The 57,671-nt window shown below is 65.2% G+C and carries 51 protein-coding genes and 3 tRNA genes (2 of these 54 only partly in view); 21 read left to right on the plus strand and 33 right to left on the minus strand.

What is annotated here, in order from left to right:
• From SPHN_RS13885 to SPHN_RS13910, 6 genes are all read right to left on the minus strand, one after another.
• Positions 1–339: the 5' portion of a YdcF family protein gene (locus SPHN_RS13885; protein ID WP_248524276.1), read on the minus strand. Its footprint begins 141 nt before the window's first position; the window shows 339 of its 480 coding nt (coding positions 1–339); its start codon is at positions 337–339; the stop codon falls past the left edge of the window.
• Between the two features lie 41 nt (positions 340–380).
• Positions 381–1,424, minus strand: coding sequence for a GTP cyclohydrolase II (gene ribA / locus SPHN_RS13890; RefSeq protein ID WP_248524278.1), 1,044 nt, complete (start codon positions 1,422–1,424; stop codon positions 381–383).
• Positions 1,421–2,203, minus strand: a complete 783-nt coding sequence (locus SPHN_RS13895; protein WP_248524280.1) for an exodeoxyribonuclease III — start codon at positions 2,201–2,203, stop codon at positions 1,421–1,423. Before SPHN_RS13895 ends, ribA begins: the two co-directional genes overlap by 4 nt.
• Before the next feature lie 348 nt (positions 2,204–2,551).
• The gene (locus tag SPHN_RS13900) at positions 2,552–3,181 is read right to left on the minus strand and encodes a LolA family protein (protein WP_248524283.1); all 630 of its coding nucleotides are present in this window, start codon (positions 3,179–3,181) and stop codon (positions 2,552–2,554) included.
• A 69-nt stretch (positions 3,182–3,250) separates the two neighbouring features.
• Entirely contained in the window at positions 3,251–4,636 is a 1,386-nt protein-coding gene (locus SPHN_RS13905; protein WP_248524385.1) for a carbohydrate porin, read from the minus strand.
• A gap of 232 nt (positions 4,637–4,868) precedes the next feature.
• Complete coding sequence (locus tag SPHN_RS13910; RefSeq protein WP_248524285.1) at positions 4,869–7,178, minus strand: DNA translocase FtsK; 2,310 nt, start codon at positions 7,176–7,178, stop codon at positions 4,869–4,871.
• A gap of 143 nt (positions 7,179–7,321) precedes the next feature.
• On the opposite strand from SPHN_RS13910, the gene SPHN_RS13915 reads away from it, so the two are divergent.
• Entirely contained in the window at positions 7,322–8,536 is a 1,215-nt protein-coding gene (locus SPHN_RS13915) for a UbiH/UbiF/VisC/COQ6 family ubiquinone biosynthesis hydroxylase (protein WP_248524287.1), read from the plus strand.
• Positions 8,537–8,877: 341 nt separating this feature from the next.
• A complete protein-coding gene (bluB, locus tag SPHN_RS13920) occupies positions 8,878–9,501 on the plus strand; it encodes a 5,6-dimethylbenzimidazole synthase (RefSeq protein ID WP_248524289.1) in 624 nt (207 codons plus the stop codon).
• A gap of 16 nt (positions 9,502–9,517) precedes the next feature.
• Here the strand turns inward: bluB and SPHN_RS13925 are convergent, their stop codons facing one another.
• From SPHN_RS13925 to SPHN_RS13955, 7 genes are all read right to left on the minus strand, one after another.
• Positions 9,518–10,132 (minus strand): DUF2238 domain-containing protein, encoded by a 615-nt coding sequence (locus SPHN_RS13925; protein WP_248524291.1) that lies wholly within the window; start codon positions 10,130–10,132, stop codon positions 9,518–9,520.
• A complete protein-coding gene (locus tag SPHN_RS13930; RefSeq protein WP_248524293.1) occupies positions 10,132–10,320 on the minus strand; it encodes a Trm112 family protein in 189 nt (62 codons plus the stop codon). Before SPHN_RS13930 ends, SPHN_RS13925 begins: the two co-directional genes overlap by 1 nt.
• Positions 10,317–10,958: an LON peptidase substrate-binding domain-containing protein gene (locus SPHN_RS13935; protein WP_248524296.1), complete on the minus strand. Its 642-nt coding sequence runs from the start codon at positions 10,956–10,958 to the stop codon at positions 10,317–10,319. The genes SPHN_RS13930 and SPHN_RS13935 overlap by 4 nt, the downstream gene beginning before the upstream one ends.
• A complete protein-coding gene (locus tag SPHN_RS13940; protein ID WP_248524386.1) occupies positions 10,955–11,851 on the minus strand; it encodes a tetratricopeptide repeat protein in 897 nt (298 codons plus the stop codon). Before SPHN_RS13940 ends, SPHN_RS13935 begins: the two co-directional genes overlap by 4 nt.
• A gap of 401 nt (positions 11,852–12,252) precedes the next feature.
• Positions 12,253–15,600, minus strand: coding sequence for an error-prone DNA polymerase (locus tag SPHN_RS13945; protein ID WP_248524299.1), 3,348 nt, complete (start codon positions 15,598–15,600; stop codon positions 12,253–12,255).
• A gap of 13 nt (positions 15,601–15,613) precedes the next feature.
• Positions 15,614–17,083, minus strand: coding sequence for a Y-family DNA polymerase (locus SPHN_RS13950; protein ID WP_248524387.1), 1,470 nt, complete (start codon positions 17,081–17,083; stop codon positions 15,614–15,616).
• Positions 17,052–17,834 (minus strand): ImuA family protein, encoded by a 783-nt coding sequence (locus SPHN_RS13955; protein WP_248524302.1) that lies wholly within the window; start codon positions 17,832–17,834, stop codon positions 17,052–17,054. The genes SPHN_RS13950 and SPHN_RS13955 overlap by 32 nt, the downstream gene beginning before the upstream one ends.
• 196 nt (positions 17,835–18,030) lie before the next feature.
• Here SPHN_RS13955 and SPHN_RS13960 point away from each other — a divergent pair.
• Positions 18,031–18,105 (plus strand) — tRNA-Gly (locus SPHN_RS13960).
• 319 nt (positions 18,106–18,424) lie between these two features.
• Here the strand turns inward: SPHN_RS13960 and SPHN_RS13965 are convergent.
• The 11 genes from SPHN_RS13965 to hisG form a co-directional block, all read right to left on the minus strand.
• Positions 18,425–18,500, minus strand: a tRNA-Phe gene (locus SPHN_RS13965).
• Between the two features lie 53 nt (positions 18,501–18,553).
• The gene (locus SPHN_RS13970; protein WP_248524304.1) at positions 18,554–18,736 is read right to left on the minus strand and encodes a DNA gyrase inhibitor YacG; all 183 of its coding nucleotides are present in this window, start codon (positions 18,734–18,736) and stop codon (positions 18,554–18,556) included.
• The gene (locus SPHN_RS13975; protein ID WP_248524306.1) at positions 18,736–19,683 is read right to left on the minus strand and encodes a ribonuclease; all 948 of its coding nucleotides are present in this window, start codon (positions 19,681–19,683) and stop codon (positions 18,736–18,738) included. Before SPHN_RS13975 ends, SPHN_RS13970 begins: the two co-directional genes overlap by 1 nt.
• Entirely contained in the window at positions 19,676–20,254 is a 579-nt protein-coding gene (locus SPHN_RS13980) for a Maf family protein (protein ID WP_248524308.1), read from the minus strand. Before SPHN_RS13980 ends, SPHN_RS13975 begins: the two co-directional genes overlap by 8 nt.
• 44 nt (positions 20,255–20,298) lie before the next feature.
• Entirely contained in the window at positions 20,299–20,517 is a 219-nt protein-coding gene (infA, locus tag SPHN_RS13985) for a translation initiation factor IF-1 (protein ID WP_031441079.1), read from the minus strand.
• A gap of 92 nt (positions 20,518–20,609) precedes the next feature.
• The gene (locus SPHN_RS13990; protein ID WP_248524310.1) at positions 20,610–21,221 is read right to left on the minus strand and encodes a hypothetical protein; all 612 of its coding nucleotides are present in this window, start codon (positions 21,219–21,221) and stop codon (positions 20,610–20,612) included.
• Positions 21,222–21,343: 122 nt separating this feature from the next.
• Positions 21,344–23,500, minus strand: a complete 2,157-nt coding sequence (locus tag SPHN_RS13995; protein WP_248524312.1) for a sodium-translocating pyrophosphatase — start codon at positions 23,498–23,500, stop codon at positions 21,344–21,346.
• Between the two features lie 91 nt (positions 23,501–23,591).
• Positions 23,592–24,485: a thiamine-phosphate kinase gene (gene thiL, locus SPHN_RS14000; RefSeq protein ID WP_248524314.1), complete on the minus strand. Its 894-nt coding sequence runs from the start codon at positions 24,483–24,485 to the stop codon at positions 23,592–23,594.
• Between the two features lie 192 nt (positions 24,486–24,677).
• Positions 24,678–25,133 carry a transcription antitermination factor NusB gene (gene nusB / locus SPHN_RS14005; RefSeq protein ID WP_056488135.1) on the minus strand — a complete coding sequence of 152 codons (456 nt, stop codon included), beginning with the start codon at positions 25,131–25,133 and terminating at the stop codon, positions 24,678–24,680.
• A gap of 211 nt (positions 25,134–25,344) precedes the next feature.
• On the minus strand, positions 25,345–26,640 hold the full coding sequence (hisD, locus tag SPHN_RS14010) for a histidinol dehydrogenase (RefSeq protein ID WP_248524316.1): 1,296 nt from the start codon (positions 26,638–26,640) through the stop codon (positions 25,345–25,347).
• A 124-nt stretch (positions 26,641–26,764) separates the two neighbouring features.
• Complete coding sequence (gene hisG / locus SPHN_RS14015) at positions 26,765–27,442, minus strand: ATP phosphoribosyltransferase (RefSeq protein ID WP_248524318.1); 678 nt, start codon at positions 27,440–27,442, stop codon at positions 26,765–26,767.
• Positions 27,443–27,488: 46 nt separating this feature from the next.
• Between hisG and SPHN_RS14020 the strand changes: the two genes are divergently transcribed.
• Positions 27,489–28,586: a DUF2332 domain-containing protein gene (locus SPHN_RS14020; RefSeq protein ID WP_248524320.1), complete on the plus strand. Its 1,098-nt coding sequence runs from the start codon at positions 27,489–27,491 to the stop codon at positions 28,584–28,586.
• A 134-nt stretch (positions 28,587–28,720) separates the two neighbouring features.
• On the opposite strand, the gene SPHN_RS14025 is transcribed toward SPHN_RS14020, so the two are convergent.
• The 6 genes from SPHN_RS14025 to SPHN_RS14050 form a co-directional block, all read right to left on the minus strand.
• Positions 28,721–29,200 carry an RcnB family protein gene (locus tag SPHN_RS14025; RefSeq protein ID WP_248524322.1) on the minus strand — a complete coding sequence of 160 codons (480 nt, stop codon included), beginning with the start codon at positions 29,198–29,200 and terminating at the stop codon, positions 28,721–28,723.
• Positions 29,201–29,536: 336 nt separating this feature from the next.
• Positions 29,537–30,412 carry an alpha/beta fold hydrolase gene (locus SPHN_RS14030; protein ID WP_248524324.1) on the minus strand — a complete coding sequence of 292 codons (876 nt, stop codon included), beginning with the start codon at positions 30,410–30,412 and terminating at the stop codon, positions 29,537–29,539.
• A 104-nt stretch (positions 30,413–30,516) separates the two neighbouring features.
• Complete coding sequence (locus SPHN_RS14035; protein WP_248524326.1) at positions 30,517–31,416, minus strand: pirin family protein; 900 nt, start codon at positions 31,414–31,416, stop codon at positions 30,517–30,519.
• A gap of 5 nt (positions 31,417–31,421) precedes the next feature.
• Entirely contained in the window at positions 31,422–31,898 is a 477-nt protein-coding gene (locus tag SPHN_RS14040; RefSeq protein ID WP_248524328.1) for an NUDIX hydrolase, read from the minus strand.
• Between the two features lie 103 nt (positions 31,899–32,001).
• Positions 32,002–32,709 carry a glutathione S-transferase gene (locus SPHN_RS14045; protein ID WP_248524330.1) on the minus strand — a complete coding sequence of 236 codons (708 nt, stop codon included), beginning with the start codon at positions 32,707–32,709 and terminating at the stop codon, positions 32,002–32,004.
• Positions 32,709–32,996, minus strand: coding sequence for a BolA family protein (locus SPHN_RS14050; protein WP_248524332.1), 288 nt, complete (start codon positions 32,994–32,996; stop codon positions 32,709–32,711). Before SPHN_RS14050 ends, SPHN_RS14045 begins: the two co-directional genes overlap by 1 nt.
• Positions 32,997–33,133: 137 nt before the next feature.
• Between SPHN_RS14050 and SPHN_RS14055 the strand changes: the two genes are divergently transcribed.
• The 8 genes from SPHN_RS14055 (at position 33,134) to SPHN_RS14090 (ending at position 42,172) form a co-directional block, all read left to right on the plus strand.
• Positions 33,134–33,658 (plus strand): J domain-containing protein, encoded by a 525-nt coding sequence (locus SPHN_RS14055; protein WP_248524334.1) that lies wholly within the window; start codon positions 33,134–33,136, stop codon positions 33,656–33,658.
• Positions 33,659–33,924: 266 nt separating this feature from the next.
• The gene (gene cobS, locus SPHN_RS14060; protein WP_055874633.1) at positions 33,925–34,929 is read left to right on the plus strand and encodes a cobaltochelatase subunit CobS; all 1,005 of its coding nucleotides are present in this window, start codon (positions 33,925–33,927) and stop codon (positions 34,927–34,929) included.
• A gap of 4 nt (positions 34,930–34,933) precedes the next feature.
• Positions 34,934–36,757 (plus strand): cobaltochelatase subunit CobT, encoded by a 1,824-nt coding sequence (gene cobT, locus SPHN_RS14065; RefSeq protein WP_248524336.1) that lies wholly within the window; start codon positions 34,934–34,936, stop codon positions 36,755–36,757.
• A gap of 7 nt (positions 36,758–36,764) precedes the next feature.
• On the plus strand, positions 36,765–37,022 hold the full coding sequence (locus SPHN_RS14070; RefSeq protein WP_432715099.1) for a ribbon-helix-helix domain-containing protein: 258 nt from the start codon (positions 36,765–36,767) through the stop codon (positions 37,020–37,022).
• A gap of 73 nt (positions 37,023–37,095) precedes the next feature.
• Positions 37,096–39,558, plus strand: a complete 2,463-nt coding sequence (locus SPHN_RS14075; protein WP_248524338.1) for a TonB-dependent receptor — start codon at positions 37,096–37,098, stop codon at positions 39,556–39,558.
• Between the two features lie 4 nt (positions 39,559–39,562).
• The gene (locus tag SPHN_RS14080; protein WP_248524340.1) at positions 39,563–40,309 is read left to right on the plus strand and encodes a tetratricopeptide repeat protein; all 747 of its coding nucleotides are present in this window, start codon (positions 39,563–39,565) and stop codon (positions 40,307–40,309) included.
• A complete protein-coding gene (locus SPHN_RS14085; RefSeq protein WP_248524342.1) occupies positions 40,303–40,986 on the plus strand; it encodes a Fe2+-dependent dioxygenase in 684 nt (227 codons plus the stop codon). Before SPHN_RS14080 ends, SPHN_RS14085 begins: the two co-directional genes overlap by 7 nt.
• 76 nt (positions 40,987–41,062) lie before the next feature.
• The gene (locus SPHN_RS14090; protein ID WP_248524344.1) at positions 41,063–42,172 is read left to right on the plus strand and encodes a PepSY-associated TM helix domain-containing protein; all 1,110 of its coding nucleotides are present in this window, start codon (positions 41,063–41,065) and stop codon (positions 42,170–42,172) included.
• A 140-nt stretch (positions 42,173–42,312) separates the two neighbouring features.
• On the opposite strand, the gene SPHN_RS14095 is transcribed toward SPHN_RS14090, so the two are convergent.
• Positions 42,313–46,929, minus strand: a complete 4,617-nt coding sequence (locus tag SPHN_RS14095; RefSeq protein WP_248524346.1) for an NAD-glutamate dehydrogenase — start codon at positions 46,927–46,929, stop codon at positions 42,313–42,315.
• Between the two features lie 92 nt (positions 46,930–47,021).
• Positions 47,022–48,113 (minus strand): PAS domain-containing protein, encoded by a 1,092-nt coding sequence (locus tag SPHN_RS14100; RefSeq protein WP_248524348.1) that lies wholly within the window; start codon positions 48,111–48,113, stop codon positions 47,022–47,024.
• Between the two features lie 133 nt (positions 48,114–48,246).
• On the opposite strand from SPHN_RS14100, the gene SPHN_RS14105 reads away from it, so the two are divergent.
• From SPHN_RS14105 to SPHN_RS14115, 3 genes are all read left to right on the plus strand, one after another.
• Positions 48,247–48,322, plus strand: a tRNA-Thr gene (locus tag SPHN_RS14105).
• Positions 48,323–48,435: 113 nt separating this feature from the next.
• On the plus strand, positions 48,436–49,083 hold the full coding sequence (locus tag SPHN_RS14110) for a hypothetical protein (protein ID WP_248524350.1): 648 nt from the start codon (positions 48,436–48,438) through the stop codon (positions 49,081–49,083).
• 282 nt (positions 49,084–49,365) lie between these two features.
• Entirely contained in the window at positions 49,366–50,862 is a 1,497-nt protein-coding gene (locus SPHN_RS14115; RefSeq protein ID WP_248524352.1) for a serine/threonine-protein kinase, read from the plus strand.
• A 226-nt stretch (positions 50,863–51,088) separates the two neighbouring features.
• Here the strand turns inward: SPHN_RS14115 and SPHN_RS14120 are convergent, their stop codons facing one another.
• Positions 51,089–53,530, minus strand: a complete 2,442-nt coding sequence (locus tag SPHN_RS14120) for a DUF4062 domain-containing protein (RefSeq protein ID WP_248524354.1) — start codon at positions 53,528–53,530, stop codon at positions 51,089–51,091.
• 464 nt (positions 53,531–53,994) lie between these two features.
• Between SPHN_RS14120 and SPHN_RS14125 the strand changes: the two genes are divergently transcribed.
• From SPHN_RS14125 to SPHN_RS14150, 6 genes are all read left to right on the plus strand, one after another.
• A complete protein-coding gene (locus SPHN_RS14125) occupies positions 53,995–54,360 on the plus strand; it encodes a hypothetical protein (RefSeq protein ID WP_248524356.1) in 366 nt (121 codons plus the stop codon).
• A 156-nt stretch (positions 54,361–54,516) separates the two neighbouring features.
• On the plus strand, positions 54,517–55,173 hold the full coding sequence (locus SPHN_RS14130; protein ID WP_248524358.1) for a DUF4230 domain-containing protein: 657 nt from the start codon (positions 54,517–54,519) through the stop codon (positions 55,171–55,173).
• A 122-nt stretch (positions 55,174–55,295) separates the two neighbouring features.
• Positions 55,296–55,667 carry a hypothetical protein gene (locus SPHN_RS14135; RefSeq protein ID WP_248524359.1) on the plus strand — a complete coding sequence of 124 codons (372 nt, stop codon included), beginning with the start codon at positions 55,296–55,298 and terminating at the stop codon, positions 55,665–55,667.
• A 70-nt stretch (positions 55,668–55,737) separates the two neighbouring features.
• A complete protein-coding gene (locus SPHN_RS14140; protein WP_248524360.1) occupies positions 55,738–56,139 on the plus strand; it encodes a hypothetical protein in 402 nt (133 codons plus the stop codon).
• Between the two features lie 182 nt (positions 56,140–56,321).
• Entirely contained in the window at positions 56,322–56,627 is a 306-nt protein-coding gene (locus SPHN_RS14145) for a hypothetical protein (protein WP_248524361.1), read from the plus strand.
• Positions 56,628–56,900: 273 nt separating this feature from the next.
• Positions 56,901–57,671: the 5' portion of a virulence-associated E family protein gene (locus tag SPHN_RS14150; protein WP_248524362.1), read on the plus strand. The gene runs 390 nt beyond the window's last position; 771 of the gene's 1,161 nt are visible here — the first part of the coding sequence; it begins with the start codon at positions 56,901–56,903; the stop codon falls past the right edge of the window.

Raw genomic sequence — 57,671 nt, forward strand, 5'->3', positions numbered from 1 at the left:
GAGCATCGCGAACAGCATGCGGATACGCGGCTGGTGATAGCCGTCGGTGCAGATCATGCACTGCGCGTACTTCCCCGCACGCGCGAATGCGGTCGCGGCGACGACGCTCTGCAACGTATCCACGCTGGCCTCGTCGAGATGGATCCGCGACGGATCGACCGTTTCCGCCAGCACGCCGGCCATCACCGATGCTTCCGAAGGCCCATGCGTCCCCTTCGCACCCGAGCAGAACAGGTCCGCATCGACATACCGCGCCGCCGCCGCGGCCGCGAACGCGATGCGCCGCGCGAGCGTCGGGCTAGGGCTGCCGTCGGGACGAACGGCCGCACCGAACACCACGATCAGGCGTCGGGAGGGTGGTGGCGAGGGCGGACTGTCGGTCAGAACTGATGCCCCGTACGATCGCGCTTGGTCGCAAGATACTGCGCGTTGTGCGGGTTCGAGGGCAGGAAATGCGGCACGCGCTCGATCACCGTCACGCCCGCCGCCTCCAGCCCGGCTACCTTGGCCGGATTGTTCGTCAGCAAGCGCACCTCGCGCTGCCCGAGCAGATTCAGCATCCGCGCCGCCACCCCGAAATCCCGCGCATCGACCGCAAAGCCAAGCCGCGTGTTCGCGTCGACCGTGTCGAATCCCTGGTCCTGCAACGCATAGGCGCGCAGCTTGTTGACCAGCCCGATCCCGCGCCCCTCCTGCCGCAGATAGAGCAGGATGCCCCAGCCGCTGTGCTGGATCGCGTGGATCGCAGCGTGCAACTGCGGCCCGCAATCGCATTTGAGACTGCCGAGCACGTCGCCCGTCAGGCACTCGCTATGCAAGCGGACCAGCGGCGGCTGGCCGTTGGGCTGGCCGATCAGCAGCGCGATATGCTCGTCCGCGCTCTCGGGTGATCGGAAGGCAACGATCTCCGCGTCCTCGGCACCTTCGACCGGCAACCGCGCACGCGCCGCCAGCGTCAGGCGGTTCGCATCCTCATGTGCGTCGATATCGGCGTGCGTGATCGAGACTTCGGGTTCGCCGGTGCCGAGGAAGAAGGCCGGCAATAGCCCGGCGATCCGCGCCAGCCGCAACGCAGCCGCAGCCGCATCGGGATCGGCCAACGCGACCGTATGGAACGGCCCCTTCATCGGGGTAGCCAGGTCGAACTGCGGATCGGCCAGCGCGGTCGCTGCGGCAAAATCGATCCACGGCGCGCGATCGACCAGTACCGGCTCGGTCGGATCGGCCGCCGCCAACTGGTTCGCCAGCTTCAACGTCGCCGCGCGCCCCGACGAGATCAGGACGCCGCCATTCCCGTCGGGGTCGAACGCCGCCAACCGGTCAGCATCCGCCGTCTCGACCGCCAGCAGCACCAGCCCGTCGATCGCGATCGGCCAGCCACGCCGCAACGCATCGACCGCACGCGCCGCTGCGCGCGGGTTCAAAACGCGAACTCGGTCATGATCGGCACATGGTCGGACGGCTTCAGCCAGCTCCGGCAGCGCTCATAGACATGATGCGACACCGCGGCTTCGGCGGCAGAACCGGTCGCCCACATATGATCTAGCCGCCGGCCACGGTCCGACGCTTCCCAGTCCTTCGCGCGGTAACTCCACCAGGTGAACAGTCGCGCGGGCGCAGGATGAAAGCGGCGGCCGAGATCGACCCAGTCGCCCGCCGCCTGCAACCGGCCGAGCGCCTCGACCTCGATTGGCGTGTGGCTGACGACGTCGAGCAACTGCTTGTGGCTCCACACATCCGATTCGAGCGGCGCGATGTTGAAGTCGCCGACGAGAATGGTGGGTCCGGCTAGCGTTTCCGACCAGGTCGTCATCCGTTCGATGAAATCGAGCTTCTGGCCGAACTTCGGGTTGACCTCGCGGTCGGGCACGTCGCCACCGGCCGGGACGTAGACGTTCTCGAGGCGTACGCCGTTTGCGAGCCGTACGCCGATATGACGAGCCTCGCTGTTCGCCTGCCAGTCGAACCGGTCGTCCTCGACCAAGGGCACGCGGCTGAGGATCGCGACACCGTGGTGCATGCGCTGGCCGTGCAGGACGATGTGCTCGTAGCCGAGCGCGCGGAACGCCTCCAACGGGAAGTCGCCGTCGATGACCTTGGTCTCCTGCAGGCACAGGATGTCGGGTTGCTCGTCACGCAGGAACTGCTCGACGATGGCGATCCGGAAACGGACCGAGTTGATGTTCCAGGAGACGATCTTCACGGCCGCGATGTAGCGTTGCGGGGGGGGCGGGACAAGGAAGCGGGTTGCGACTTCGGAAGAAGGGAGAAGGCGCCACGGGCAAAGCCCATGTTGTTGAACGGGCCCTGAGAAGAGTGGGGCCCGCCGGCCGCGCTTGAGCGAGTCATTCAGACGCAGTCTTCTGCCGCTTTACGCGAAAGACCCCCGCTCCGGGGGCGTGGAGCGAGGGCCAACTCAGCGTTCGTCACGCAGGCAGACTGTGGGGAAACCATCCGGGCAACAGGGGGAAAAATCCCGAATGCCTCACGTCCGCGAGCCACCCTCTAGGGACCGAAACCTGTCGCTTGCATGAATGACGCGAAAGTTATGTTACTTTCTTCCACCCGTTCGCCGTGGATCGTTCCAGCGGAAGGTGTTGTCGCTGACCGCTTCGCCGAACTTCTGGTTGGTCAGGCGGATCGTCGTCCGGTTGTTCTGGCTGTCGAGCGCGACCCAGCCTTGCAGCATCAGCCCGCCCGGTGCGGATGCGTTGCGGACGAACACCAGCGTGATCCGGCCATATTCGGGATGCTTGGGATCGTTAGCCTCGACCGACACGATCCGCTGGTCATAGCCGGGGACGAGCTTGGCATAGCGCGTGATGTCGCGGGTCGGGTCGAGCAGCACGCCCAGCGGCGAGTTCTTGATCGGCCAGCGCTGCACCTGCTTCACCGAATAATCGATGAAGGTCAGCGCGCCGCCCTCCGCGACGATCAGGATCGGCACGCCCTTTTCGTACTGGAAGCGCAGCTTGCCGGGCTTCTTCAGCGTCAGCACGCCGGTCAGCACCTTGCCGTTGCGATCGGCCTGCGAGAAATTCGCGGTCATCGTCTCGACCGATTGCAGATGCTTCTGCACGGCCGCAAGGTCGCCGGTGGCCTGTGCAGCGATCGGCGCGGGTACGGCAGCGACCGATAGGGCGGCGATCGTCGCGATCACCGCGGGGCGGGTATTGAACATCGAAATCTCCTTGGACCGCGGACAATTGCCGCCCCGCGCTTGAACCGCCACTGAATTCGACGAGTTCCGTTACAGGGTAATCGCCGCCTTCATCCCGAGCACGCCGACGTCGTTGGCGTCATGCACGCCGCCCGGGTTGTGGATGAACTGCACGTTCGGACGGAGTTCGAGCCACCGCGTCGGATGCACGCTGTAGTAGATCTCCGACGCGTATTCCGCACCTTGCACGGCAGGACGCGTCGGATCGAGTTCCTGCCCCTTCGCGACGCGCCCGTTCACGTTGGTCCGCGCGACGCCGAATCCGAGGATGTCCTCCGGCCGCCACGGGACCAGCCCCTTGTAGAACAGCCCCGCCGCGATCTGGTTGTCGGTCGTCGAGGTCGCGCGATCGGCCTGCGTCGCGTTGAGGAACACGCTGAGCCCGGTAACCGACTTGCCGTCCTTCGACGTGCCGGTGATCTGTTGCTGGAGATTGAAATACACGCCGTAGCGGGCGCTGCGGCGGAGCGGTGCGAGCCCCGTGATCGTGATCGGCTGGCGGTTCACGTCGTAGAACACGTCGTCGCCGTTCGACGTGTTGACCCAGCCGCCGACCTTGTACGCACCGACCCGGCCATCGTCGTTACCGCGATGCCATTCGGCTTCGACCGGTACGAGCACGCCGGTCGCGCCGTGGAAATGGCCGATCACGAAATCGTTATCAAGATTGCGCGGGTTCACTTCATAGACCCCGGCCTTGAGTGTCAGCTGCTCGTTCCGGTCGTAGCGGAGCCGCGCACCCCATTGCCCGACCGGCCAGTTCTGCCAGTAATCACCGACCAGATTGCCCGGCTGTGCGCCGCAGAAACTGAGGTTCTGGAAATAGCAGGAGAAGACCGCGAAATCCTCGCCGGGATTGGTGCGGCCGATCTTCAGTTCGAGTTTCTCACCCAGCTTCTGCTCGTACCAGAATTGCGTCAGGCGCAGCGTCTGGCCGCGGCCGTACACTTCCTGCACCTGTTGCAGCACGCCCAGATTGGCATCCGCACCCAGGTCACGTCCGCGCCGATAGGTGAGGGTGGCCTGGAATGCGCCGCCTTGGAGCCCGATCACCTTGTCGAGATCGAGCAGCATGCCGACGTCGAACTGCCCCGTCTCGCGCAGCAGCTTCCGGTCGCCGCCTGCAAAATTATACCCGCTTTCCGACGCATAACGCGCGCTGACGCCGATCCCGCGCTCGGTCAGACGTTTGCGGATATCGAACCAGTCGGCGAACAGCCCGGGTGGCGGGGTACGCTGCGTATCGGCGGTCAGTGCCGAGGGCGACAGATCGCTGTCGCGGCGGACGCCGGCGCGGGGACGGTGCTGCGTGTCGGTGGTGGAGCTGCCGGGGGTCTGTTTAGGCGCCTCCTGCGCGCCGGCTATACCCGGGATGGTCAGTGCCAAAGCCGCCGCACAGAACCGCCGATACCCCATCACGTCCACCTGTTTTTCGTAACCTGTACCAGCCCCGTATACCGGGCCTCGACCGTCCGAAACCCTCCGGAAGAGTGAAGGCGGGATTACAGGAATCCTCCCCCGCCAGGGGGAGGTGGCTGGCACTTGCCAGACGGAGGGCGCGGAAAGGGATCACCATCGTTCCGTGTCCTCCCCCTCCGTCACCTGCGGTGCCACCTCCCTCTGGCGGGGGAGGATCGTTAGATCGACGCTAGATCGCATGCCCTTCGGTATCGCGCAGCACTTCGCGGCGGCCGACATGATCCGGGCGACCGACGATGCCGTCCTTCTCCATCCGCTCGATCAACCGCGCGGCCGAATTATACCCGATCCGCAACTGCCGCTGGAGCCACGAGGTCGACGCCTTCTGCGACTCGCAGACCAGCTGGATCGCCTGGCGATATTGCTGATCCTCGGCCGAATCCTCTCCGGTCGGCGAACCCTCCAAGGCGAAGCTCTCCTCCGGCTCCTCGGTCACCGACGAGATGTAATCCGGCAGCCCCTGCGAGCGCCAGTGATCCGCCACCAGCCGCACTTCGTCGTCGGTCACGAACGGCCCGTGCACACGGACGATGCCCTTGCCGCCGGGCATGTAGAGCATGTCGCCCTTGCCCAGCAGCTGCTCGGCGCCCTGCTCGCCGAGAATGGTCCGCGAATCGATCTTCGACGTGACGTGGAAGCTGATCCGCGTCGGCAGGTTCGCCTTGATGACGCCGGTGATGACGTCGACCGACGGCCGCTGCGTCGCCATGATCAGGTGGATGCCCGCCGCGCGCGCCTTCTGCGCGAGCCGCTGGATGAGGAATTCGACCTCCTTGCCCGCGGTCATCATCAGGTCGGCGAGCTCGTCGACGATCACGACGATCTGCGGCAGCACGTCGTATTCGAGCTTCTCCTCCTCGTACATCGGCGCGCCGGTATCGGGATGATAGCCGGTCTGCACCTTCCGCCCGAGCGGCTGCCCCTTGGCCTTCGCGCCGCGCACCTTGTCGTTGAAGCCGGCAAGGCTGCGCACACCTACGGAGGACATCTGGCGATAGCGATCCTCCATCGTCTCGACCGCCCATTTCAGCGCGCGCACGGCCTTTGCAGGGTCGGTCACGACCGGCGACAACAGATGCGGAATGTCGTCGTACATGCTCAGTTCGAGCATCTTCGGATCGATCATGATCATCCGGCACTGGTTCGGCGTCAGCTTGTACAGCAGCGACAGGATCATGCTGTTCAGCCCGACCGACTTGCCCGAGCCGGTGGTACCCGCGACCAGCAGATGCGGCATCGGCGCGAGATCGGCGATCACCGAATCGCCCGCAATGTTCTTGCCGAGGATGATCGGCAACTGCGCCGACTGGTCCTCGAACGTCTGGCTGCCGACGAGTTCGTGCAGACTGACCGCCTCGCGCCGCGCATTCGGCAGCTCGATACCGATCACGTTGCGCCCCGGGATCACCGCCACACGCGCGGAAATCGCGGACATGTTGCGCGCGATATCGTCGGCCAGCGCGATCACCCGGCTGGCCTTGACGCCGGGGGCAGGCTCCAGCTCGTACATCGTCACGACCGGACCCGGCCGCACCTCGATGATCGACCCGGTCACCTTGAAATCGTCGAGCACGTTCTCGAGCAACCGCGCGTTGCGTTCCAGCCCCGCTTTGTCGATCACGTTGCCCTGGCTCGGCGGCGACGGCGTCAGCAGGTCGAGGCTCGGCAGCGTGAAATTGTCGCGCAGGTCGAGCGACGACTGGCGCTCCTTGGGTTTAGCCTGACTTGGCGCGCTCTGGCGGTCGGCGATGACGGGGGCAGGGCGCGGGTCCGGCTCGGCGATCGCGCGCGGTTCGACCGGCTTGCGCGTCAGCGTCAACGGTTCGTCGTCCTCGTCGATCTCCGCAAAGCCGTCATAGCCGAGCGCCTCGGTGCGATTGCGGCGGGGGAAGCGCCATTTGCGCTCGCCGAGATCGATCTCGATGCTCTTGCCCCACACGATCGCGCCCGCGATCGCCGCGATCAGCCCGACCGCGCGGCCGGACCACAGCTCGGCGACCGGCTGGCCGATGAAGCTCAGCCCCCAATGCACCGCGCTCGCGACGGACAGGCCGATCACCCCACCCCAACCGGCGGGCAGCGCCAGCACCGACGTGCCCGACACGAACGCCAGCGCGCTCGCCATCAGCGCGACGCCGATCGCGGCCCCGCGCAACATCCGCCCCCAGCGTCCCAGCGGCAGATCGCGCCACAGCCGCATCCCCAGGATCGGACCGATCGGCAGCAGCAACGCGACCGCCGGCCCGAACAGGGTCAGCGCGATATCGGCGAACCAGGCGCCCGGCGGCCCGACCAGATTGTCCGGATACCCGCCCGATGCGGTGTTCAACGCCGCGTCGCTCGGGTGATAGCTCGCCAGCGCCAGCGCCATCAGCAGCGTGCCGACGAACAACGCGATCGCCGCGATCAGCGCGCCGCTGCGCACCGCACCCGCCTTCACCGTCTCACGCCACAAGGCTGGCTGCGCGCGGCTGGCCATGACCCGTAATCTCCAGTTGCAGTATAATGCGGAAATGCATCGTCCTCGACAGGCGCAACGTCAAGGTAACCACGCGACAACACGGGTTAAGCTGCGCCCGGATCGGCGTTGGCAGCGACCGGCTGGCGGGATAAAGCGGCCTTATGGACACAGATGTAATCATCCTCGGTGGCGGGCTGGTCGGCGCGACGCTCGCCGTGGCGCTCGACGTGCACGGCATTTCGACGATCGTGATCGACCCAGCCGACCCCGCGGTGACGCTGGCGCCGGGCTTCGACGGCCGCGCCTCGGCCGTCGCGAGCGCGAGCCACCGCATGCTCGACGCGATCGGCATCGGCGCGACGCTGGCGGGGCAGGGCTGTGCGATCCGCCAGATCCGCGTCAGCGACGGGCTGGAGCCGGGCAAGCTCGATTTCGTCCCCGACGCCGACGATGGCGCGCTCGGCACGATGTACGAGAACAAGCTGCTCCGTCGCACGCTGTTCGACGCCGCGACCGCCGCGCCGCATGTCGACCTCCGCATGAAGACGCGCGCGACCTCGGTCGACCGCGCCGAATCGGGCGTCACCGTCACGCTCGAGTCCGGCGATATTGTCCGTGCACCGCTGCTGATCGCCGCGGAGGGCCGCAACTCGCCGACCCGCGAGGCTGCCGGCATCACGATCGCGCGCTGGTCCTACGAGCACACCGCGATCATCGCCGCATTCCACCACGAACGCCCGCACGAGGACGTGGCGTACGAGATCTTCTATGCGAGCGGCCCGTTCGCGCTGCTCCCGCTCCCCGACGACGCCGACGGCCACCGCTCGGCGATCGTCTGGACGGTCGACGCGAAGAACGCCCCCGGCATGCTCAAGCTCGGCGACCGCGCGTTCCTCGCCGAAGCGGAAAAGAGCATGGGCGGCTTCCTCGGCAAGCTCTCGATGGCCACGCCGCGCTCGTCCTATCCGCTCGGTTTCCACCACGCCGCACGCATCACCGACACGCGGCTTGCGCTGGTCGGCGACGCCGGCCACGGCATCCACCCGATCGCCGGGCAGGGCCTCAACCTCGGCTTCCGCGATGTCGCGACGCTCGTCGAAGTGCTGGTCGAGGGCAAGCGCCTCGGCCTCGACCTCGGCGACGCCGCGCTACTCGCGCGTTACCAGCGCTGGCGCGGGCTCGACACGTTCATGACCGCTGCCGCCACCGACACGCTCACCCGCCTGTTCGGCCTCCCCGGCAAGACCGCCAGCGCCGTTCGCCGGTTCGGCATCAGCGCGGTCAACGCGATCCCGCCGCTCAAGGACCGCTTCATGGCCGAGGCGCGGGGCGAATCGGGTGATTTACCAAAGCTGCTTCAGGGGATGACGGTCTAGGTCTGTTCGACGTCCAAGATTGCTGATCCACCCAATTGCTGAATTGCCGGTCAGCCCGAAACAGGTCAGCATACCCCGCATCGACAAGCGCCTCCCCGGCGGAGGCCGGGGTCTAGGTGGGGAACGGTGGTAACGACGGACAGTCCTTCATTACACCGGCCTGTCCACTTGGACCCCGGCCTCCGCCGGAGGTGAGCACTCGGAGCGTGGACCACCGAACAAGTCTGAGGTGCCGGAAGGTCGGCAAAATCTCGATCGAGACGAGCGAGAACGCAACGCCGAGCCGTGTTAGTGAAAGCGTGATGACCACCATGTCGGCCTCTGAACACCACACAGACCCCATGCCCGCATTCGAAACCTTCGAGCACCAACTTGCCGCGCTGATCCGCTGGCGCCGCGACGTCCGGCATTTCCGGCGAGATCCGATCGACCCCACGCTACTGTCCAGCCTGCTCGATCTGGCCAACCTCGCGCCGTCGGTAGGCCTCAGCCAGCCATGGCGCTTCGTCACGGTCGACGATCCCGACCGTCGCGCCGCGGTCCGCGCAACCTTCGCCGCCTGCAACACGCAGGCACTCGCGGCGCAGTCGCCGACGCGCGCCGACCGGTACGCGCGGTTGAAGCTCGCGGGCCTCGACGACGCACCCTGCCATCTCGCGGTCTTCGTCGACCCAGACCCGCAACAGGGCCACGGCCTGGGACGACAGACGATGCCCGAAACCGCAGCCTATTCGGCGGTCATGGCGCTCCACACCTTATGGCTGGCGGCGCGCTGCTTAGGCCTGGGGCTCGGCTGGGTATCGATCCTCGATGCCGCCCGCGTCCGCGATGCGCTCGACCTTCCCGAAAACTGGCACCTGATCGGCTATGTCTGCATCGGCTATCCGGCGGTCGACAGCGACACGCCCGAACTGGAACGCGAAGGCTGGGAGCGTCGGCAACCGATCGAGGTCACCCGGCGCTAGGCGAAATCATGCAGCGTTACGCCTTGAGCCGTTCGATCTGCCGGTCGTGAACGCGGGACAATACGAGCAGCGCGAGCGATGCACCGACAAGGCACATCAGCATATCCCACTGCGTATCCCATGCGTCGCCTTGCGTTCCCAGGAAAGCATCCGCGCCCTGGCCCAGCGACACTGCGGCACCAAACTCGATCAATTCGTACAGCGCGCTGACGCTGAGACAATAGGCCAGCACGGTAACGGCCAATAGTCGCGGCGCGGTGATCGCCCCGGTCCGCACCAGAACTTCCCGCAACACGATCGCGGGCACGAAGCCCTGCATCAAATGGCCGAACCGATCATACGGATTGCGCGTGAGATGCAGCATGTCCTGGACCGCGAAACCGATCGGTACGCGGGCATAGGTGTATGCGCCGCCGATCATCAGGACGAGGCCGTGGAGCGCAATCAGGACGAGTGCGAGGGTCGTAAACGAGAAGCTTCGTCGCAGCGTGATCAGTATCGGAAAGGCGATCAGGACGGGCGCGATCTCCATCCACCACGTCGCGCGATCGAACGGCGCCCAGCCCGACGCGACCAGCCCGATGCTCCAAACCGCGCCGAGACCCCAGAGGCGGCGGTCGGTCGATGGCATCAGTCTGATACGCGCCCATCGAGCTGCCGTGCTTCCTCCACCAGCATAACCGGGACGCCGTCCTTGATCGGATAGGCCAGGCCCGCCGCGTCCGAGACGAGTTCCTGCGCTGCCTCGTCATAGCGCAGCGGCGTACGAGTCGCGGGGCAAACCAAGCGTTCGAGTAGCCACGGATCGAGCGTGCTCACTGCAACGTCACCGATTCGTCGCCGTCATGCCGGCCGAAGAACTGCATCAGCTGGATGATCAGTTCGGCGCGCTGTTCGATATCCGGTGCCTCGAGCAACGCCTGCTTCGCGGCCGCATCGAACGGCGCGATCTGCGCGATGCCGTTGACGAGGCTCTCGTCGTCGAGCCGCCCGACCGCATCCCAATCGACCGCATAGCCCTGCATGTCCGCGAACCGACGCGATTCCAGTTCCAGCGACGAGCGTCGCCCCAGCGACAGCGAATCGTCCTCGATCAACGGCAGCAACTCCGCCTCGACCTGACGGAACGCGGTCGTCACGTCCAACTCGCGGACGATCCGGAACAGCGCGACGCCCTCGAGCACGACGTTGTAGCGCCCGTCGTCGAGCGCCTCGACCTCGGCGATCTTGCCGACGCAACCGATGTCGTACAGCGCGTCCGCGTCATCATGCGGTCCGCCCCGCGGCTGGATCATCCCGATCCGCCGGTCGCGCGCCATCGCATCGCTGATCATCGCCCGATAGCGCGGCTCGAACATGTGCAGCGGCAGGTGCATGCCCGGGAACAACAGCGCCCCCGGCAGCGGGAAGATCGACAGACGCGTAGTAGCGCGCGGGGGGGCGGACTCGATGGTCATCCGAACAGGATCGCAGACAGACGCCGCCGCTGTCCAGAGACCCATGGGTCTTCGAGCCCGACGACCTCGAACAATTTCAGCAACTGCGCGCGTGCCGCGCCCTCGTTCCAGTCGCGCTCGGTGGCGATGATGCCGAGGAACGTGTCCGCGGCGGCATCGCGGTCGTTCGCCGCCATCTGGCCGTTGGCGAGCGCGAACCGGGCGTCGAGGTCATCGGGATTGGCCTCGACTGCGGCGATCAGCGGCGACAGGTCGGCGACCGGGGGCGCCGACTGCGCGAGCGCGAGCGCGGCCTGCGCGCGGGTGATCGCCGGATCCTTGGCGATCGCCGGATCGAGGTTCGCCAGCCAGTCGCTCGCCTCGTCGAACTGCCCGGTCGCGACCAGCGCGCGGACGAACCCGGCATGGACCGCGGGATGCTCGGGTGCGATCTCGGCGATCTCGCGGAAAATGCCGAGCGCGCGCTCGCCGTCGCCCTCGGCCAGCGCCGCTTCGCCCACCGCGATCAACGGCTCGATATCGGGCGCCGCGTCCGTCGCGTCCGCCTCGATCGGCAGCTGCTTGAGCAACTGGTCGAGGATCACGCGCAGCTGCGATTCGGTCCGCGCGCTGGTCATGTCGGCGACCAGCTGGCCCTGGAACATCGCATAGACGGTCGGGATCGACTTGATCTGGAATTGCGCGGCGATGAACTGGTTCTTGTCGGTATCGACCTTGGCCAGCACGACGCCCTTGTCGGCATAATCGGCGGCGACCTTTTCCAGCGTCGGCGTCAACGCCTTGCACGGCCCGCACCATTCCGCCCAGAAATCGATGATCACGAGCTTCGTCATCGACGGTTCGACGACATCGCGACGGAACGCCTCGACGGCATCCTTCTCCGCGGGGGACATTCCAAGCGTGGCCAAGTTCAACTCCCGTGTAATTCTTGCGCGCTATCTGGGGGGCGCTTGCGGCGAATGCCACCTCTGCAGCGTACCTCTAGAGCATCGCGCTCGCAATTCCACGTGGCGGCGGCGGCGTTGAAGCGACCGGTGGTCATTGGTCCGTCATCCCAAACCCGTCATCCCAAGCCCGTCACCCCCAAGCCCGTCGCCCCCAAGCCCGTCGCCCCCAAGCCCGTCGCCCCCAAGCCCGTCGCCCCCAAGCCCGTCGCCCCCAAGCCCGTCGCCCCAGCGAAAGCTGGGGTATCCCCGTGAGGCGCTGGTCGCGTTCCACGTGAGTTACCCCAGCTTTCGCTGGGGTAACGGGCCTGGGCTTCGAGACGGGATCGGGATCCGAGACGGGATTGGAATTAATGAAAGTCGCGCGACTTGGGCAGCACGCGCACATCCCGAGGATGCGTCGCCCGCGGATGATGCGCCCGGGCATCCGGGCTCCGCGTCAGCACCGGGCGGATCACCTCGTCGACCCGCGCGAGCGGCGGCTCCAGCGCATGATCCTCCGACAACAGCCGCAGCATCTCGGTGCGGTCCTGCACCCGCGACGTCATCAGGTGCGTCACGCCTTCCTCGCTGCGCTGGATCACGCCCTCCAGCACCATCAGTCGCGACGCCATCACCGCGCGGCGGTTCGCCTCGAAATCGCGTGCCCACATCAGCCCGTTGGTGACCCCGGTCTCGTCCTCGATCGTCACGAAGATCGCATTGCCCTTGCCCGGCCGCTGGCGGACCAGCACGACCCCCGCCACCTTCGCGCGCCGCCCGTCCTTGGTCGCATTGGCCTGCGCGCTCGACAGGATTCCCTCGGCGGCGAAGCGTTCGCGCAGGAACGCCATCGGATGCCCCTTCAACGACAGTCGCGTCGTCTGGTAATCCGCCGCCACCTGCTCGGACAGCGGCATCGCCGGCAGATGCGCGTCGGGCTCCTGGCCGAGCTCGGGAACCTCGGCAGCCGCGAACAGTGCGAGTTGCTTGGGCGGCGTCCGACGCACATCCCACAACGCTTCGCGGCGCTCCTTCGCGACCGATCGAAACGCGTCCGCATCGGCGAGCAGGTTCATCGCCCGCTGCGGCAGGGTCGCCCGCCGCGCCAGGTCCTCGATCCCGGCAAACGGCCCGCCCGCCCGCGCCGCGACGATCGCCTCCGCCCAGTCCTTGCGAAACCCGTCCACCTGCCGAAACCCGAGCCGCAGATCCGCGCCCAAGGCCTCGAGCGAGCTATCCCACGTGCTCGCATTCACATCGACCGGCAGCACGGTCACGCCGTGCTCGACAGCATCGCGCACCAGTTGCGCCGGCGCGTAAAATCCCATCGGCTGCGAATTGAGCAATGCGCAGCAGAACACCGCCGGATGAAAGCATTTGATCCACGACGACACATACACCAGCCGCGCGAACGACAGCGCATGGCTCTCCGGGAAACCATACGACCCAAACCCCTCGATCTGCTTGAAACAGCGCTCGGCAAAGTCCGCCTGATAGCCGCGCGCGACCATGCCGCCGACCAGCTTGGCCTGGAAATTGTCCATGCCGCCGACCTTGCGGAACGTCGCCATCGATTTCCGCAACTGGTTCGCCTCGTTCGGCGTGAACCCCGCCGCGACGATCGCCAGCTTCATCGCCTGCTCCTGGAACAGCGGCACGCCGTAGGTGAAGCGGAGCAGTTGCTGCAATTCGTCGGGCGGCCCGAATTTCGGATCGGGCGAGGGAAACTCGACCACCTCCTTGCCGCTCCGCCGTCGCAGATATGGATGCACCATGTCGCCCTCGATCGGGCCTGGTCGGACGATCGCGACCTGCACGACCAGATCGTACAGCACGCGCGGGCGCAACCGCGGCAGCATGTTGATCTGCGCGCGGCTCTCGACCTGGAACACGCCGATGCTGTCGCCCTTGCAGAGCATGTCGTAGACCCGATCGTCCTCGGCGACCGCGATCGTATCGAGCTTGTGATCGCCGTGGCCGTGTGCGCGCATCAGGTCGAACGCCTTGCGGATGCACGTCAGCATTCCGAGCGCGAGGATATCGACCTTCATCAGCCCGAGCGCGTCGATATCGTCCTTGTCCCATTCGATGAAGGTGCGCTCCTCCATCGCGCCGTTATGGATCGGCACCATCTCGTCGAGCCTCCCCTGGGTGAGCACGAACCCACCGACATGCTGCGACAGATGGCGCGGAAATTCGAGCAGCCGGTCGACCATCTCGCGCAGACGCGCGATATCCGGATTGTCGACGTCGAAGCCCGTCTCGGCGAAACGCTGTTCCTGGAACCGGTTCGAGAAACTGCCCCACACCGTGCTCGTCAGCCGCTGCGTCACGTCCTCGGTCAGGCCCAGCGCCTTGCCGACCTCTCGCACCGTGCTCTTGGGGCGATAATGGATGACGGTCGCGGCGATCGCGGCGCGGTTGCGGCCATAGCGGCGATAGATATACTGCATCACCTCCTCGCGCCGCTCATGCTCGAAATCGACATCGATATCCGGCGGCTCGTCGCGCTCGCTCGATACGAACCGCGAGAACAACAGGTCGTATTTCATCGGATCGACCGAGGTGACGCCGAGCAGGTAACAAACGACGGAATTGGCCGCGGAACCACGACCTTGGCACAGGATCGGCGGATCCTGCGCGCGCGCGAACCGGACGATGTCGTGCACGGTGAGGAAGTAATAGGCGTAGTTCCGTTCGCGGATCAGCGGAAATTCCTCGTCGAGCAGCGTGTGCATTTTTGCAGGGATGCCGTCCGGATATTTCGCCCGTGCCGCCTCAAGGACGAGGTGTTCGAGCCAGTCCTGCGCAGTCCAACCTTCCGGTACCGGCTCGTGCGGATATTCGTATTTCAGGTCGTCGAGCGTGAAGGTTATTCGCGATAACAACCGCGCGCTCTGCGCCACCGCATCGGGGCGATCGCGGAACAGCCGGGCAATCTCGACCTCGGGCTTCAAGTGCCGCTCGCCATTCGCCGCGAGCAGCCGCCCGGCCTTGTGGATCGTCGTGCGCTCGCGGATGCAGGTGACGACGTCGTGCAGGTCGCGATCATCGGGATAGGCATACAGCGCGTTGGTGGTCGCAAGCACGGGCACGCCCGCCGCATCGGCAATCCGACCAAGCCGCGCGAGCCGCCGCCGATCGCGACCACCACGCGGCATCGTTACGCCGAGCCAGACCGCATCCGCGCCCAGTCGCTTCACCGTCTTGAGGATCGTCGGCAAGTCGCGCTCGCGCCGTTGCGGAAGCGCGTAGCCTTCCGGCAGCGGTGACACTGGCGTGGCACCGCGCGCGCTGCTTTCGGGCATCACCACCAGCATCATGTCGGCATGATGCGCGATCAGGTCGCCCAAGCCGAGGATGCAGCCACCTTTCTCGGCACGGCAGTTACCGACCGTCAGCAACCGGGTCAGCCGCCCCCAGCCGCGTCGGGTCGAAGGGTAAGCGACGATATCCGGCGTCCCGTCCTCGAACACCAGCCGTGCACCAACAACCAGGCGGAAATCGATCGGCGGCATCGCCATGCCGAGCAGCCCGTCGCGTGCCTTCTTCAGCGCCTGGTGCGCGCGGACCACGCCCGCGACGGTGTTGCGATCGGCGATCCCGATCCCGCTCAGTCCCAGTTGCACCGCGCGCCCGACCATTGCGCCGGCATCGCTCGCGCCGTCCAGGAACGAGAAATTGGTCGCCGCCACGAGTTCGGCGAACCCGGTCATGACGCTGGCGTGGTCATGCGAAGACGCCGTGGAGGTACCAGCGCGGTGCCTCCATCTCGGAATACAGGCCGTGGCGGAAGATCCAGAAGCGGCGGCCGCGGCGGTCTTCGATGCGGTAGTAATCGCGCGTCGGGATGTCCTGGCGCCGCCACCACTCGCCAGCGATCCGCTCCGGGCCCTCGCTATGCGCCACGTCGTGCACCGTGCGACGCCAGCGGAAGCGGTGCGGCGGGCCGTCGGGGACCTCGGCCATCATCGACTCGATCGGTTGTGGCGGATCGAACAGATAGATCGGCCGGAGCGGAGGCTCCCCCGTCTCGGGCGCGCTCCACGGCGTCGGGGCAGGGGCCTCGGCGGCGGGCAGCATCAGCTCGGCCTGTTCGGGAATATGACTGTCGCGCGCCGAAAACCGGCGCACGCGCGCCCGGCCCAGCCGCGTGCCGAGCTGGTCGACAAGCTGTGCGACCTCCCCCTTCTGCGCCTCGCCGCCCTCCAGCTTCAACTGCGACGCGTCGAGCTTTTCAGCTAATGCGACATCGAGCCTCACCAGATCATAGCCGAATCCCGGGTCGAGCGGGTCGGCTAGGCTGTCGATCCGTTCGCGGAACAATCGCATTAATAACGCCACGTCGCGCGTCGGCTGGCCCGTCTCGATCCGCAGACGCTGGACCAGCCCGTCCGCACGAAACAGCCGCGCCTCCCACCGCCGCCCGCCTTCGTGACGATCGGCAAGCTGAGCGACAGCCTCGGTGGCGAGTTCGGCCAGTACCTCCAGCGCGTATTCGGTCCGCGCGATCGGCTCGGCGAAGCGACGCTCGACACCGATCCTGGCCACCGTGCGGCGCGCGATGATCGGCCCCTTTACCGACCCGTCGAGCCGGCGGATCATCATCGCCGCTTCCTCGCCGAACCGCGCCGCGATCGTCGCCAAAGGCCGCGCCATCACATCGCCGACCGTCTTCAGCCCGGCACGCGACAAGGCGGTCGTCGCATCCTCGTCGAGGCCCAGTGCGGCAACCGGCAACCGCTTCACCGCACGCTTTTCATCGGGTGCAGGCGCGCCGGCATAGCGTGCGAGCGCGCGTGCGGTATCGGGCGTGTCGCCGAACGCGTGGCGCACCAGCAGCCCGCGTCGCGCCAGCCGCTCCTCCAGATCGGCGGCCAGTCGCCGCTCGCCCTCGAACTCGTGCACGCACCCGGCGATGTCGAGGATCAAGCCATCGGGCTCGTCGAGCGCGACCGACGGCGTGTACCGCTGGCATCCGTCCGCCAGCCGCTCGAGCCATTCATGGTCGGCATGCGCGTCATGCTCGTACACCTCCAGTTCCGGCACCCGCGCCCGCGCATCGGCGAGCGTCAGCCCCGGCTGGAGCCCCGCCCGCACCGCCTCGCGGTCGAGCGCCTTCAGCCGCACCCCGCCCGACATGGTCTCGACGAACGCGACCGGTGTTTCAGCCCGTCCGACGAACAGATGCGGCCGCATCGTCCGCAGCCGCTCGATCGGCAGCCACGGGAATACCAGCGCCAGGTAGCGCCGCGGGATCACCAGAGGCGAAGGCGGTTTGGTCGAAGATGTACGCGTCACGGTCCCACTCCACACGCCAGCGAAGCCCGGCCTGGCCTCCGCGTCGACGCAGCAATTCGATGTCGAAGGCAGGTTTGCCAGGTGCATCGGCCTCCAAGGGCCGGGAACGACACGCCGCCACCTGCCAGCGCGACGCCGCCGCACTCGGCACGGTCTCTGCACCGATCCGCAGGCTGAGGATGGTCACGCCCGAGGCTTCGGCCGCCAGCATCAGTCGCCGCGTCGCGGTCAGGTCGATCTTTGGCGCGCGTCCCCAAGACTCGATCAGCAACGTGCCAAGCCCGTGACACCGCGCGGCATCGGCGGCGGCGCGCAACAAGTCCGCCTCGTCCTCGACCACCGCCAGCACCAGCGACGTCACGTCGAGCCCCATCTCGACCAGCCCGGTTGCATGCAGCCGCCCGCCCTGCCGCTCGCTCGCCTCGGTCCGCAACCACATCACCGGCGCCGCACGGGCCGCCAGAACCGACGCCACCGCGAACCCTGCGCCGCTCGCCGCATCGTCGACGGTCGCGAAAACCTCGTGCAACTGCGCCTTGGCCATCCCCTGCGTCAGCCACGCATCGTCGGCGCGCCCATCACCCTGGGTCGGCATTCCCGTCGTGGCGATCCGCTTCAGGCGGGCAATCAGGGCTGACGACTCGTTCACAGATGTTCTTGTAATGTTCCAATGGGTGAGTCGCCAAGCGGAATCTCGCAGGGTTGACCGCTTTGTGCGGCGCACAACATTCTGGATGATTTTCGCGCGAAAGTGGAAAAGGTGCTTGCCGTTCCCTAAACCCCGGGCTAACAGCGCGCCTCACCCAGTCACCGTGTCGCTTCAGACCGGAGACATAGGCGCCAGAGCGGGCGTAGCTCAGGGGTAGAGCACAACCTTGCCAAGGTTGGGGTCGAGGGTTCGAATCCCTTCGCCCGCTCCAGTTTTCTATAGTAAATGCAATCACTTAGAAACTGGCCGCCGCAGCCGAGGTGACACCTTACAGCGCTGATTTTACGCCTAGCGACCCATCATCACGCGCATGCGGCATGGCAAAGTGTCCACCTGGGTCACGGGCTCTCGACGCTCGGGTCAACATGATGTGCGCGGGTAGAAAGCTTCTTCGGTGCGTAATCGCGCCGGCACAGGGCGATCAGGGTGTCGCCGGGACCATGCGGGTATGCATGCATCGGGAACCACAAGCCTTGCGATCAAGCTTCACCCGGCGATGAAGTTGTACGTCTCGACTGCCAATGGAAAAATGGTGCCCGGAGACGGGGTCGAACCGCCGACACTGCGATTTTCAGTCGCATGCTCTACCAACTGAGCTATCCGGGCACGTCCGGTCTGGGACCGGAGAAGCGTCCGACCTTGCGATCGGAAGGGCGCGTTTAGTCGGGGTCTTCGGCGGTGTCCAGCCCCGTTTGCGATATCGGTCGGCCGGGAATGCGATAGCCCTCGCCGAGCCACTGCAACAGGTCGCGATCGCGGTGGCGGCTTGAGCAGAACGGCTTGTACTCGGTGACCGCGGGCTGGTCGCAGATCGGGCATTTCACGGTGACGGCGGTGGGCATCAGGCGCTCTCCAGTTCGTGGACGACGCCTGTGCGACGCGCGAGTTCCGCCAGCCACGCCGGACGGGCCATGAGGCGGGCGTGGACGGCTGCAGGCAAGGTGTGGCGCCGCGAGGCGGCCGGTGGTGTGCGTTCGAGCGTGCGGAGCGCCGCGCGCGTCGCGGCGCCTGCCGGATCGGCGCGAAGAATTTCCGGGATCGACGCGCGCGGGCGGGCGCGGACGATCTGGAGGAAGCCGAAGCCGTTCATCGCGGTGCGCTCGAACGGCTGCGGCAACGATTCGTCGATCGCGGCGGCGACGGCATTGCGTTGCGTCTTGCCGGCGATGGTCGGGAAATCGATGCCGATCGAGCCACCGATGCCGTGTCGGCGAATCGCTCGCGCCACGGCATGCGCGGCGGCGATCGCGAGCGTATCCAGTGGTGGCGCGCCATCGACGTCGAACAGAGCCATTGCGGGCGTCGGCGAGAGGCGGAGCGCGCCGAGCGGGAAGACGATCTCGCCACTCACAGCCTCGTCGAGCAGCTCGGACCAGCCTGCCGCCTCCAGTGCGTCGGGTTCGTGCGCCCGCGGACTGCGGACGGGCAGGCCGGTCGCCACGAGGCGATCGTACAGCGTCGGGGCGGGGCAGGCGGTCAGGTCGGTCGGGACCGCCTTGGCGAGTTTGGCACGACCGGCCTCTGGCAGCGCTTCACGGGCGATCTCGACGGTCAGGCTCGCGCCTTGCGTGATGCCCGTGGGGAGATGATTGATCAGAGCCTCGCCGCCATCGAGAACGACGCGACCGCGTCGGCCCGGCAATAACTCCACGAGCCTCGCGCAGGCGACAAGCCCAACCTTCAGCGCACTATGGTCGTCGAGTTCGATCGCGGCTTCGACGATCTCGTCATTGTCCACCAGCGCGGCACGTGCCTCGCCGATGCCGGCTTCGTAGAGCCATTCAGGCAAGCGCGACGCCCGCGGTCTTCAGCAAGGCGCGCGTCTCGAACAGCGGCAGGCCGACGACACCCGAATGGCTGCCCGAAAGGAAGCGGACGAACGCCTCCGCGCGGCCCTGGATCGCGTAGCCGCCGGCCTTGCCGAGCCCTTCGCCGCACGCGAGATAATCGTCGATCTCGGCGGGGGAGAGGGGCTTGAACGCGACGATCGTGTCGGCGATGCGGGTCCGCACCTTGCCTGTCGCGTCGATCACGCAGACCGCGGACAGGCAGTGGTGGCGCCGGCCCGACAGCTTGCCGAGCAGGTCGCGCTGGATGTCCAGCGTGTCGGCGGGCGGTAGGATGCGACTGCCGAGCGCGATCGTCGTGTCGCCGGCGAGGATGATCTCGCCCTCGGCGCGCGCAACGGCGCTGGCCTTCTCGACCGCGAGGCGAAGCGCGTAGGCGCGCGGCGGTTCGGCCTTGCGCGGGCTCTCGTCGATATCCGGAGATTCCACGCGCGACGGCACGACGCCGAGCCGCGCGAGCAGGTCGCGGCGGCGGGGCGAGGAAGAGGCTAGGACCAGTGCTGGGACCACCATTGGTGCCTCGTTGTAGAAGCGGTAGGCGCCTAGACGCCACGGGCTTATTTGAAGCGGTAGGTGATGCGACCCTTGGTCAGATCGTACGGCGTGAGTTCGCACAGCACCTCGTCGCCGACCAGCACGCGGATGCGGTTCTTGCGCATCTTGCCGGCGGTGTGACCGAGAATCTCGTGGTCGTTTTCGAGCTGAACCCGGAACATCGCGTTGGGGAGGAGTTCCACCACGCGGCCGCGCATCTCGAGCAGTTCTTCCTTGGCCAAATATAATCTCTGAATTGGGGGAATTTCGGGACGAGCGCCCTTACCGCAGGTTCGCGAAAAAGGAAAGCACGGCCGATGCGCGGTCACAGGCGTCATGCCCGTGGCCGTTGAACGAGACGTAGATATCGTCGTCCGGCACGATGGAAACAAGGGCGCAGTGCGCAAGTGTTCCGCCATCCGTACCACGCCCCGTCATCCTGACGAAAGTCAGGACCCAGGATAATTGAGGACAGCCCCTTGTCGCTCTGGATCCTGACTTTCGTCATGATGACGGGGCGATGGCGATCACGACATTCTGGCGCGTTCACAGCAACGCGGTGCAGCTCGAGCAGGCGGACCGCCATCATCGCTAGATACGCCATCATGTCGTTGTCGCCGAGAAACCCGCGCATCGCGTTGAGCAGGTCGAACGCCTTGGTGTTGCCGCTCCGCGCAACCTGATCGAAGGCGTCCTCGGCGGTGTCGTTCCAGTGCCAGGTGTCCTCGAACGCCTCGATCTGCGCATTCGAGGATTTGCCGTCGGGTCCTTGAACAGGATGCCGGAATTGGCGTTCGAATTGAACGGCGGATCGAGATAGATCAGGTCGACGCTCTCGTCGGCGATTTCCTTGCGGAGGACGGCGAGGTTGTCGCCGTAGAAGAGGTGGTTTTCGGGACGGTTTCGCATCCGTGGACGATGCGAGGGCGGCGGCGCGCTCGTCCAAGCTAGATGCATCCTGAGGCAGGAAATCAGCTCCGTTCCGGAGCTTTCGCACGAGCATCGCCGCCGAAGCGACTGTCATCCCGAGGCCTTATGGGATCGGGATGACGGATCGTTTCCCTGCAGTTACCCGACGCCGCCGCCAGCCAGCGCCGCGAGCAGCAGCAGCGCGACGATGTTGGTGATCTTGATCATCGGGTTCACCGCCGGGCCGGCCGTGTCCTTGTAGGGATCGCCGACGGTGTCGCCGGTGATCGCGGCCTTGTGCGCCTCGGATCCCTTGCCGCCGTGATGGCCGTCCTCGATGTATTTCTTCGCATTGTCCCAGGCGCCGCCGCCGCTCGTCATCGAGATCGCGACGAACAACCCGGAGACGATCACGCCAAGCAGCATCGCGCCGAGTGCAGCGAAACCGGCGGCCTGGCCGGCGACCGCGGTGATGATGAAATACACGGCGAGCGGCGACAGCACTGGCAGCAGTGAAGGCACGATCATCTCGCGGATCGCCGCCTTGGTCACGAGGTCGACCGTACGCGCATAGTTCGGGCGGCTGGTGCCCAGCATGATGCCGGGATTGTTGCGGAACTGCTCGCGGACCTCCTCGACGACCGCGCCGGCCGCGCGACCGACTGCGGTCATGCCGAATGCGCCGAACAGATACGGGAGCAGCGCACCCAGGAGCAGCCCGACGATGACGTACGGATTGGACAGGCTGAAATCGACCGTGACGTCGGGGAAATACGTCGCGAGATCGGTGGTGTACGCGCCGAACAGAACCAGCGCGGCAAGCCCCGCCGAGCCGATCGCATACCCCTTCGTCACCGCCTTGGTGGTGTTGCCGACCGCATCGAGCGCATCGGTGCGCTGGCGAACGTCGTCGGGCAGGCCGGCCATCTCGGCGATGCCGCCGGCATTGTCGGTGACCGGACCATAGGCATCGAGCGCGACGACCATGCCGGCCTGCGCGAGCATCGCGGTCGCGGCAAAGGCGATGCCGATGATCCCGGCCAGCTGGTACGCGACGATCACCGCGACGACGATCACCAGCGTCGGCAGCGCGGTGGATTCGAGGCTGATCGCGAGGCCCTGGATGACGTTGGTACCGTGGCCGGTCTCGGACGCCTTGGCGATCGACTGGACCGGGCGGTGGTTGGTGCCGGTGTAATATTCGGTGATCCACACGATCAGCCCGGTGACGACGAGGCCGATCATCATCGACCAGAACAGGTCCATGCCGGTGAAGCTCTGCGTCAGCGACGGTGCCGCCTGCGTGGTGAGGTCGTCGGTCGCGGGATCGAGAAAGCCGGCGCCGCCGATCACGCGGTGGAGGTCGCCGAGCACATATTGCGTGGCGAGGTAGATCGCCGGGATCGACAGGAGCGTCGAGGTGAAGAACCCCTTGTAGAGCGCGCCCATGATCGAGCCCTTGCCGAGCCGGACCATGTACGTGCCGATGATCGAGGTGACGATGCACACCCCGCCGACGAGCAGCGGGAGGGTCATCAGCCGCATCAGCTCGGCGCCGCTCGCCTGGATCAGCAGCGCGATCGAGATCATCGTGACGCCCAACGTGACGACGTACGTCTCGAACAGATCGGCGGCCATGCCCGCGCAATCGCCGACATTGTCGCCGACATTGTCCGCGATGACGGCGGGGTTGCGGGGGTCGTCCTCGGGGATGCCGGCCTCGACCTTGCCGACCAGATCCGCGCCGACGTCCGCCGCCTTGGTGAAGATGCCGCCGCCCAGTCGCGCGAAGATCGAGATCAGCGAGGCACCGAATGCGAGTGCGGTGAGTGCCTCGACGATGATCCGGTCGTTGGGCGCATGCCCTGCGGGACCGGTGAGGTACCAGAAGAACGCGCTGATCGCGAGCAGCCCCAAGCCCGCCACGAGCATGCCGGTGACCGCGCCCGACCGGAACGCCATCGTCAGTCCGGCCTGCAGCGACGTCCGCGCGGCCTCGGCGGTGCGGACGTTGGCGCGGACCGAGATGTTCATGCCCACATAGCCCGCGACGCCCGACAGGACCGCGCCGATGACGAAGCCGATCGTCGAGATCATCCCAAGTGTGAAGAGAAGGATCGCCGCGACGATGACACCGACGATAGCGATCGTAGTGTATTGCCGCCCGAGATAGGCCTTCGCGCCCTCCTGAATGGCGGTGGCGATGTCCTGCATCTTGTCGTTGCCGGGGGACGCGGCGAGCACCTGTCGACTGGTGACGAAACCATATAGGACGGCAATCACGCCGCAGATCATGGCCAAATAGACGATCGTCATACGGCGCTATCCCTCTTTTCAGGTCCTCTCCGGTCCCGACTTTGCCGAGTCCCGATGCGAGGAACCTATCAGTGCAGGGGCATTGCGCAAGTTATCCGCGCGGGGCGTGCTGATAGCCTAGACTTGGCGGGAGCGGGACGGGCTTGCCGGAGTCGTGGAGCGTGAGCCCGGAGCCGGCTGAAAACGTACCGACGAGGGTAGCGTCGGTGACGAAATCTTGCGGTGCAGCGAAGAGGAGCTGGTAATCGTCGCCGGCCGTCGCCGCGGCCAGCCGGTCGCCGGTGAAGGCGCGGTAGGCGTCGGAGAGGGGAATGCGGGAAAGGTCGATCGTGACCGCGAGGCCGCTGGCGCGCGCCATGCGGGCGGCGTCGATAAGCAGGCCATCGGATACGTCCATCATCGCGTGGACGTGCGGCGCGAGGATGCGGCCGTCCGCCAGGCGGGGTTGCGGGCGTCGGTAGGCGGCGAGCAACTCCGGCGGACCGTCCTTGCCTAGCGCGATCGCGAGTCCCGCGCCTGCGTCGCCGATCGTGCCGGTGACATAGAGCGCATCGCCCCCTCGAGCGCCGGTGCGGGCAGGGGAGGCAGCGTCGCTCCCGAATGCGGTGACGGTGAGGATGCGCGGTGCGTTCGGCGGGAGCGTGACGGTGTCGCCGCCGATGATGCGCGTGTCGAAACTGGTCAGGACGTCGGCGAGCCCTTCGAGGAACGCCCGGTCCCATGCGTCGTCGCCGAGCGGATAATTGAGGAGGATACCCTCGGGCTTCGCGCCCTTGGCGGCGAGATCTGAGAGGTTAGTCGCTACCAGCTTCCACGCGACGTCCTGCGCTGGGTCGGTCGGGATGAAATGCACGCCTTCGACCAGCGTGTCGGTCGTGACGACGAGCGGCCCCGCGTCGAGCAGCGCCGTGTCATCGTTTAAGCCCCGCGCGGCCAGATGCAGCGGGAGCTCGCGCAAGGCAGCAATGAACTCGGCCTCGGTCACGCAAATCCTCCCCGGAACGGGGAGGGGGACCGTCCGCACAGCGGAGGGTGGAGGGGGCGTGCCGCGAGCGTTGCGCCAGCGGGGCGCATCCCGGCCGCGAAGTAAGGTCCGTAACGCTCAACCACCGGTACGCTTGCGGAAGCCCCCCTCCACCATGCTGCGCATGGTCCCCCTCCCCGTGCCGGGGAGGATCTAGGCACGCACCTCTTTCGCGATGCCGTCGAGCAACCCGTTCACGAACCCCGACTCCCGCTTGTCGTAGAACGCATGCGCGACGTCGACATATTCGCTGATCACCGCCGCCACCGGCACGTCCTTGCGCGCCAGCAACTCGTACGTGCCCACCCGGATGATCGCCTTCATCGGCTTGTCGAGCCGCGCGAGCGTCCAGCCCTTGGCCAGCTTGCCCTCGATCAGGACGTCGATCTCGCCGGCGCGTGCGTTCGCACCGGTGACCAGATCGTCGAAGAAATCGACGTCGGCCTCGGCATATTCGACGTCTTCGATCGTCGCGCCGAGCCGGTGCTGGTGGAATTCGTTGAGCAGGACGGGCATCGCGGTGCCCTCCATCTCGTGCTGGTACGTGGCCTGGACGGCGGCTAGGCGAGCGGCGGCACGCGCCTTGGTGCGGGGGGCGGTTCGAGTCATAAGCGGTTGCCTGTAGGCGCGGGGGGGCTGTGTGTCAGCCCTTTGCGTTTCTTGCATCTTAGGGAAGAAGATTGGTTCGCGCAGAGGCGGAGAGAGCGCGGAGGTGTATCGCTCGCCGCGGAGCGGCCCTCTCATCACTCGCCAATGAGGGATCGAAGCGGCTGCGCTGCGCACAACACCTCCGCGTTCTTTGCGCCTCTGCGCGAACACACTAACTGTTGAGACGAAGCCGGAGCGCCACCGATTTAGCATGCGCGGGGAGGCCTTCGGCGTTTGCCAAAGCGACCGTGGCGGGGCCAAGTTCGCGCAACGCCGCTTCGTCCAACGCCAGGAAACTGGTGCGCTTCATGAAGTCGAGTACCGACAGCCCGCTGGCAAACCGCGCCCGGCGGCCGGTGGGGAGGACGTGATTGGGGCCGGCAACGTAATCCCCGATCGCCTCGGGCGTGTAGCGGCCGAGAAATACCGAACCCGCGTGGCGGATGCGGTCGAAGAATCCCTGCGGGTCGGGGATCGCCAGCTGGAGATGCTCGGCGGCAAGGCGGTCGACCAGCGGGATCGCGTCCGCCAGCGTCTCGACGACGATGATCGCACCGTTATTGTCCCACGCGACGCGCGCGACGGCTTCGGTGGCGAGGTCGTGCAACTGGCGATCGACCGCGGCTACGACCTTGTCGGCGAACGCTGCGTCGTCGGTGAACAGGATCGACTGCGTGCTGGGGTCGTGCTCGGCCTGGCTGAGCAGGTCGGCGGCGGTCCATTCGGGGTCGTTGAGCGCATCCGCGACGACGACGATCTCGGAGGGCCCCGCGACCATGTCGATGCCGACGACGCCGTAGACCTGCCGCTTGGCTTCGGCGACCCAGGCGTTGCCGGGGCCGGTGATGACGTCGACCGGCTCGATCCGGCCCGCGCCATAGGCCAGCGCGGCGACGGCTTGTGCACCGCCGACGCGCCACACTCCGTCGACGCCGGCGAGATGCGCGGCGGCGAGAACGAGCGGGTTGATCTGGCCGTCCGGGGTCGGCGTGACCATCGTCAGCCGCCCGACGCCCGCGACCTTGGCGGGGATCGCGTTCATCAGTAGCGACGATGGGTAGGCGGCACGTCCGCCGGGGACGTAGATGCCGGCGGCGTCGACGGGCAACCAGCGTGCGCCGAGCCTCACGCCTGCCGAGTCGACCGAGTCGCTGTCGAGCGGCCGCTGTTTCTCGTGATAGGCGCGGATGCGGGTGGCGGCGAGTTCGAGCGCGATGCGCAGGTCGGGATCGAGCGCATCGAACGCGGCCTTGCAGTCGACGGCGTCGATCTGCCAGCCGGTGGTTTCGAGATCGTGGCGGTCGTGCTTCTGCGTCAGGTCGCGGAGCGCGGTCTCGCCGTCGCGACGGACGGCGGCGATGATCGCGGCAACATCCTGCGTGACGCCTGCGTCGGACTCGCGACGGTCTTCGACGAGCGCGGTGAAACGCGTCGCAAAGTCCGCATCGGTGGTGTTCAGGCGAATCACATTCCCCTCCCGCTTGCGGGAGGGGTCAGGGGAGGTAATGACATAGCCTCGCACGCTACGATCGGGGACGGTGTGCCCTCCCCCGACCCCTCCCGCAGGCGGAAGGGGAGCAGAAGGTTGGCGCTCATGCTGCGATCTCCTGCTCTACCGCACGGCGGAATGCCTCGACCAGCGGCACCACGCGGCTGCGGGTCTTCATCGCGGCGCGGTTGACGACAAGGCGGCTGGTGACTTCCATGATCGTTTCGACCTCGACCAGGCCATTTTCCTTCAGCGTGCGGCCCGACGACACCAGGTCGACGATCCGCGGCGCCAAGCCCAAGGTCGGCGCCAACTCCATCGCGCCGTTGAGCTTCACGCACTCCGCCTGCACGCCACGGCTGGCAAAATGCGCCGCCGTCACGTGCGGATATTTGGTCGCGACGCGGACATGGCTCCAGCCGCGCGGATCGTCCTGCGCGGCCATCTCGGCAGGCTCGGCGACCGACAGGCGGCAATGGCCGATGCCGAGGTCGACCGGCGCATACAGTTCCGAATAGCCGAATTCCGCGATCACGTCCGACCCGACGATGCCGAGCTGCGCGGCGCCGTGCGCGACGAAGGTAGCCACGTCGAACGCGCGCACCCGGATCAGCGAGATCGCCGGGTCGTTGGTCGCAAATCGCAGCGCACGCGAATTTTCGTCCGAGAACGACGCTTCGGGATGCACCCCGGCGCGCGCGAGCAACGGCAGGGCCTCGGCGAGGATGCGTCCCTTGGGAACGGCGATGATGATCTGGGAGGGGGGCTGAGAATCTGGCACGCGCCGGGCTTTACGGGGGGGGCATGGCGGGTGCAACAACCTGCGCATGGCAAATGTAAAGGCAAGTTGCTCGGCGTTCGAAATCCAGGCGGAGTATTGCGCGGCGATGGATGCGCCAGTCACGGCGCGGGTTTGCACTGCGCTGGCGGAAGCGCTCGATCGGGATAGCGAGACGGGGCGGCGGGTGCTCGACTGGCCGGGCGAGCCGGTCGCGGATGCGCTGGCGCTGCGACTGGTCGGCGGGCTGCATGCGTTGCATCGGTCCGGCGTCGATCCCGCGCTCTCGACCGTGTTTTCCGGCGCGGAGACCGACCCGGTGCGCGTCATGGCCATTTTGAAAGCCACGCTCGTCGCGTACGATGCGGCTCTGCCACCCTGGCTCGACGGGCCGCCGCAGACCAACGAGGCGGCGCGGTCCGCGGGGATGATGACCGGCATCTTGCACCTTGCCGAGCGGTACGGGCCGCGGTTCGAGGTGCTGGAGATCGGATCGAGCGCGGGACTCAACCTGCTGATCGATCGCTACCGGTTCGATCTCGGCGGCGTGACGGTCGGGCCGTCCGCCTCGCCGGTGACGATCCGCCCCGAATGGCGGGGGCCTCCGCCGCCGAGCGCTCTGGTCGAGATCGAGTCGACGCGCGGCGTCGATATCCAGCCGGTCGACGTCGCCGATCCGGTCGCGGCGGCACGGCTCGAGGCATATGTCTGGGTCGATGCGGTCGATCGACAGACGCGGCTCGCCAGCGCGATCTCGATGGTGCGCGAGGGCGGCGTCGATTTGGTCGAAGGCGATGCGGCTGATTGGGTCGAGGCGCAATTGGCCTTGCCGCAGCCCAAGGGCGTCACGCGCGTGCTGATGCATTCGGTGGTGTGGCAGTATCTGCCGGCGGCATCGCGCGAGCGGATACGGGTCGCGATGGAGGCGGCGGGGGCACAGGCGTCGGTCGAGCGGCCGCTAGGCTGGGTGATGATGGAGCCTAACCGCGATCTCCACCGGCACGAAGTTCGTGTCCGCGGTTGGCCCGGCGATCGGGCAATGGAACTGGTTGCGCTGACGCATGCGCATGGCGCTTGGGTCGAAGGTCTCGCCGCGCCGTACGAGACGCGCGAGTACGTCATGCGGCGCGGGGCGTATGAGATGTAAATCCTCCCCCGCCAGGGGGAGGTGGCTGCCAACGGCAGACGGAGGGGGCGGACAGGATAACGATTGTTCCGTGTCCGCCCCCTCCGTCAGGCTGCGCCTGCCACCTCCCCCTTGCGGGGGAGGATTTCAGTTCATCAGTAGAAGAAGCCGTTGTTGACCTGGGCGACCCGGCCGTTGCGCGTGTCGACCAGGACGACGTCGCGGCCGTAGCGGACCCAGCGCTGATAGCCGTAGGCCGGGCGCGACAGGCGATACGTCTGATAGTCGTTGATCCAGTAGTTGCGACCGTAATAGGCCGGCGCGAAACGATAGCCGACAGTCACCGGACGATAACGATAGCCGCGCGGACCGACATAGGCGGGGCGGCGATAGACGTTGCCGTGCGTACGGCGATAGTCGCGCCAGTCCTCGCGGCGCTCCTGGCGGTCTTCGCGCAATTCCTGGCGGGCTTCGCGGATGTCGCCACGGTCGCCGTAGCGGCGTGCGCGCTGCAGGTCGCGCTGACTCTCGCGGATTTCGCGCTGGTCGCGGCGGACTTCGCCGTAACTCTGCGCGGTGGCGAAGGTTGGGACGAGGGTGGCGGCGGCGACGGCCGCGAGGATCATCTTACGCATGACTGCTCTCCTGTGTTCGGCGCCGAATCAACGGCATGGATGAGGTTTTGCTCCCGCGCCGCTGAACGATCACAGAATGTGGTCGTCAGGATTTAGACAGGTGGCGAAGGTTCGACGTCCGCGTAAACGCCCTGCCAGTCCCGCCCGCCCCATCCGTCATCCCAGCGAAAGCTGGGATCTCCCCATTCGGGTCGCAGCACCCGTCACCATGAGATCCCAGCTTTCGCTGGGATGACGGGCGGGGGACGGGTGGGGGAGGCGATAACCTCTGTTCCGTGTCCTCCCCCCGTCGCCTTCGGCGCCACCTACCCTTGCGGGGGAGGATCGAGAGGGCGGTTAGATTCCCCAGCGGCGCATTGCGGCGATCACTGCGTCGGGTTTCTGCCAAGGCACGAAATGGCCTGCATCGATTTTTTCGATCGTTAGGTCGGGGACATAGGCGGCGAGGTCGAGCTGGCTCGGGAGCAGCGCGCTGTCCTGCATTCCCCAGATCACCAGCACCGGCATCGCGGTCGGCGGGAACGGTGCGTCGAGAAACGCGGGGCGGGGCGGGGTTTCGTCCATGGCGGGGACGACGATCGCGCTGGCGCGGTACCAGTTGAGCATCGCGGTGATCGCGCCGGGCTGGCCCCATTCGTCGAGATAGGCGGCCTTGTCCTCGGCCATTGCGGCGAGATCGGCGTGTTTGGAGAAACTCGTGTCAAAGAAGGTTTCGAGCCCGATCGACTCGATGTGCTTTTCGAGATCGGGGTTGCGGAAGGCGCGGATATACTGGCTGGCGGCGCGCTGCTCGAGGTCGTCGAACATGGTGCGCTGGAAGACGAGCGGGTGGGGGGCGTTGATGATGACGAGCTTGGCGATGCGCTCGGGGTGGCGCAGCGCGGCCATCCACGCGACCGCGCCGCCCCAGTCGTGGCCGACCAGCGTGAAACGGTCGATCTTCAGGTGATTGGCGAGCGCGATCAGGTCTGCGACGATCTTGTCGGGGGTGTAGCTGTCGACGCCGTCGGGCTTGGAGGAGCGTGCGAAGCCGCGTTGGTCGGGGGCGATTACGTAATGGTCGCGGGCGAGGTCTGGGGCGATGGCGCGCCAGGTGCGGTGCGATTCTGGGAAGCCGTGGAGGAGGATGACGGGTGGGTTGGCCGGGTCGCCGGTTGTCGCGACGTCGAGTTCGACGCCTGTGGATAGTGGGATGCGTTGCAGGTCCGACATTATTCCCCTCCCGCTGGCGGGAGGGGTTAGGGGAGGGCCTACCCGTCGCGCTGCCCGCTGGTCATGCCCTCCCCCGACCCCTCCCGCAAGCGGGAGGGGAGAGATCACGGATAGCTGACCGTCTTCGGGATCGCGGGGATTTCGATCCATTCTTTTTCGTCGCCGGGCACCTTCGGGAAGTTGCCCGCGTTCCAGTCGCGTTTCGCCTGTTCGATGCGGTCTCGGTTCGAGCTGACGAAGTTCCACCAGACGTGGCGCGGGGTCGTGAACGCATCGCCGCCGCAGAGCATCGCGCGGCCGCCATGCGCGGATCGCAGCGTTGCGGAGATACCGGGGCGCAGGACGTACAGCACCTGCGGCTCCAGCTTCACGCCCTCCAGCGTCGCCTCGCCCATCGCGAGGTAGATCGCGCGCTCCTCGGCGGCCGCATCGATCGGCACGCTCGCGCCGGGATCGAGCGCGATGTCGGCGTAGATCGTCCCCGAATAGGTCGTCGTCGGCGCGGTCTGGCCCCACAGGCTCCCCATGATGATCCGCGATCGCGCGCCGTGCGCCTCGATCACCGGCAGCTGCGCCTTGGTGACGTGTTCGAACGCGGGATCGATCTCCTCGACCGCCTCGGGCATCGCCAGCCAGGTCTGGATGCCCGACAGGTTGGGGCCCCCGGCGCGCTCGTCGCCGGGCGAGCGTTCGGAATGGACGATGCCGTGGCCCGCGGTCATCAGATTGACCGCGCCGGGCTCGATCCGCGCCTGCGTGCCGAGCGAATCGCGGTGGTCGATCGCGCCGTCGAACAGATAGGTGACGGTCGACAGGTTGATGTGCGGATGCGGGCGTACGTCGATGCCCGAGCCGACCGCGAGATGCGCGGGGCCCATCTGGTCGAAGAACAGGAACGGGCCGACCATCGTCCGCTCCTTGTTCGGCAAGGTGCGGTGGACCTTGAACCCGCCGAGATCGTGCGTCGACGGCAGGATGGTCTGGAGGACGAAATCATCGAGCATGCGCGTTATCCCTTGGCAGGTTCCGTGGCGTCGAGGAGCTCGACCAGGTCTGCGGGATAGATCGTTTCGTGAAAGCCCGCGATGTCGTTTCGGGAAAACCAGCGGTGACCGACGAGCAATTGCTTCTCCTGTTCGGTGAGATTGCCCGCCTTCACCTCGCAGGTGTCGACGTCGATCCGGAAATAGCGTTCGTCGGCGGTGACCTCGACGCCGTCGAAGGTCACGAAATCGATGGTGCGTTGCGCGACCTCGGGGCCGCAGTCGATGTCGAGGCCGACTTCCTCCCACAGCTCGCGGCGAGCGGCGGCGGCGTAGCTCTCGCCGGGGTCGACCGCGCCGCCCGGCGTGCACCAGAGCGGGGGGCGATCGGACGGGGTGAAGCGGAACATCAGCACGCGGTTTTGTCCGTCGACGAGGAGGATGCGTGCGGCCGGGCGTGGGGTGCGCTTCGATCCTCCCCCGTCAGGGGGAGGTGGCGCCATAGGCGACGGAGGGGGAGGACACGGAACGCCGGTCATCGCTTACCGCCCCCTCCGTCTCGCTTTGCGATCCACCTCCCCCTGGCGGGGGAGGATCGAAGGCGAATCATTCGGCGTCGAGCTCGGGATAGGCGCGGAAGATGCCGTCGGTGTTGAACGCCAAGCGCCGGTCGCTTTTCAGATACGCCTTGATCCCCGGCAGTTCGGCGACCTGATCGTGGAGGCGGATCAGGTTCGGATAGTCGGGCTCGAGCATCTTCATCCGCTTGGGGAACATGTAGCGCAGCCCCTCGATCACCTGAAACAGCGAGGTGTCGGCATAGCTCCATTTGTGATCGATCAGCCAGTCGCCCGGATTGGCCTGCGCCGCATCCTCGAAATGACCGAGATATTTCGGCAGGCGCTCCTCGCGGAACTGTTTCGCCGCCCGCGCGGCTTCGGGCTTCTGGTCGTCGTAATAGTCCATCATCGCGACCGGATGGTGGACGTTGTGGACCTCCGCGACGAGGTCGGCGATCGTCAGCTGGAGCTGGTTGAGCCACAGCCGGTCCGCCATGGTCGACGGCGCGAGACCGTGGCGCTCGCCGAGATACATCAGGATGTTGGCGACCTGCGCGATGACGAGGCCGTCAAGTTCGAGATAGGGCGGCGCGAACGGGGTGCGGCCGGTGCGGTCGTTGAGATCGGCCATCAGGCCATCCTCGCCAACTTTTCGCGCGCGATCCTCATATGCGATCTCGGCGCCTTCGAGCGCGAGCCGGACGAACTCGCCGCGCCCCTTGATGGAGGGCCAGTACCAGAGCTTGTACGCCATCAGATTTCCCCGGGCGCGCGGGCCTTGATGGCGAGCGCATGGATCTTCGTGCTCAACAGGTCTGCGAGCGCCTGGTTCACGAGACGCTGGCGCGCGACGCGATTAAGCCCTTCGAACTGCGGCGTTTCCACTTCGACCCGGAAATGCGTCTCGCCGGTGCCGTCGTCGCCCATATGGCCGGCATGGAGCCCGCTCTCGTTGACGACAATCAGGTGCGTTGGGGCGAGGGTCGCGGTGAGGCGGGCGGTGATCTGGTCCTGTACGGAGCCGGTGGCGAGGTCTGTCATGGTCCCTATATAGCCCGTTTTGGAAGCGCGGGGAGCCGGTGGCGGACGACGGACACACAGATGATGGGCGAAAAGAGCGCAAGGAACGCCCCAGCCCACGGTTTCACGGCCGCGTGGAAGGGACCGGGCGCGTCTGCATGTGGCGCGACTGCGAGGAACCCGGTGAATTTCGCGCACCACCACTGGAAGGCCCGAGCGAAGGCGGCCCGCCGCAGTTCCGCTGGTTCTGCCTCGAGCATGTCCGTGCGTTCAACTCGGGCTATAATTTCTTCGACGGCATGACCGCGGATGAGATCCACCACGCCCAGCGGCCGATGGCGGGCTGGAAGCGCGAGACGCGCGCGTTCGCGCATGGCGGCGGCGACACACCACCCAAATGGGCGGACTTCGCCGATCCGATCGATGCGATCGGTGCAAGGTTTGGCGAGCGGATGGCGGCGGCGCGCAAGGACGGCCGCGTGCTGTCCGACGGCGAACGCCGATCGTTGCGCGTGCTCGGGCTCGGCACGGACACCGACCGAACGGCGCTGCGCAAACGCTACAGCGAACTCGTGCGGCGCTATCACCCCGACCGCAACGGCGGCGATCGTGCGCATGAATCCGAACTGCAGAAGGTGATCGCGGCCTACCAGCATCTGAAAGGCGCCGCCGCGTTCGCGTAACTACGTCGTCATCCTGGGCTCGACCCAGGATCCAAAGCCAAGCAGGATGTCGATCGTTGCTCTGGATCCCAGCCTTCGCTGGGATGACGGAGAAAGGGGCGACCGATATTACTGTGATCGATAAATCGCTGCTCTCTGCGGGGGAACTCGTCTTCGGCCGGGCGGTTCGTCCAGTTCATCCACGTTACTCATCCGCGCATTCGTACAGCGGGCGGTTGAGTAACAGCCCGCGCTTGGCCTAGAGCTACCGGGAACACGAGGCCAACATGACCGATATCCCGAATACCCAGCCCGACAGCCGCGAGACCACGATCCTCGACGCACCCGACCGCATGGTGAAGGTGCGCGAGATGTTCGGGATCGATTCCGACATGGAAGTCCCGGCCTTCTCCGAAGCCGACGAGCGTGTGCCCGATCTCGATCCGGCATACGTCTTCGATGCCGACACGACGCTCGCCGTTCTGGCGGGCTTCGCGCATAACCGCCGCGTGATGGTCCAGGGCTATCACGGCACCGGCAAGTCGACGCATATCGAGCAGGTCGCGGCGCGTCTGAAATGGCCGTGCATCCGCATCAACCTCGACGCGCATATCAGCCGCATCGACCTGATCGGCCGCGATGCGATCGTCCTGAAGGACGGCCAGCAGATTACCGAGTTCCGCGAAGGCCTGCTGCCTTGGGCGTTGCAGACCCCAACTGCTTTGGTGTTCGACGAATACGACGCGGGCCGCCCGGACGTGATGTTCGTGATCCAGCGCGTGCTGGAGACCGAGGGCAAGCTGACGCTGCTCGACCAGAACCGCGTGATCCGCCCGAACCCGTGGTTCCGCCTGTTCGCGACCGCCAACACGGTCGGCTTGGGCGATACGAGCGGGCTGTATCACGGCACGCAGCAGATCAACCAGGGCCAGATGGACCGCTGGAACATCGTCGTCACGCTCAACTATCTGCCTGCCAAGGTCGAGGCGCAGATCGTGCTGGCCAAGTCCGGCGAATACGACAAGCCCGACGGCAAGAAGGTCGTCGAGAACATGGTCCGCGTCGCCGACATGACCCGCAAGGGGTTCGTCAACGGCGACATCTCGACCGTGATGAGCCCGCGCACCGTGATCACCTGGGCGCAGAACGCGCTGATCTTCGGCGACGTCGGCTTCGCGTTCCGGTTGAGCTTCCTCAACAAGTGCGACGAGGCGGAACGGCCACTGGTCGCCGAATATTACCAGCGCGTGTTCGGCAAGGACCTCCCCGAGAGCGTGGTAGGTAAGGCCTGAGCCTTTGGCCAACGAAACCCCTCTCGATCGCTTCAAGGCGGTCCTTGCCGGTACCGCGCGTGCGATCGCGGAGGAGCCGGAGGTCGAGCTCGCCTTCACCGCGGATGCGCCGACTCAGTCGGGCAAGCACATCAAGGTGCCGATGCCCGCGCGTGCCTTGCCGGCCGAGCAGGTGGCGGAAGCGCGCGGGTTTGCGGATGGCTTTGCGCTCCGGTTGAAGCTGCACGACATCGCGCTGCATAACCGCGCCGCGCCGATCGAGGCGGTGGCGCGCGCCGTGTTCGATTCTGTCGAGACTGCACGCGTGGAAGCGCTCGGGTCGCGCGGCTATGCGGGGATTACCGAGAACCTCGAACGCGCGCTCGACGTGCGGCTGCGCGCAGACCCGATCACGCGCGCCCGCAATCGTGACGAGGTGCCGCTGTCGACCGCGCTCGGCCTGATGGTCCGCGAACGGCTGACCGGGCAGGAATCGCCCGCGATCGCCGCGCCCGGTCTCGCGCTCGTTCGCGAGTGGATCGAGAGCAAGACCGATCTTGACGCGCTGGCCTATGCGCTCGACGACCAGAAGGCGTTCCAAGGTCTTGCGCGGAAGATGCTGCAGGAGCTGGAACTGGTCGAAGGCGATCAGGTCCCCGAGGAGAGCGACGAAGGCGGCTCCGAGGACGAGGGCACCGACGAGCAGCAGCAGGACGAGGGCGACGAAGGCGACGACCAGGGCGAGGACGGCCAGGGCGAAGTCGAGGCGCGCGGTGAACAAGCCGAGCAACAGAACGAGGAAAGCGACGGCCAGGAGCAGAGCGACGAGTCGATGGACGATATCGACGGCGAGCCCGGCGACGACGGCGAGGAAGGCATGCAGCCGGTCCGCCCGAACCGCCCCTTCGCCGACATGGGCGGCGCGTTCGACTACAAGCCGTGGACGACGCAGTTCGACGAGGTGATCGCTGCCACCGAGCTGTGCGACGCCGACGAACTGGCGCGGCTGCGCGGTTATCTCGACCAGCAGCTCGTGCATTTGCAATCGACCGTGTCGAAGCTCGCCAACCGGCTCCAGCGCCGGTTGATGGCGCAGCAGTCGCGGTCGTGGGATTTCGATCAGGAGGAGGGTATCCTCGACGCGGCGCGGCTCGCGCGCGTGATCGTCAACCCGACTCTGTCGCTGAGCTACAAGGCCGAACGCGAGACCGATTTCCGCGACACTGTCGTGACTTTGCTGATCGACAATTCCGGCTCGATGCGCGGCCGCCCGATCTCGATCGCCGCGATCAGCGCGGACATCCTCGCACGGACGCTGGAACGCTGCGGCGTGAAGACCGAGATCCTCGGCTTTACCACGCGTGCATGGAAGGGCGGGCAGAGCCGTGAAACCTGGCTCGCCGCCGGGCGTCCGCCGCAGCCGGGGCGGCTCAACGACATCCGCCACATCGTCTACAAGCGCGCCGACGAGCCTTGGCGTCGCGCGCGCAATTCGCTCGGCCTGATGATGCGCGAGGGGTTGCTGAAGGAGAATATCGACGGCGAGGCGCTGATGTGGGCGCATGCGCGGCTGGTCGCGCGGCCCGAGGAACGCCGCATCCTGATGGTGATCAGCGACGGCGCGCCGGTCGACGATTCGACGCTCAGCGTGAACTCCGGCTCGTATCTGGAGCGCCATTTGCGCCAGGTGATCGGCTGGATCGAGAGCAAGTCGCCAGTCGAACTGGTCGCCATCGGCATCGGCCACGACGTCACGCGTTATTACGCGCGCGCCGTCACGATCATGGATGTTGAGCAACTCGGCGGCACGATCATCGAACAGCTCGCGTCGCTGTTCGATACCGAGTGATCCGCCGGTGGTGGCGGGCGGTGTGATCGCAGCGCCCGCGAGCGGATTCCACGGACCCGTCAAGCGCTCGATCACGATCGCCGGCCACCAGACGTCTATCAGTCTCGAACCCGTCTTCTGGAAGGCGCTGGAGGCAGCGGCCGTGCGCCTCGCATTGCCGCTTTCCGCGCTCGTCGCCGAGATCGACGCGATTCGCATCGTAGCGGACGATCCACCCAACCTTGCTAGCGCGTTGAGAACATGGCTTTTCGATAATTCAGGTTGAGAACTACTCGCATTAGCGTTGACAGTGCGAACGACTCTCAATAGCGAGCCCCTCAGAACAAAGGGGTTTGTCCATGTCGCTACCTTCGCCGCGTGCATCGTTGCCGCGTTCGTCCTCCGTGCCCGCGTTCCTTGCTCTGTCGTGTGTCGGCGCATTCGCGACCGCGCCCGCCTATGCCGCGGATGCAGACAAGGCCTCGGCACCGGTAACAGACGCGCAGCAACGCGAAGAAATCCTCGTCAATGGCCAGCGCATCCACGACGCAGGCCCGAAGCAGGTCGCGCCGCTGGTCAACACGCCGCGGTCGGTGATCGTCCTGCCTAAGGACGTGATCGAGCAGACCGGATCGAACAGCCTAGCGGATGCGCTGCGCACCGTTCCCGGCATAACCTTCGGCGCGGCCGAGGGTGGCAACCCGATCGGCGACCGCCCGTTCATCCGCGGCTTCGACAGCCAGGGCAGCATCTATGTCGACGGGGTCCGCGATCTCGCCTCGCAGACCCGCGAAGTGTTCGCGGTCGATTCGGTCCAGATCGTCCGCGGCTCCGACTCGACGCTCGGAGGGCGCGGCTCGGCCGGCGGCACGATCAACATCCTGTCGCGCCTGCCGCAGCTCGACAATTTCGGCACGCTCAGCGCCAGCTATGGCGAGGCCGACTATAAGCGCATCACCGGCGACGTAAACTTGAAGGTCTCGGACACCGCCGCGTTCCGGATCGAGGGGATGTGGCACGATCAGGACGTCGCCGGGCGCGATGCGATCTGGCAGAAGCGCTGGGGCATCGCACCGTCGTTCGCGATCGGGCTCGGCACGCCGACCCGGCTAACCGCGAGCTTCTATCACATGGAGAGCGAGGAACTGCCCGACAGCGGCATCCCGTATCTCTACACGATCGCCAACCATCCCGGCACCGGCAACGTCACGACCCAGCCTGCGCTCGGCACGGTGACGACGGCGGGCGGCCAAACCGGCTACGTCTCGCGCAAGAACTTCTACGGTTTGGCCAACCGCGATTTCCGCGATGCGACCACCAACCAGGCCACGCTCCGCGTCGAGCATGATTTCGGCGGCATCACGCTGCGCAACACCGCCCGCTACACGCACAGCACGCAGAGCTTTATCTTCACGCTGCCCGACGACAGCCAGGGCAATGTCTATGGCACCACCGCGACCAACACCGGCGCCAACCTGACGACCGGCGGTTATGTCTGGACCCGCGGCAACACGCGCTACGGCTATAGCGAGAGCATCGTCGACCAGACCGACCTGTACGGCAAATTCAACACTGGCGGGATCGAGCACAGTTTCTCGCTCGGCACCGAAATCTCGTGGGAGAAGACGCGGCGCGGTACGTTCGTGTCCGCGAACGGCTCGACGATCTCGCCGCGCTGCAACACCGCGACGATCGCGCGCTCCTATTGCACCAGCCTGTTCGATCCGGACCCGTATGCACCGTGGGTCAACTACACGAGCGACACGTCGACCACGCCGACGCCGATCGTGAAGGGCGCGCCCTCGACCGAGACGCAGAACGACGCGAATACCAAGGCGGTCTACGCGTTCGATTCGATCACGCTGATGCCGGCGCTGATCCTGAACCTCGGCGCACGTTACGACCGGTTCGAATCCACCATCACGCTGCCGGGCGCGACGCAGACCAAGGTCAACCGCGTCGACAATCTGTTCAACTGGCAGGCGGGTCTGGTGTTCAAGCCGACGTCGGAAACCAGCCTGTATGCAAGCTATGCGACCGCCGCGACGCCGCCCAACAGCCTGCTCGGCGAAGGACGTGAGGACAATGCGATCACGGCCGCGACGCTCAACCTGCTGAAGCCGCAAAAGACCAAGTCGTACGAAGTCGGCGCCAAGGCCAGCCTGTTCGGCGAGAAGCTCCAGCTCGGTGCGGCGGTATTCCAGACCGAAATCTCCAACGCGCGCGTGCTCGACGACACCAACACCGCGTCGTTCATCGGCGAAACGCGGATCCGCGGTATCGAGTTCAACGTCAGCGGCACGATCCTGCCCGGCTGGACCGTTTTCGGCGGCTTCACGCATCTCGATCCGAAGATCATCGACGGCGGCTTCACGACGCTGACCGCCGCCGCGCTCCCCGGCCTCCAGCCGACGCGGACGATCGGCGTCGTGTCGGTCAACACCGGCAAGCAGGTCCCGCAGACCGCAAGGAACAGCTTCACCGCGACGACCAACGTCAACGTGACCAAGCGGCTGCAGATCGGCGGTACCGCGCTGTACATGGACGAGCAGATCGGTGGCTATGCGGACAACCGCACCGCGACGCAGAACGCCGCGGGCGTGGTCACCGTCAACGCCGCGACCAAGGTCCTGACGCGCAGCATTCCGGATTACTGGCGCTTCGATGCGCGCGCGAGCTACAAGCTGACCGACAATGTCGACCTCAGCGTCAACGCGCAGAACGTGACCAACAAGACCTATTTCTCGCAGACCTTCACCAGCCACTACGCCGCAATCGCCGCGGGCCGGACGATCTTCGGCACGGTGAACCTGCGGTTCTGAGGACATGACGGCGATCGATACGCTCACGCCCGACGCGATCGCCGCGCGCCTCTCCGGAAGTCCGGAGGAGCGCGCGGCGTTCGTGCGCGAGGCGGCGGACACGGGCGTGGCCGAGGCACAGGCGGTGTACGGGCAGATGCTGCTCGACGGGGTTGGCGTCGTCGCCGACCCGGCCGCAGCGGTCGGTTGGTTCACGAAGGCGGCGGCGCAACATCATGTGATGGCGCTCAACATGGTCGGGCGTTGCTACGATCTCGGTTGGGGCACGCGTGTCGACAAGACGCGCGCGGCCGAATGCTACCGGATCGCGGCGGATCGCGGGCTCGACTGGGCGATGTATAATTACGCGACGTTGCTTGCGCTGGGCGACGGCGTCGCCGAGGACAAGCCGGCGGCGCTGGCGTTGCTGGAGAAGGTTGCCGTAATGGACTCGGGGCTCGCCAGCGCGAAGGCGATCAACTTCGTCGGTAGTTTTGCAGAAGACGGTTGGGCTTGCGAGCGCGACTTGGCGCGTGCCGCGGCATGCTATGCGCGTGCGGCGGAAGGCGGCGACTTCCGCGGCTGCTTCAATCACGCGCGGATGCTCGGAGCGGCGGGGGAGATCGAGATGGCACTTGATTGGCTGAGACAGGCAGGCGCACGCGGGAACGCGGCGTTCCTCGCCAAGGCCGAAACGTGGCTGGCGGCGAGCGACATCCCGGCGTTCCGGACGTCCGGCGTGGCGGCATTGCGCGAGGGGGCAGCATGCTGATTGCCATTCCCGACGTGCTCGATCCAGCCGAGGTCAGACGCGTCCGAGCGCTGATCGATGCGGCCGAATGGATCGATGGCAACGCGACCTCGGGGCCGCAATCGGCACTCGCCAAGCGCAACGAGCAACTGCCCGAGGACTCTGCGGCCGCGCGCGAGGCCGGAAGCATCATCCTCGACGGACTCGGCCGCTCCGCGCTGTTCGTCGCCGCCGCGCTGCCGCTGAAAGTCTTCCCGCCGCTGTTCAACCGCTATGCCGGCGGCCAGGATTTCGGGCTGCACGTCGACACTGCCATCCGCATCAAGCGCGGCTCCGACTTCCGCATCCGCAGCGACCTGTCGGCGACGCTCTTCCTCGCCGATCCCGAAACCTATGACGGCGGCGAACTCGTGATCGAGGATCAGTTCGGCCCGCAATCGGTCAAGCTGCCCGCCGGGCACATGGTGGTGTATCCCGCCTCCAGCCTGCACCGCGTCGCGCCGGTCACGCGGGGTGTGCGCGTCGCGTCGTTCTTCTGGTTGCAGTCGATGGTCCGCGACGACGGCGCGCGACGGATCCTGTTCGATCTCGACCAGAGCGTGCAGGCGGTCGCGGCCGCGCAAGGGCAGAGCGATCCGGCAACGGTACGGCTGACGGGGGTGTACCACAATCTGCTGCGCCGCTGGGCGGATGTGTGAGCACGCATGACGGAAAGGGGATGGATGGACTTGCGTACGTCCGCCATGCCACGCTCCACGAACGGGGGAATATTCGATGCGTAAACTGGCGATGCGACGGGCCTGGTTTCAGGTCCATAAGTGGATCGGGCTGATCCTCGCGATCCTGATCATTCCGCTGTCGCTGAGCGGCGCGGCGCTGGTGTGGCATGATGCGCTCGACCGGATCGTCGATCCGAGCCGCTATGCGGTGTCGGGGACGACGGTGCTCAGCCCGGACGCTTATGTCGCTGCGGCGGCGGCCCGGCTCACGCATGGCGAGCGGATCGCGCAACTGACGATGCCCGAGGATGGCGGGCCGGTGGTGATCGCGGCAGCGGCGGCGGGAAGTGCGCCTAAGCGGCCGGGGCCACCGCAGCGGACGATGGTGTATCTCGATCCGCCGACCGCGCGCGTGCTGGAGGTTTCGCCCTCGAATGGCGGCCTCGTGCGGTTCCTGCATGTGCTCCACGGGAGCCTGCAGCTACCCGGCGTCGGGCGGTCGATCGTCGGCTGGATCGGCGTGGCGATGATGGTGTCGTGCTTTACCGGGCTGTGGTTGTGGTGGCCGACGATCGGCAAATGGACGCGCGGGCTGCGGTATCGGCGGCATCGTAACGTCGATACCAACCTTCATCACCTGTTCGGCTTCTGGATCGCGCTGCCGCTGTTCGTGCTGTCGCTGACGGGCGCGTGGATCTCGTTTCCGCAGTTCTTCGGCAAGCTCACCGGCGAGGCTTCGCGGCCGAGAGGCGGGCCAGATCGCGGGGCGATGATGCGTGCGAAGCCGCTGGCGAAGCCCGCACAGCCGCTCGACGTGGCGATCGGCAAGGCGCGGGCGCTGGCCGGTGGCGCACCCTTGCGGAGTGTTGCGTGGCCGACCGATCTCAGTGCGGACTGGACCGTGACGTTCGCGCGCGGGGGGACGCCGGTCGGGGTGAAGATCGCCGACGATACCGGTGGCGCGACCGCGGCGCCGGCGCGGCCTCAGGGCGGCGTGGGGCGGTGGATGCGGCGGATCCACGATGGCACCGACATGGGGGCGCTGTGGCAGGTGATCATCTTCCTCGGCGGGATATTGCCGGCGGTACTGGCGGTGACCGGCGTGATCATGTGGTGGCGCGCGAGAGGATGGAAGGCGGAACTGGCGGCGCGTCGCGCGGCGTGAGCTGTCCCTCGCCCCGCTGGGGAGAGGGAAGGAGGAGCTCTTGCGACGGGAGGGTGAGGGCACGTGCTTTGGCTGGCGTGCCCTCACCCTCCCACGCTTCGCGCGGGCCCCCCTCTCCCCTGAAGGGAGAGGGTTAAGTGTTACCGCCCCAAGAGCACCCGCGCTTGCCCGGCGATCTGCGCTAGCATCGCCGCGTTCGGGACAGCCGCATGACGCGCGCGGTCGATGACAGCCTTGAACTGCGCGACCCGCGTAGCGTTCGCCGCCAGCCAAGCCTCGACCGCACCCTGCGGATCCTGTGCCCCACGCCGCGCGAGGAACTCGAGCCGCAACTGCTGGAAATCGCGCGCGAGACCGGCGATGAGCAGGCGCTCCCACGGATCGGTCGGGCTGATCCGCGCCGCATTCGCCTGCGCCCAATCCAGCCCGAGCGCCTGCCCGAGGTGCGTGAACGCGCGCGTGAGGACCGCCTCGTCGAGCGTCATCCGCTCGCCGAGATCGGCGAGACCAACCGCGCCGTCCATCTCGAACAGGCGGACTACCTTGCGCACTAGGTCACCCGGCGCACCAACCGCTTCAAGCTGGCTGGCGATACGGCTGCTCTGCGCACTCGCCTCTTCGAGCAGCAACGCTGCGGTCTGGCTGTCGAGCTGGGTGATGCCCTTCGCCAGCCGTGCGAGCACGTCGCCCGGTGCCGTTCCCGGCGCCGATACGCGCAACAGATCGGCGATCTGCGAGCGCGTCGCGACCGCCACCTCGTCGAACAACGCGATCCGCGCCGCCTCCGGCATAACGGCCGTCTCGATCTCCGCCCACAGCGCCGGCAGGTCGAACAGGCGTTCGGCGACGACGAACATCGCCGCGATATCGCCCATCGCCGCACCTTCCTCTTCCGCCAGCTCGAACGGGTAGAGGATGCCCAGTCGGTTGACGATCCGGTTGGCGAGCTTGGTCGCGACGATCTCGGGCCGCAGCCGGTGCTCGTCGATCGCGGTCGCAAAGCGCTCGCGCATCGCCGCGGGGAAGGCGGCGTGCAGGTCGGGCTTGAGCGCGTCGTCCTTGGCGATATCGCCATGCTCGATCGCGTCCTGCAACCCGAGCTTGGCGGTCGCCAGCAGCACGGCGAGCTCGGGGCGGGTCAGCCCCAGACCATCCTGGCCGCGACGGAGCAGGATATCGTTCGACGCCAGCCCCTCGACTGCCCGATCGAGCCGGCCCGCGCCCTCGAATATCTCGATCACGCGGACATAGCTCGGCACCGCGACCGCGCCGTCGGCCTCTGCGATCGACAGCGCCAGCGTCTGGAGGCGGTTGTCCTCCAGCACCAGATGCGCGACGTCGTCGGTCATGCTCGCGAGCAGCGTGTTGCGGTCCTCGTACCCCAGGCGCCCTTCGATCATCTCGCGGTTGAGCGCGATCTTGATGTTGACCTCGTTATCCGAGCAGTCGACGCCCGCCGAATTGTCGATGAAGTCCGTGTTGATCCGCCCGCCGCGCGCGGAGAACGCGATCCGCGCCGCCTGCGTGACGCCGAGGTTCGCGCCTTCGCCGATCGCGATCACGCGTAGGTCCTCGGCGTTGACGCGCAGGCGGTCGTTGGCGGGATCGCCGACCGCGACGTTCGCTTCCGATGCGGCCTTCACATAGGTGCCGATGCCGCCGAACCAGAGGAGGTCGGCCGGCGCCTTGAGGATCGCAGAGATCAGCGCGCCGGGCTCCATTTCGCTCGCGGTTATGCCGAGCGCGGCCTGCACCTCCGGCGACAGCTTCACGACCTTGTCGGTGCGCGCGAACACGCCGCCACCTTTGGAGATCAGGCTGGCGTCGTAGTCCGCCCAGCTCGACCGCGGCAGCGCGAACATGCGGTTGCGCTCGTCCCAGCTGGTTGCCGGATCGGGATCGGGATCGAGGAAGATGTGGCGGTGGTCGAACGCCGCGATGACCTTCAGCGTCTTCGACAACAACATGCCGTTGCCGAACACGTCGCCCGACATGTCGCCGCAGCCGACCACGGTGATGCTCTCGCTCTGCACGTCGAGGCCACGTTCGGCGAAGTGCCGCTGGACGCTGAGCCATGCGCCCTTTGCGGTGATCCCCATCGCCTTGTGATCGTAGCCGACCGAGCCACCGGAGGCGAACGCGTCGCCGAGCCAATAGCCGCGTTCGAGTGCGAGCGCGTTCGCCACGTCGCTGAACGTCGCGGTGCCCTTGTCGGCGGCGACCACGAAATATGGGTCCTCGCCGTCGAGGATCGTCACGCCATCCGGATGCACGACCTTGCCCTCGACGATGTTGTCGGTGATCGACAGCAAAGTGCGGATGAAGATCCGGTAGCTCTCGGTGCCCTCGGCCAGCCACGCGTCGCGGTTCGACGGGGCAGGGAGCTGCTTGGGATAGAAGCCGCCCTTCGCGCCGGTCGGCACGATGACCGCATTCTTGACGCGCTGCGCCTTCATCAGCCCGAGGATCTCGGTGCGGAAATCGTCGCGACGATCGGACCAGCGCAGGCCGCCGCGTGCGACCGGACCGGCGCGCAAGTGGATGCCCTCGACGCGGGGCGAATAGACCCACACTTCCCGCCACGGCACGGGGGCGGGGAGGCCCGGAATCAGATGGCTGTCGAGCTTGAACGCAAGCGCTTCCGACGCGGCGGACGTGAACGCGTTGGTCCGCAGCGTCGCCGCGATCAAATTGCGATACGCGCGCAGGATCCGGTCGTCGTCGATCGCGGTGACCGCGTCGAGCCCGGCCTCGATCGCCTGGTCCGCTTCGATCGCATTGCCGGGATGATCCGGGTGGTGGACCGCGGTAAAGCGCGCGATCAATGCCGCGGCGACCTTCGGCGCACGCCGCAGCGCATCGACCACGGTGGTCAGCCCATACGGAAGCCCCGCCTGACGCAGATACCGGAACCACGCGCGGAACAGCACGATCGCCTCGGGACGCATGCCGAGTTCGACGATCAGCCTGTTGAACGCGTCGTTCTCGGCAGCGCCTTCCAACACCGCCGCGATCGCGCCTTCGAGCACGGGGGCGTCGCTCTGCTGCGCCGCCGCGTTTGCCTCCAGCACGAAATCATGCACGAACGGCACGCTGTCGTCGCGCAGTCGCGTCGGCAATTCGCCGATCACGCGGAAGCCGAAATTCTCCAGCACCGGGACCGCGTCCGACAGCGGCAACGCGCCGCCTAGCTTGTAAATCTTGAGTTGGGGATCGGCACCGGCTTCCCCCGGAACGAGACGCACACCACGCGCATCCGGGTCGGCCAGCGCGGCGATCCGCTGGATATCCTCGGCGGCCTCGGCAGGCGTGCTGAGGTTGCGGTAATTCTGCGGGAACGCGGCCGCCCATTTCAGCGCAAGCCGTGCGGCGCGCGGTGGCGGCAACGTCTCGATCAAGGCGGCCTCGACGTCCGATACCCAGCCGCGCACCATCCGCTGCAACCGGAGCGCGAGCGGCGCGGCGTCGGGCATTCGTCCCTCGCCGCGCAGGTCGAGCGTGTAGCGGATCATCGCGACCTCGCCGTCCTCCAGCGCGATCGACCAGTTCAGGATGCTCGCATTCGCCGCCTCCGCCAGCATGTCGCCGATCGCGACGCGGCGGCTGGTGGTGACGTCGTCGCGCGGTAGCCAGACGAACCCGAACAGGTGGCGACCGAGCGCCGACTGGACCAGCACGAGCGCGGGCCGCGGCCGATCCGCGAGGCTCATCGCGGTCAGCGCGAGGTCCTCCAGCGCATCGGGTGCGAACGCGATCACCAAGTCGTGCGGCAGCGCGGTGAACGCATGCGTCAGCGCCTTGCCCGCATGACCGCGCGGATCGAAGCCGAATTTGGCCTTCATCGCGGCGAGGCGCGTGCGCAACACCGGCACGTCGCGCGGCATCGCGGCCAGCGCGGCGCTGGTCCACAGGCCGCTGTAGATCGACAGCCCGGCAACCGTCGCGCCCTCCATCACCGGCACGACCACGAGGTCGAGCGGCACGGCGCGGTGCACCGTCGAGATCAAATTCGACTTCAGCAGCAACGGCGCGTCGTTGCCCGCCTCGAACCACTTGATCGCCAGCGCACGCGAGGCTTCGGCGAGGATCGGCACGCGGTGTTCGTTACGCGCAATACCGAGCGCCGCGCCGCTGCTGCCGTCGCGATGCCAGACCTGATGGCCGAGCAGCGTCAGGTGCCCGTCGAGGAACCACTGCAGCAATGCCGCGCCTTCGCCCTCGGGCAGCTTGGCGATATCGTCGTCGAGCGCTCCTTGCATCGCGCGCCAGTCGGTCACCGCCGCGCGGACATCGGCCAATACGGCCGTGAGGTCCTCGATCAACCCGCGACGATCACGCGCATCGGCGCGCTCCATCTCGAGATAGATCATCGATTCGGGGCGGCCGGCGCCCTGGCCGTCCGCGTCGATCGCGTGCAGCGTGCCATCGGGTGTTCGCGTCGTCCGGACGACGGGGTGGATGATCCGATCGACCGCTATGTCCTGCGCGCCGATCGCCGCGGCGATCGAATCGACCAGGAACGGCATGTCGTCGTTGACGATCGCGAGGCGCATCCGCCGCCGCGTGTCGTCCGCGCTGATCGGCTCGATCGCGATCGCCGGCGCACCGTCGTCGCGGTGCGCGGCGGTCGCGGCCACAAACGCCGCGGCCTGCGCGACCTCCGCTGGTCCGAAGTCCTTGAGTTCGCCTGGAAGGGCCCGTTCGGTCAACCGGCCCGCAAGGGTTTCGGTGAGCGTTTTCAACGATTGGTTCGCCATAGGTCCGGGCCTATGCGCCCGCTATTCGCCTATCTCAAGGCTTGTGGCAGGTGCGAAGAGATATGCTGCGCCGCACCTAGGCCGCGGCGCACCTAGGCCGCGGCGCACTCCGCAGTGGCGATCGCGGTCAGGTCGCCGTCATAGCCGTCCAGAAAGCTCGGCAGCCCGCCGATCGGCACCTGATGACGCTGGGCATGCCGCAGCACGTCGGTAAACGTCGCGAGTCGGCCCGCATCGGAATTGGCGCCGAAGACGAGTTTGACGATCTGCGCCATCGCCGCATCCTCGCCCGGCAGGCACGCGGTGGACAGCAGGGCGGCGAGATCGTCGCCTTCATGCTCGGCCGCGACGGCAAAATCATGTGCCCGACCCAATGCCCGGTGCAGCGCGGCGCGGCTGCGGGCTTCGGCGGCACGGAATTGCGCGGCGCTCTCGCGCGCCATCGCCAGGTGCTCGCCCAGCGGTCCGGTCGGCAGCGTTTCCAATGGCAGGGGTTCGTCGAGCACGAGTTCCTGCATGACCGGTGCTGCGCTCGCGAAACCACCGCTCGGACCATCGGCCCAGACCTGCGCGGTCTCGCCCAAGGCCTGCGGCGTCGCGCGGACGGCGGCGTCGAGTTCGGCCGCCAGGGTCACCTGCATGCCGGCGTCCGCGAGTTCCTTCCAGTTGATCACGCCGAAGATGAAGTCGATCGTCTCGCCGGCCGATGCGAACGGCATCAGGATGCCGCGGTACAACGTCGTGCGCCCCCGGCTGCTGACGAATTCCGCCTCGAAGCCGATCGGCGCGCGATTGGCGATGATCTGGAGATAATGATCGGTGAGGCGCGACAGCAGCGACCGGCTCGGCACGTCGGCGATCGTCGCGATCGGCCCCTCCAACCCGCATTCCTCGCGCAGTGCCCGACCGAGATACGCGATCTTCGGGTCGCCCATGCCATGGCTGAAATCGAGCAGCACGCTGTGCGGGCCGAAATCGGTGATCGTCTCGGGCTCGAGGTTCGCGATCGACGGATAGGGGCGTCCGTCGAGCAGCGACACCCAGTGATTATAGGCGCGCACGTGCATCCGCCGCTCGTCGCCGCCGAGATCGAACATCACGTCGTTGACGCCTGCGTCCGCCGCGTCGTGCGCGGGGGCCGTAGCGCCGGGCCGCCCGTCATCTCGCCCGCGTACTGTATTCATGCCAAACGCCCCCAAATTCACGGTCAGGCATATACGAGGCCATGGTAAAAGACCCGTAAATACGCAAACCGCTTGTCAGCGCGAAAGCCCCCTGTTATGCGCCGCCCCCTCGACCGGAGACATCCGCCGTCGGGCCGCTTTAGCTCAGCTGGTAGAGCATCGCATTCGTAATGCGGGGGTCACAGGTTCGAGTCCTGTAAGCGGCACCACCCTTCTTTAAGTTACTTAACGTTGGTCAGCAGTATGTTTCCTACGGGAGGCGGTCTAGCTAGGCTATTCGTTTGGGTCCTACGTGGGGCGCTTTGGGTAGGAAGTCGTGGCGATGCTTCGCTTGATCTGTGCCTCTGCGTTGGTTGGACTGGTGGTTGTGGCCCCCGCATCGTCCCAAACCATGCCTGTACCTGATCGGCAGCTTCTGGTGGGCAAGTACCACTTCGAAGAGGAGGGCATCGCGGTCGACGTTAGCCTGAACGCGGACAGCACCGCGGTTTACAGCGTCGGCGGTAGTGTGGGCATTCGCGCGGAGGGCACGTGGGACGTGCGCGGGGACAGGATTCACATTTTCAACAAGCCGGGACCGGTCAAGCTGGAGCAGGCGGGTGTGCCCACGCGTGATCCAGGGGTTGCCTTACGAGTTGTTGCGCAGTTGCCGGACGGTTCGCCCGCTGAAGGCCTTGCGGTCACGTGGCCAAACGCCGCGGGGCTTTACTACATGAGCGACGGCAAGAACGAGACGAGACTGGAGGAGGGCCCGGTCCTCGGCGAGGTGAGCATCGAGCGAGAAGCGGACAGCAAGGGACTGGCGACGTTCTTCATGAAGGCCGGTGGGGCGAACAGCTACCGCTTCACGTACTACCCGAGCGACGTTGAGCCGTTCGACTTCCAAGCAAGGGCGTTGGACGCAAAGGCAGATGTGCTGGAGGTCGAGCTCGGAAGCGCGTCTGCGAAGTTGCATCGCGTTCGGGACTAAGACCCCGTAAGCGCCGCCATTTCGTTATGGCCTATCTACAAGGGAACGGCGGCGGCTGGGACCAAAGGCCGTTCTGCCGGGAAGCCGCTCAGGTTCTGCGTCTAGGACTTCAGGTAGGGCGATGGTCTCGGCGTACGCTTTACCTATTCATGCGGCCGGCATGTGTCGCGCTTGGAATGTAGGACAACGCCGTTTTGTTCACGTGTCGAGATACCGAAAGGTGCCCGACCGATCTTGGCACCCGCTATTAGTGTTCTTATCTTGTTCGTGAAGGGGGGCGGTATGCCGACGATCGCATTGGGTAAGCATGAGTGGAACTTTGATGAGAGTCAGCGGCTAGGACCACCCGGCGGGTTCGGTGAGGTGTTTCGCGGATCAGGGCCGTCTGGCGATGTAGCTGTTAAGAGGCTCAAGCTTACCGCGGGTGCCGCTGCCCATCGCGAAATGAAGATCGGTGAGTCTCTTGTTGATCGCGAGTATCGCCATGTCGTGCCGGTCTATGACTATGGGCAGGACGCCAACGGTGACGGGTATTATCTTGTCATGCCGATATGCGAGCGGAGTTTGCAGGATCACCTTCGGGATAACGGACCGCTTCCGTGGAGTGAGGCCAAGCCGATCATCCTCGACATTATCGCGGGGCTAAAAGAGGTCGAGAACATCGTCCACCGTGATCTGAAGCCAGGGAATGTTCTCTATCGCGACGGGCGTTGGCAGATTGCCGACTTCGGCATCGCTAAGTTCGTGGAAGACTCCACGTCCCTTGAGACCCTGCGCCACTCACTGACGCCGCCGTATGCTGCGCCTGAACAATGGTTAGGGGAGCGTCCGTCGGGCGGTACAGATGTGTATGCGCTCGGGTGTATCATCCATACTTTGCTGACCGGCGCCCCGCCTTTCGGTGGTGACATAAATGACGTGCGTGAGGCTCATTTACAAAAACCGCCGCCCCAGGTTCTGGGTATCGATCCTCGGTTAGGTGGTTTGGTGAACCACATGCTTAGGAAGGCCCAGGCTGTCCGGCCCAGCTTAGATCGTGTGCAGGCACTAATCCTCGCCACCAATGATGCTCTTCCTGCTGCTGGTCCCCGGGCGTCATTGGCAGCTGCCGGTCAAGCAGTCGCGCGAGCTGCCGCCACTGACGAAGCTGAGCTAGTTGCAGCCCAGACCGCCGCAAAAGAGTGGAAAGCGATCGGAGATGACGGCGCTCGTGATTTTGCAGGCATCCTGAATAGGCTGAAGGCTATCATTGTTGCGGACGCACCAAACGCATCTACGGGCATTCGGGAGTTAGCTCTGGGTCCAGCTAAGCTGCGATGGGATGTGCCGACGCGGCTAGAAAGGCGGGTTCCTACTCGTCCCGGTTTGCCTACGGAGGGCATATGGGAGGTAGCCGCGTTCTCAAAGTTGGAGGTGGCTTGTTCGATCACGAAGGTCAGCTATCATGACCCGAGCGTCTATACGTTCTCGACTACTCTTGCATTCGCTCGCACGCCTCAGGATACCGACTTCCGCTGGCGGGAGGTCGCGTTCTACCATCAGTTTTCTGGTGCAGGCATGAACGAAGCGCCCGTTGCGATCCCGCCGAGTAGCGAGTCTTTCCACACGGCCTTTCAGCCCGTCATTGGCGGTTTGGCAGTTGCGCACGGACCTTTCACAATCGACGCGGAGGATGAGGACACCTTCATCGATCGGTGGACCGGTCTTTTTGCTAAAGCCGCGCATGGCAATCTCAGGCCACCAAACCAACTGCCATTGGGTCCACAATTCTTCGCTTAGGGAATGCCTTTCCTCCTGAACAATGAAAGTTGCGGGATCGCCGCTGCCAAGCGCTTTTTCATTTTGGGGGGGGGCTCCAGCGTCTCTCAGCCACCGCCATGCCGTTGGCGAATTGCTAGGAGTGCCAAGCTTTATCGAAGTAAAATTTAAAACTCCTATAAAATAACCTGTCTCCCGGTTTGTTGCTACGACGAGATACTAAGAAATTCGATACTTGGTTCTAAATCTAAGTGCCCGCTTCCACCACCCTTCGCGAAGTGGGCCGGTCGTAGGCGAGGCCAAGGTCCAGCCAGTGTGTCACGACGTAATACCTACCATCATCATGTGATTGATATAAATTCAGGATCTTCGTCACGCGACTTCTGGTGACACTGGCCGGCGTTTTGCGTGCTGTCGTTCTGCGAAGATTATCGTCGCTGCTAAGGAGCATATCGACAATTTCTTCGTCAGGCAGAGCGGCGAAATCCTTCGCGGGCATTATCTCAATAATTTTCGCCTTCATAATGATGGGAATGTCTAATTTCATTAGCTCGCTTGATCCGCCCTTGTGGATCTTCAGGATAAGGCGAGCGGCGTCTGTAAAATCTTTGTAATAGCCGCCGTCATCCGGTTGGCTTACGCGCAACCTAGGAGTCTTTCCGATGCGCTCACTGTCGTTCTCAGCGCCAAGCGCTTTGAAAAAGCTTAGTACCGCTCCCGAGATATATGCCTTTCCGGTATCAAGCACGCTGCGGACTAAAGCGAGATCATTTCTATCTCGCTGAGCTGCTACGATGTCCAAAGCCTTTCTAATCAATTCGCGCTTCTTAGCCGCCGCGGGGTCTGAGTTGCCGATACCGAATGCTAACAGGCCTAAGCCCGTCGGCGGTTTGATGCCTTCAGGCCAATTGATCGAAAAGTAGGTTTCGAAGCCGTCTTCAAGGTCAGCGCGGAGTTGTTCGCCATGTTTGCCTATTCTGCGAGCGGCGAGGGCTTGGAATGCTCCGACACGATGCGTTGAGGTTTCAAGCAACGCTTCCAAAAGCGGTACGGGCATGGATCGCATACGCTCCGCGGCGTAAAGCTCGAAGAACTCCAAGCCGACCGTATCCAGTCCGCTTCCGAACGCCAAAATCGAATATGAGGTCTTCGGTTTTCCCAGTATCTTTTGTGCTTCATCTAACGATGGTGCCTGACCCAAGCGGTCAAGGGCTTGAAGGGCAGCGTATCGGACGACCGGCGCATCATCATCTCGTGCCCGTTCAAGTGTGGCTATGCTCACTAGGTCACGCTCGCTCATCTCTCGTAAAGCTGCCGCACGGACGACTGAGGAGCGATGATCAAGTCCTGTCTGCAATTCCTGAATTGACGCTTCGTCGAGGTGCTTAAGAACCTGGCTGAGTACGTCCAAGTCTAATGTTTCAAAAGAGGTCGATAGAACGTAGCGAACTGCCTCCTGCTCGCTTGAGCGCATCATGATTGTGATTGCTGTTTCCAGCGCAGCGGTCGTCGTATCCTTACTGGCTAACTCCACCTCCCGAAGAGCAATGTTAAGTTCTTTGTACGTACCAAGATCACGTAGGTAATGGAGCGCCATCAACTTGACTGCGGCGGTCGATTTTGAGCCAAGCCAATATTCCCCTATCGGATCATCGCTGCCGTTTTCTACCGGCTTTACCGAGAGCTGTAGCATCCTCATTGCGGCAATAGCACCGGCCTGCACGGCCGGCTCCGAAAGCATGCTGAGGCTTGTCAGAAGAGAGGGGCGGGATTCGGTAAGCTCCGCCAGCCATGTCCATAACGGAACGTTTTCGGCTTGCAAAGAAGTAAGGCCTGATTCAAGCAATCCATACCGCTCGATAAAGGAAAGTTCGAAACTCTTCCGCGCAGAGTAAATCAAATTCGCGTCATGGGCCGCAAGTACCTGCTTGTCATTCTCTGACCTGCCGTATGCCGTGCCAATCAGTCGTATTCGTGCTACCTCAACGGACTGAAGTCCTTTATCTGAGAATATGTCCGACGCGGCATCATTCAGAAACATTGCATCGGGGGATTTTCCGCCGTTTTGCTCGGGGAGGGGGTCTTCGGTATCATCGATACGGTTTACCCGTTCTCTAGCCTTGTCGTCTTGCTGAATCGGCAGTTGTCTTAAAAGGCGGATGACGTGGGTTGAGAGAAACTCGCGAACTTTAGCGGTAAATTCTTCGGAATATGCAAAAGTTCCATACAAAAAGTTCTTTTCTGATCGGAGCTTTTCCTGAAAAGCGAAAACCTTATTAAGGTCTTTACCCGGATCTCTTGCTTGAACCGGGTCTACTGACTTAAAAAACATTGCCATAACTGGACTGCCGGTACGATCATGACGGGATCGCGATAACTCGAACTCTTCTTCGAATCCGGAACTGTATAAGCCATCGGTCGCGGGCTTCGAACCCCAGCTTGTCCAGATTGCGCCAATAAATAGGTCGCAAGTTTCCATTTCGGCATTGATGATTGCTTGCGGTCTGCCGTTGCCGGATAGCGTCTCTTCCCAGCCTATCAGTTCAAGGCGGCCGCCCATTGGCATGGCGACGGACTTGTTTATTTCGTTCGCGGCGGCGAATGCGGCATGACGCTCGGTTTCGAGGCCACTCGGCGACGCGATGAATGCGCGGATCAGTTTGACGTCCATAGCGGCAGGTTGAGCCACGTCATGGTGTATGAAGCAAGTCCCATGCTCCCCATAGAGAACAAGCGCGGAACATATGTCATCTTATATGTATGGTTGACCCGCATGCAGCGATTGCCCGCAAACGCCTATTGCGAACGCCGTCCAGGCTGACCATGATCGCAACGCCTCCTGAGAAAGCCAGGGGGTGGGGCGTCAGAACTCCAGCCACTAGAACTCGGTCGACAGGATTCCTGTGGCCGGGTGGCATGCGCGCATGTCCAGCTGGTTTTACCGGTAAAGGCGCATGCGCCTGCTCTAGTGGCTAGGTTCTGAACATCCGGCTTCGGCCGTCGCCCCGAGAGGAACATAGGGGTGGCGCAAGGTCTGAGCCGCACGTCGCCCCGCTAGGGGGCAGTCCAATGAACGCATCGAAGCCGAACGTCAGCGCACCTGCGTCCTGACGCCCTTTGTCGCGTCTGCATCACATTAACAGGGAGAATACCATGGTTATGAAGACGAAGGCGCTCGTCCTGAGTGCAGCCCTCGCCGTTACAGCCTGCACCCATCCAGCTGACGTGTCCCGTCCTCTAACCGAGGTTGCCGACAAGAACGCCCACTTCACCGTCAAGGACATCCCCGGCGGATTCAGCGTCGAGGTCCGCTACTCCCGCTACCAGTTCGTCCCGGAGGCGAGCGCACTGCTGGTGGCTTGCCGATCGCTGGTGACCGCTCGCGCCTACGACGAAGCCAAGACCCGCGGTCGAGAGATTGAGCCGATCAACGAACAGACCATCCGTGTCTCGACCGGTCGCAACATCATCAAGGCTCGCACCGCCTGCCGGGCCTTTGCCGCTGCGAAGTGGAAGTGATTGTTTTGCTCCGCAATTCGTGGATGGTTCGCCGCGAACACCGGGGAGGCGGCTTTGCAGGGCAATAGACGAAACAATAACCGGCCCACCTTTCGGGAGAGGAAGCAGGGAAACAGAAAAGCCTTCATTGTCCTCGCCCTAATCGTGTTGGCCGGAGTGGCCTATTTCGTCTGGACGCAGGTCGATGAGCGTAAGGATGCAGATAAAAAGAGACGAGACGCCGAACTGGACCTGGGACTGGAGGCCGCTCGCATGGTCGGCGCTAAGTTCGAGAAAGCGGCGGCGATAAAGATTGGCGTCATCAAAGGTAAGGTCGTCGCCAGAGCGGCGTTCAAGGGTCGTATCTTCTCGCCGACGCAGGAATCGCTGTTTCCCGTCACGGTTGATTATTTCATCAATCTCGATCGGATGGGGAAGGAGGCTTATCACTGGAACGCCGGCGACCGCACGCTGACCATCGACATGCCCGACGTCACGGTCGCCAAACCGAACATAGATGAGGGGGCGGCTATCATACGCCAGCACGGATCATTCATATCTCGCGAGGCTGCGCTCGCCATGGCTCGGCAAGTGTCGGTCCGGGCGGAAGCCAGGTCGGAGGCGTTCGCGCACGACCCGAAGAATATGACGAAAGCCAGAGAGAATGCGCGGACGGTCGTGACCAATCTGGCGCTTCAACCTTTGAAAGCGGCCGGCATGACCAATGTGCGGGTCGCCGTATCCTTCCCGTGGGAGCCTAAAACCTACCTGAACCAACCGTCCCAGCAATGGGATCGATCCCGAAGACCCGAAGAGGTCATGGGCGGACGCTGATCGTCCTCACCTAACCCGCCGGCACGACCCGGCAACATTACCACCACCACAGGCCCTCGGAGCAATCCGGGGGCCTTTTTCTTTGGAGAAACGCAATGCTTTCAATCCGAAATTCCGCCGACATGGACCGTGCGCTCGTGTCGCTGCTCGACCCCGCACTTCGCCGCCTGCTCACCCTCCGCCGCGATCAGTTGGCCGAGGATGGGCTGGACCTGGACGAGATCGTGCACATCATAGTCGTGCGTCCCGGCGACACCCTCGCGGAGGTCGAGGCCGAAGCCGGCGTGGCGATCGGCACCAACCTCGTGGACGGCAGGAAACTCGGCGACCCCGAGTTCGAGCCGCTTTTCGAGTACGTCAATCGCAAGGACGGCTGGCTCGAAGCCGTGATGATCCTGTCCGACGACGGGTTCGGACTGGTGTTGTTTGTCCCCGACACGATCGACATCGATCCCGCCATCTCTCTGCTGCTGCGCCGGTGCGTCGCCGCCTGATCAAAGCTCACCCCTCGACCTAACCAACCCGCAGCCCCTGCGGGGGCTCGCCCCCAAAGGAATACGTATCATGCTGCATTTGTACGATCGCACCTCCGCGGCACACGCGTTGACGCTCGGCCTCGACCGCCAACTTCACCGTCTGCTGACCAAACGCATCGCCGCGCTGGGGACGCCCTACGGCGACGTGACGGACCACACTGAGTTTCTCGTCGTGGAACCGTTCGACACCGAAGCCGACATCGTTCGGCACATTGGCTTTTCACCACTCGTCGAGCCATTCGACGGCTTCCGCTTCGGCGAACCCGACTTTCATCCAGGGGGCTGGGACTGGCTGGCGGAGCACGGCGGTTGGTACGAGATGGTCGTAACCTTCGGCTCCACCTTTGCCTACATACTGCTGATCCAAGATAAGGACGGAGTCATCCCCGAATTACGCCGTCTATGCCGGCGTTATGTCGCAGAACGATAGGTGGGGCGGCGGTAAAGAAACTTGGTGCAACGGCGTTGACAAGCGAGTTTATAGCGCCCAGCTAACCCACGTTCGACCGATCATTCAGTCGAATCTTTAAGGCATCCCCAAGTCGTCGGTCAATGACCGGTGCGCTCTAACTAACGTTCGGTCAATGACCGGCAGAGCCAGGATGTTACCTTATGACTAAATTTACTCAACGTATTCGTCTCTCTTCGCAAGGCGTTCGGGACGCGCTTCGCTGTGAACCTGAGATACAGCTCGACCTTCGGCACGCGGGCCTCGCAATCACCCTTGCGGTGATGTTTTCCCTTTTGGACGACGGCGTGGACGATCCTGATGAAATGTACGGGTATTTGGAGGCGCGAGGCTCGAAGTTCGACTTAGAAACCATCGAGACCTTGCTCGAAGACTACGACGGCAGAGACGCCCAGTACCATCTTTGGACACGGCTCTGCGACGACATCTACGTTCCGTTGATCGCTTAATCACTCGCATATAGCGCCGTCGACCTTTCACGGGTCGGCGGTCGCTGGCCGACCATGCCTTCTGCGCGTGCAGCGCACGATCGCCGCGTGCGATCCGCTCTTTGAAGCAGCAACCCATAGGAAGCAGCAGTGAAATCGATATCTACCCTCAAGGTGAACAGGTCACCGGGGGCGCAATCGACGCGTCCCATTGACCTGGACATAGCGTCGTTCCCGGATCAACCGGCGCGGCGCTCAGACGGTCCGCCCAGCACCATCGCCAACGTTCGGCACATGCTGGACGCCAACGGCGTGACCGTCCGTTACAACATCATACGCAAGCGCACTGAGATAGCAGTGCCGTGGGTCTTCGGCACGACCGAGAACAACGACGCCGTGTCGATGACCCATGTTCTCAGCCTGGCCAGCCAGTACGGCATGCCCACGGGACTCGTTCCGCCCATCGTCGAGGCAATCGGGGACGAGAACTCCTTCAACCCCGCTGCTGACTGGATCAACAGTCGACCGTGGGACGGGGAAGACCGTCTCCCAGCCTTTTACAACACGATCACGCCGCGGGCGGAGTATCCGGTCGAACTTCGCGACCTGCTCATGCGCAAGTGGATACTAAGCGTCACGGCGGCGGCGACGATGCCGGACGGGTTCCGGTGCAGAGGGGTGCTGACCTTGCAGGGGTCTCAAGGCATCGGCAAGACGAGCTGGGGCATGAAGCTCATCGACGACGAGCGGCTCGGCAAACAGCTGATCAAAGTCGATCACCATCTCGACGCGGGCAACAAAGACAGCCAACTCGGGGCGATCGACCATCTGATCGTCGAAGTCGGCGAGCTGGAGAGCTCGCTGAAACGCGACATTTCGCGGCTCAAGGGGTTCTTGACCAACGGGACCGACAAGATCCGTCGCCCGTACGGAAAGGCCGCGGTCGAGACGCAGCGACGGACGGTGTTCTACGCGACCGTCAATGCGGCGGACTTTCTGATCGACCCAACCGGCAACGCCCGCTTTTGGACCATTGCCTGCGAACATATCGACCACGCGCACGAC

Origin of the sequence: Sphingomonas faeni (assembly GCF_023195535.1) — a bacterium.
Taxonomy (GTDB): domain Bacteria; phylum Pseudomonadota; class Alphaproteobacteria; order Sphingomonadales; family Sphingomonadaceae; genus Sphingomonas; species Sphingomonas faeni_B.

What these genes read in the sequence shown, in the direction of transcription:
- SPHN_RS13900 (WP_248524283.1), bottom strand. Translation starts at nt 3,181, where the DNA reads ATGTTCAATACCCGCCCCGCGGTGATCGCGACGATCGCCGCCCTATCG.
- SPHN_RS13905 (WP_248524385.1), bottom strand. Translation starts at nt 4,636, where the DNA reads ATGGGGTATCGGCGGTTCTGTGCGGCGGCTTTGGCACTGACCATCCCG.
- SPHN_RS13910 (WP_248524285.1), bottom strand. Translation starts at nt 7,178, where the DNA reads ATGGCCAGCCGCGCGCAGCCAGCCTTGTGGCGTGAGACGGTGAAGGCG.
- SPHN_RS13915 (WP_248524287.1), top strand. Translation starts at nt 7,322, where the DNA reads ATGGACACAGATGTAATCATCCTCGGTGGCGGGCTGGTCGGCGCGACG.
- bluB (WP_248524289.1), top strand. Translation starts at nt 8,878, where the DNA reads ATGCCCGCATTCGAAACCTTCGAGCACCAACTTGCCGCGCTGATCCGC.
- SPHN_RS13925 (WP_248524291.1), bottom strand. Translation starts at nt 10,132, where the DNA reads ATGCCATCGACCGACCGCCGCCTCTGGGGTCTCGGCGCGGTTTGGAGC.
- SPHN_RS13935 (WP_248524296.1), bottom strand. Translation starts at nt 10,958, where the DNA reads ATGACCATCGAGTCCGCCCCCCCGCGCGCTACTACGCGTCTGTCGATC.
- SPHN_RS13940 (WP_248524386.1), bottom strand. Translation starts at nt 11,851, where the DNA reads ATGTCCCCCGCGGAGAAGGATGCCGTCGAGGCGTTCCGTCGCGATGTC.
- SPHN_RS13945 (WP_248524299.1), bottom strand. Translation starts at nt 15,600, where the DNA reads ATGACCGGGTTCGCCGAACTCGTGGCGGCGACCAATTTCTCGTTCCTG.
- SPHN_RS13950 (WP_248524387.1), bottom strand. Translation starts at nt 17,083, where the DNA reads ATGCGGCCGCATCTGTTCGTCGGACGGGCTGAAACACCGGTCGCGTTC.
- SPHN_RS13970 (WP_248524304.1), bottom strand. Translation starts at nt 18,736, where the DNA reads ATGCCCACCGCCGTCACCGTGAAATGCCCGATCTGCGACCAGCCCGCG.
- SPHN_RS13980 (WP_248524308.1), bottom strand. Translation starts at nt 20,254, where the DNA reads ATGGTGGTCCCAGCACTGGTCCTAGCCTCTTCCTCGCCCCGCCGCCGC.
- SPHN_RS13995 (WP_248524312.1), bottom strand. Translation starts at nt 23,500, where the DNA reads ATGACGATCGTCTATTTGGCCATGATCTGCGGCGTGATTGCCGTCCTA.
- nusB (WP_056488135.1), bottom strand. Translation starts at nt 25,133, where the DNA reads ATGACTCGAACCGCCCCCCGCACCAAGGCGCGTGCCGCCGCTCGCCTA.
- SPHN_RS14020 (WP_248524320.1), top strand. Translation starts at nt 27,489, where the DNA reads ATGGCAAATGTAAAGGCAAGTTGCTCGGCGTTCGAAATCCAGGCGGAG.
- SPHN_RS14025 (WP_248524322.1), bottom strand. Translation starts at nt 29,200, where the DNA reads ATGCGTAAGATGATCCTCGCGGCCGTCGCCGCCGCCACCCTCGTCCCA.
- SPHN_RS14030 (WP_248524324.1), bottom strand. Translation starts at nt 30,412, where the DNA reads ATGTCGGACCTGCAACGCATCCCACTATCCACAGGCGTCGAACTCGAC.
- SPHN_RS14035 (WP_248524326.1), bottom strand. Translation starts at nt 31,416, where the DNA reads ATGCTCGATGATTTCGTCCTCCAGACCATCCTGCCGTCGACGCACGAT.
- SPHN_RS14040 (WP_248524328.1), bottom strand. Translation starts at nt 31,898, where the DNA reads ATGGCGCCACCTCCCCCTGACGGGGGAGGATCGAAGCGCACCCCACGC.
- SPHN_RS14045 (WP_248524330.1), bottom strand. Translation starts at nt 32,709, where the DNA reads ATGGCGTACAAGCTCTGGTACTGGCCCTCCATCAAGGGGCGCGGCGAG.
- SPHN_RS14050 (WP_248524332.1), bottom strand. Translation starts at nt 32,996, where the DNA reads ATGACAGACCTCGCCACCGGCTCCGTACAGGACCAGATCACCGCCCGC.
- SPHN_RS14055 (WP_248524334.1), top strand. Translation starts at nt 33,134, where the DNA reads ATGTGGCGCGACTGCGAGGAACCCGGTGAATTTCGCGCACCACCACTG.
- cobS (WP_055874633.1), top strand. Translation starts at nt 33,925, where the DNA reads ATGACCGATATCCCGAATACCCAGCCCGACAGCCGCGAGACCACGATC.
- SPHN_RS14075 (WP_248524338.1), top strand. Translation starts at nt 37,096, where the DNA reads ATGTCGCTACCTTCGCCGCGTGCATCGTTGCCGCGTTCGTCCTCCGTG.
- SPHN_RS14080 (WP_248524340.1), top strand. Translation starts at nt 39,563, where the DNA reads ATGACGGCGATCGATACGCTCACGCCCGACGCGATCGCCGCGCGCCTC.
- SPHN_RS14085 (WP_248524342.1), top strand. Translation starts at nt 40,303, where the DNA reads ATGCTGATTGCCATTCCCGACGTGCTCGATCCAGCCGAGGTCAGACGC.
- SPHN_RS14090 (WP_248524344.1), top strand. Translation starts at nt 41,063, where the DNA reads ATGCGTAAACTGGCGATGCGACGGGCCTGGTTTCAGGTCCATAAGTGG.
- SPHN_RS14095 (WP_248524346.1), bottom strand. Translation starts at nt 46,929, where the DNA reads ATGGCGAACCAATCGTTGAAAACGCTCACCGAAACCCTTGCGGGCCGG.
- SPHN_RS14100 (WP_248524348.1), bottom strand. Translation starts at nt 48,113, where the DNA reads ATGAATACAGTACGCGGGCGAGATGACGGGCGGCCCGGCGCTACGGCC.
- SPHN_RS14110 (WP_248524350.1), top strand. Translation starts at nt 48,436, where the DNA reads ATGCTTCGCTTGATCTGTGCCTCTGCGTTGGTTGGACTGGTGGTTGTG.
- SPHN_RS14115 (WP_248524352.1), top strand. Translation starts at nt 49,366, where the DNA reads ATGCCGACGATCGCATTGGGTAAGCATGAGTGGAACTTTGATGAGAGT.
- SPHN_RS14125 (WP_248524356.1), top strand. Translation starts at nt 53,995, where the DNA reads ATGGTTATGAAGACGAAGGCGCTCGTCCTGAGTGCAGCCCTCGCCGTT.
- SPHN_RS14135 (WP_248524359.1), top strand. Translation starts at nt 55,296, where the DNA reads ATGGACCGTGCGCTCGTGTCGCTGCTCGACCCCGCACTTCGCCGCCTG.
- SPHN_RS14140 (WP_248524360.1), top strand. Translation starts at nt 55,738, where the DNA reads ATGCTGCATTTGTACGATCGCACCTCCGCGGCACACGCGTTGACGCTC.
- SPHN_RS14145 (WP_248524361.1), top strand. Translation starts at nt 56,322, where the DNA reads ATGACTAAATTTACTCAACGTATTCGTCTCTCTTCGCAAGGCGTTCGG.